Source organism: Variovorax beijingensis (assembly GCF_007828835.1).
Lineage (GTDB): Bacteria > Pseudomonadota > Gammaproteobacteria > Burkholderiales > Burkholderiaceae_C > Variovorax > Variovorax beijingensis_A.
In genome coordinates this window covers 55,970-111,248 of the sequence record NZ_VIVL01000014.1, presented here as the reverse complement: position 1 = coordinate 111,248, position 55,279 = coordinate 55,970, and the positions used below count along the sequence as shown (strand labels likewise).

Annotated in this window: 55 protein-coding genes (1 of these 55 only partly in view); 31 read left to right on the top strand and 24 right to left on the bottom strand. The window is 67.0% G+C overall.

What is annotated here, in order from left to right:
* Positions 1 to 78: 78 nt before the first annotated feature.
* On the top strand, positions 79 to 552 hold the full coding sequence (locus tag FB547_RS29090; RefSeq protein WP_261380447.1) for a nucleoside deaminase: 474 nt from the start codon (positions 79 to 81) through the stop codon (positions 550 to 552).
* Positions 553 to 564: 12 nt separating this feature from the next.
* Here FB547_RS29090 and FB547_RS29085 read toward each other — a convergent pair whose 3' ends face one another.
* Positions 565 to 1,545, bottom strand: coding sequence for a Bug family tripartite tricarboxylate transporter substrate binding protein (locus FB547_RS29085; protein WP_145747090.1), 981 nt, complete (start codon positions 1,543 to 1,545; stop codon positions 565 to 567).
* Between the two features lie 149 nt (positions 1,546 to 1,694).
* Here FB547_RS29085 and FB547_RS29080 point away from each other — a divergent pair, with 149 nt between their 5' ends.
* Positions 1,695 to 2,492: a DUF899 domain-containing protein gene (locus FB547_RS29080; protein ID WP_186454284.1), complete on the top strand. Its 798-nt coding sequence runs from the start codon at positions 1,695 to 1,697 to the stop codon at positions 2,490 to 2,492.
* Positions 2,493 to 2,920: 428 nt separating this feature from the next.
* On the opposite strand, the gene FB547_RS29070 is transcribed toward FB547_RS29080, so the two are convergent.
* Complete coding sequence (locus FB547_RS29070; protein WP_186454283.1) at positions 2,921 to 4,465, bottom strand: winged helix-turn-helix domain-containing protein; 1,545 nt, start codon at positions 4,463 to 4,465, stop codon at positions 2,921 to 2,923.
* 125 nt (positions 4,466 to 4,590) lie between these two features.
* Here FB547_RS29070 and FB547_RS29065 point away from each other — a divergent pair, with 125 nt between their 5' ends.
* Entirely contained in the window at positions 4,591 to 5,007 is a 417-nt protein-coding gene (locus FB547_RS29065; RefSeq protein WP_145747088.1) for a cupin domain-containing protein, read from the top strand.
* 30 nt (positions 5,008 to 5,037) lie between these two features.
* The gene (locus FB547_RS29060; protein ID WP_145747087.1) at positions 5,038 to 5,529 is read left to right on the top strand and encodes a RidA family protein; all 492 of its coding nucleotides are present in this window, start codon (positions 5,038 to 5,040) and stop codon (positions 5,527 to 5,529) included.
* Positions 5,530 to 5,554: 25 nt separating this feature from the next.
* On the opposite strand, the gene FB547_RS29055 is transcribed toward FB547_RS29060, so the two are convergent.
* The 3 genes from FB547_RS29055 to FB547_RS29040 form a co-directional block, all read right to left on the bottom strand.
* Positions 5,555 to 5,695 (bottom strand): TRIC cation channel family protein, encoded by a 141-nt coding sequence (locus FB547_RS29055; RefSeq protein ID WP_225613120.1) that lies wholly within the window; start codon positions 5,693 to 5,695, stop codon positions 5,555 to 5,557.
* A 184-nt stretch (positions 5,696 to 5,879) separates the two neighbouring features.
* The gene (locus FB547_RS29045) at positions 5,880 to 6,368 is read right to left on the bottom strand and encodes a GNAT family N-acetyltransferase (RefSeq protein WP_186454282.1); all 489 of its coding nucleotides are present in this window, start codon (positions 6,366 to 6,368) and stop codon (positions 5,880 to 5,882) included.
* Positions 6,369 to 6,388: 20 nt separating this feature from the next.
* The gene (locus FB547_RS29040) at positions 6,389 to 7,285 is read right to left on the bottom strand and encodes a LysR family transcriptional regulator (RefSeq protein WP_145747086.1); all 897 of its coding nucleotides are present in this window, start codon (positions 7,283 to 7,285) and stop codon (positions 6,389 to 6,391) included.
* A gap of 116 nt (positions 7,286 to 7,401) precedes the next feature.
* Between FB547_RS29040 and FB547_RS29035 the strand changes: the two genes are divergently transcribed.
* The gene (locus tag FB547_RS29035; RefSeq protein ID WP_145747085.1) at positions 7,402 to 8,280 is read left to right on the top strand and encodes an aldo/keto reductase family oxidoreductase; all 879 of its coding nucleotides are present in this window, start codon (positions 7,402 to 7,404) and stop codon (positions 8,278 to 8,280) included.
* 12 nt (positions 8,281 to 8,292) lie between these two features.
* Here the strand turns inward: FB547_RS29035 and FB547_RS29030 are convergent, their stop codons facing one another.
* From FB547_RS29030 to FB547_RS29020, 3 genes are read right to left on the bottom strand one after another with little or no spacing between them, the layout of a single operon-like run.
* The gene (locus FB547_RS29030) at positions 8,293 to 9,081 is read right to left on the bottom strand and encodes a hypothetical protein (RefSeq protein ID WP_145747084.1); all 789 of its coding nucleotides are present in this window, start codon (positions 9,079 to 9,081) and stop codon (positions 8,293 to 8,295) included.
* 6 nt (positions 9,082 to 9,087) lie between these two features.
* A complete protein-coding gene (locus tag FB547_RS29025; protein ID WP_145747083.1) occupies positions 9,088 to 9,558 on the bottom strand; it encodes an AAC(3)-I family aminoglycoside N-acetyltransferase in 471 nt (156 codons plus the stop codon).
* A gap of 49 nt (positions 9,559 to 9,607) precedes the next feature.
* Positions 9,608 to 11,584 carry a sensor histidine kinase gene (locus tag FB547_RS29020; protein ID WP_145747082.1) on the bottom strand — a complete coding sequence of 659 codons (1,977 nt, stop codon included), beginning with the start codon at positions 11,582 to 11,584 and terminating at the stop codon, positions 9,608 to 9,610.
* Positions 11,585 to 11,776: 192 nt separating this feature from the next.
* Here FB547_RS29020 and FB547_RS29015 point away from each other — a divergent pair, with 192 nt between their 5' ends.
* From FB547_RS29015 to FB547_RS28985, 7 genes are all read left to right on the top strand, one after another.
* Entirely contained in the window at positions 11,777 to 12,697 is a 921-nt protein-coding gene (locus tag FB547_RS29015) for a dihydrodipicolinate synthase family protein (protein WP_145747081.1), read from the top strand.
* Complete coding sequence (locus tag FB547_RS29010) at positions 12,694 to 13,881, top strand: mandelate racemase/muconate lactonizing enzyme family protein (protein WP_145747080.1); 1,188 nt, start codon at positions 12,694 to 12,696, stop codon at positions 13,879 to 13,881. The genes FB547_RS29015 and FB547_RS29010 overlap by 4 nt, the downstream gene beginning before the upstream one ends.
* On the top strand, positions 13,878 to 14,789 hold the full coding sequence (locus FB547_RS29005) for a 2-dehydro-3-deoxygalactonokinase (RefSeq protein WP_145747079.1): 912 nt from the start codon (positions 13,878 to 13,880) through the stop codon (positions 14,787 to 14,789). Before FB547_RS29010 ends, FB547_RS29005 begins: the two co-directional genes overlap by 4 nt.
* Complete coding sequence (locus FB547_RS29000) at positions 14,786 to 15,382, top strand: 2-dehydro-3-deoxy-6-phosphogalactonate aldolase (RefSeq protein ID WP_145747078.1); 597 nt, start codon at positions 14,786 to 14,788, stop codon at positions 15,380 to 15,382. The genes FB547_RS29005 and FB547_RS29000 overlap by 4 nt, the downstream gene beginning before the upstream one ends.
* A 24-nt stretch (positions 15,383 to 15,406) precedes the next feature.
* A complete protein-coding gene (locus tag FB547_RS28995) occupies positions 15,407 to 16,405 on the top strand; it encodes a Bug family tripartite tricarboxylate transporter substrate binding protein (RefSeq protein WP_209536827.1) in 999 nt (332 codons plus the stop codon).
* Between the two features lie 23 nt (positions 16,406 to 16,428).
* Positions 16,429 to 17,421: a Bug family tripartite tricarboxylate transporter substrate binding protein gene (locus tag FB547_RS28990; RefSeq protein ID WP_145747076.1), complete on the top strand. Its 993-nt coding sequence runs from the start codon at positions 16,429 to 16,431 to the stop codon at positions 17,419 to 17,421.
* An 82-nt stretch (positions 17,422 to 17,503) separates the two neighbouring features.
* Positions 17,504 to 19,276, top strand: coding sequence for an SMP-30/gluconolactonase/LRE family protein (locus FB547_RS28985; protein ID WP_261380446.1), 1,773 nt, complete (start codon positions 17,504 to 17,506; stop codon positions 19,274 to 19,276).
* Here FB547_RS28985 and FB547_RS28980 read toward each other — a convergent pair.
* The gene (locus tag FB547_RS28980) at positions 19,228 to 19,821 is read right to left on the bottom strand and encodes a transcriptional regulator (RefSeq protein ID WP_145747075.1); all 594 of its coding nucleotides are present in this window, start codon (positions 19,819 to 19,821) and stop codon (positions 19,228 to 19,230) included. The two genes, FB547_RS28985 and FB547_RS28980, sit on opposite strands and share 49 nt — an antisense overlap.
* A complete protein-coding gene (locus FB547_RS28975) occupies positions 19,793 to 20,062 on the bottom strand; it encodes a hypothetical protein (protein WP_145747074.1) in 270 nt (89 codons plus the stop codon). Before FB547_RS28975 ends, FB547_RS28980 begins: the two co-directional genes overlap by 29 nt.
* Here FB547_RS28975 and FB547_RS28970 point away from each other — a divergent pair.
* Both FB547_RS28970 and FB547_RS28965 read left to right on the top strand, forming a co-directional pair.
* Positions 20,061 to 20,450: a hypothetical protein gene (locus FB547_RS28970; RefSeq protein ID WP_145747073.1), complete on the top strand. Its 390-nt coding sequence runs from the start codon at positions 20,061 to 20,063 to the stop codon at positions 20,448 to 20,450. The genes FB547_RS28975 and FB547_RS28970 overlap by 2 nt on opposite strands.
* 81 nt (positions 20,451 to 20,531) lie before the next feature.
* Entirely contained in the window at positions 20,532 to 21,284 is a 753-nt protein-coding gene (locus FB547_RS28965) for an alpha/beta fold hydrolase (protein WP_145747072.1), read from the top strand.
* Here the strand turns inward: FB547_RS28965 and FB547_RS28960 are convergent.
* The 3 genes from FB547_RS28960 to FB547_RS28950 form a co-directional block, all read right to left on the bottom strand.
* Positions 21,251 to 22,306 carry an RNA methyltransferase gene (locus FB547_RS28960; RefSeq protein WP_145747071.1) on the bottom strand — a complete coding sequence of 352 codons (1,056 nt, stop codon included), beginning with the start codon at positions 22,304 to 22,306 and terminating at the stop codon, positions 21,251 to 21,253. The two genes, FB547_RS28965 and FB547_RS28960, sit on opposite strands and share 34 nt — an antisense overlap.
* Before the next feature lie 149 nt (positions 22,307 to 22,455).
* Positions 22,456 to 23,976, bottom strand: coding sequence for a tripartite tricarboxylate transporter permease (locus FB547_RS28955; protein WP_145747070.1), 1,521 nt, complete (start codon positions 23,974 to 23,976; stop codon positions 22,456 to 22,458).
* Between the two features lie 10 nt (positions 23,977 to 23,986).
* Positions 23,987 to 24,409 (bottom strand): tripartite tricarboxylate transporter TctB family protein, encoded by a 423-nt coding sequence (locus FB547_RS28950; RefSeq protein ID WP_410000821.1) that lies wholly within the window; start codon positions 24,407 to 24,409, stop codon positions 23,987 to 23,989.
* Positions 24,410 to 24,719: 310 nt separating this feature from the next.
* On the opposite strand from FB547_RS28950, the gene FB547_RS28945 reads away from it, so the two are divergent.
* Positions 24,720 to 25,982 carry an MFS transporter gene (locus FB547_RS28945; protein WP_145747068.1) on the top strand — a complete coding sequence of 421 codons (1,263 nt, stop codon included), beginning with the start codon at positions 24,720 to 24,722 and terminating at the stop codon, positions 25,980 to 25,982.
* A 25-nt stretch (positions 25,983 to 26,007) separates the two neighbouring features.
* Here the strand turns inward: FB547_RS28945 and FB547_RS28940 are convergent, their stop codons facing one another.
* Together FB547_RS28940 and FB547_RS28935 are read right to left on the bottom strand one after the other, a co-directional pair.
* Entirely contained in the window at positions 26,008 to 27,468 is a 1,461-nt protein-coding gene (locus FB547_RS28940) for a GGDEF domain-containing protein (RefSeq protein ID WP_145747067.1), read from the bottom strand.
* 61 nt (positions 27,469 to 27,529) lie between these two features.
* A complete protein-coding gene (locus FB547_RS28935) occupies positions 27,530 to 27,889 on the bottom strand; it encodes a copper-binding protein (protein WP_145747066.1) in 360 nt (119 codons plus the stop codon).
* A 90-nt stretch (positions 27,890 to 27,979) separates the two neighbouring features.
* On the opposite strand from FB547_RS28935, the gene FB547_RS28930 reads away from it, so the two are divergent.
* Together FB547_RS28930 and FB547_RS28925 are read left to right on the top strand one after the other, a co-directional pair.
* The gene (locus FB547_RS28930) at positions 27,980 to 30,376 is read left to right on the top strand and encodes a DNA polymerase II (RefSeq protein ID WP_145747065.1); all 2,397 of its coding nucleotides are present in this window, start codon (positions 27,980 to 27,982) and stop codon (positions 30,374 to 30,376) included.
* A gap of 61 nt (positions 30,377 to 30,437) precedes the next feature.
* A complete protein-coding gene (locus tag FB547_RS28925) occupies positions 30,438 to 31,088 on the top strand; it encodes a hypothetical protein (RefSeq protein ID WP_145747064.1) in 651 nt (216 codons plus the stop codon).
* A 44-nt stretch (positions 31,089 to 31,132) separates the two neighbouring features.
* Here FB547_RS28925 and FB547_RS28920 read toward each other — a convergent pair whose 3' ends face one another.
* From FB547_RS28920 to panD, 4 genes are all read right to left on the bottom strand, one after another.
* Positions 31,133 to 31,534 carry a GreA/GreB family elongation factor gene (locus FB547_RS28920; protein WP_145747063.1) on the bottom strand — a complete coding sequence of 134 codons (402 nt, stop codon included), beginning with the start codon at positions 31,532 to 31,534 and terminating at the stop codon, positions 31,133 to 31,135.
* Between the two features lie 351 nt (positions 31,535 to 31,885).
* Positions 31,886 to 32,278 carry a DUF2845 domain-containing protein gene (locus tag FB547_RS28915; protein WP_261380445.1) on the bottom strand — a complete coding sequence of 131 codons (393 nt, stop codon included), beginning with the start codon at positions 32,276 to 32,278 and terminating at the stop codon, positions 31,886 to 31,888.
* Positions 32,279 to 32,306: 28 nt separating this feature from the next.
* Complete coding sequence (locus FB547_RS28910; protein ID WP_261380444.1) at positions 32,307 to 32,789, bottom strand: VOC family protein; 483 nt, start codon at positions 32,787 to 32,789, stop codon at positions 32,307 to 32,309.
* A 295-nt stretch (positions 32,790 to 33,084) separates the two neighbouring features.
* Complete coding sequence (panD, locus tag FB547_RS28905) at positions 33,085 to 33,486, bottom strand: aspartate 1-decarboxylase (protein WP_145747062.1); 402 nt, start codon at positions 33,484 to 33,486, stop codon at positions 33,085 to 33,087.
* A 452-nt stretch (positions 33,487 to 33,938) separates the two neighbouring features.
* Between panD and FB547_RS28900 the strand changes: the two genes are divergently transcribed.
* Positions 33,939 to 34,433, top strand: a complete 495-nt coding sequence (locus FB547_RS28900) for a molybdopterin cofactor-binding domain-containing protein (protein WP_315899346.1) — start codon at positions 33,939 to 33,941, stop codon at positions 34,431 to 34,433.
* Positions 34,434 to 34,455: 22 nt separating this feature from the next.
* Here FB547_RS28900 and FB547_RS28895 read toward each other — a convergent pair whose 3' ends face one another.
* Complete coding sequence (locus FB547_RS28895; protein ID WP_145747060.1) at positions 34,456 to 35,184, bottom strand: phosphatase PAP2 family protein; 729 nt, start codon at positions 35,182 to 35,184, stop codon at positions 34,456 to 34,458.
* A gap of 378 nt (positions 35,185 to 35,562) precedes the next feature.
* Between FB547_RS28895 and FB547_RS28890 the strand changes: the two genes are divergently transcribed.
* Positions 35,563 to 35,748, top strand: a complete 186-nt coding sequence (locus tag FB547_RS28890) for a hypothetical protein (protein WP_145747059.1) — start codon at positions 35,563 to 35,565, stop codon at positions 35,746 to 35,748.
* Between the two features lie 31 nt (positions 35,749 to 35,779).
* On the opposite strand, the gene FB547_RS28885 is transcribed toward FB547_RS28890, so the two are convergent.
* The 4 genes from FB547_RS28885 to FB547_RS28870 all read right to left on the bottom strand — a co-directional run bounded on the left by FB547_RS28885 (position 35,780) and on the right by FB547_RS28870 (position 39,621).
* Positions 35,780 to 37,153, bottom strand: coding sequence for an ATP-binding protein (locus tag FB547_RS28885; protein ID WP_145747058.1), 1,374 nt, complete (start codon positions 37,151 to 37,153; stop codon positions 35,780 to 35,782).
* A complete protein-coding gene (locus FB547_RS28880) occupies positions 37,122 to 37,808 on the bottom strand; it encodes a response regulator transcription factor (RefSeq protein ID WP_145747057.1) in 687 nt (228 codons plus the stop codon). Before FB547_RS28880 ends, FB547_RS28885 begins: the two co-directional genes overlap by 32 nt.
* A gap of 15 nt (positions 37,809 to 37,823) precedes the next feature.
* Positions 37,824 to 38,264, bottom strand: a complete 441-nt coding sequence (locus tag FB547_RS28875) for a MipA/OmpV family protein (RefSeq protein WP_145747056.1) — start codon at positions 38,262 to 38,264, stop codon at positions 37,824 to 37,826.
* Positions 38,265 to 38,820: 556 nt separating this feature from the next.
* Entirely contained in the window at positions 38,821 to 39,621 is an 801-nt protein-coding gene (locus tag FB547_RS28870; protein WP_186454280.1) for a GntR family transcriptional regulator, read from the bottom strand.
* A gap of 242 nt (positions 39,622 to 39,863) precedes the next feature.
* Here FB547_RS28870 and FB547_RS28865 point away from each other — a divergent pair, with 242 nt between their 5' ends.
* The 12 genes from FB547_RS28865 to FB547_RS28810 all read left to right on the top strand — a co-directional run.
* Positions 39,864 to 40,952, top strand: a complete 1,089-nt coding sequence (locus FB547_RS28865; protein WP_145747054.1) for a porin — start codon at positions 39,864 to 39,866, stop codon at positions 40,950 to 40,952.
* A gap of 77 nt (positions 40,953 to 41,029) precedes the next feature.
* Positions 41,030 to 42,445, top strand: a complete 1,416-nt coding sequence (locus FB547_RS28860) for an acyclic terpene utilization AtuA family protein (protein ID WP_145747053.1) — start codon at positions 41,030 to 41,032, stop codon at positions 42,443 to 42,445.
* Positions 42,446 to 42,448: 3 nt separating this feature from the next.
* Positions 42,449 to 42,757, top strand: a complete 309-nt coding sequence (locus tag FB547_RS28855) for a DUF4387 domain-containing protein (protein WP_145747052.1) — start codon at positions 42,449 to 42,451, stop codon at positions 42,755 to 42,757.
* Positions 42,758 to 42,825: 68 nt separating this feature from the next.
* On the top strand, positions 42,826 to 43,809 hold the full coding sequence (locus FB547_RS28850; RefSeq protein ID WP_145747051.1) for a Bug family tripartite tricarboxylate transporter substrate binding protein: 984 nt from the start codon (positions 42,826 to 42,828) through the stop codon (positions 43,807 to 43,809).
* A gap of 48 nt (positions 43,810 to 43,857) precedes the next feature.
* Positions 43,858 to 44,919 (top strand): AbrB family transcriptional regulator, encoded by a 1,062-nt coding sequence (locus tag FB547_RS28845; RefSeq protein ID WP_145747050.1) that lies wholly within the window; start codon positions 43,858 to 43,860, stop codon positions 44,917 to 44,919.
* A 5-nt stretch (positions 44,920 to 44,924) separates the two neighbouring features.
* On the top strand, positions 44,925 to 46,598 hold the full coding sequence (locus FB547_RS28840; protein WP_145747049.1) for an AMP-binding protein: 1,674 nt from the start codon (positions 44,925 to 44,927) through the stop codon (positions 46,596 to 46,598).
* A gap of 57 nt (positions 46,599 to 46,655) precedes the next feature.
* Positions 46,656 to 47,972 (top strand): MFS transporter, encoded by a 1,317-nt coding sequence (locus FB547_RS28835; protein ID WP_145747048.1) that lies wholly within the window; start codon positions 46,656 to 46,658, stop codon positions 47,970 to 47,972.
* A gap of 8 nt (positions 47,973 to 47,980) precedes the next feature.
* Complete coding sequence (locus FB547_RS28830; protein ID WP_186454279.1) at positions 47,981 to 49,024, top strand: LysR substrate-binding domain-containing protein; 1,044 nt, start codon at positions 47,981 to 47,983, stop codon at positions 49,022 to 49,024.
* Positions 49,017 to 50,693, top strand: coding sequence for a hydantoinase B/oxoprolinase family protein (locus FB547_RS28825; RefSeq protein ID WP_145747046.1), 1,677 nt, complete (start codon positions 49,017 to 49,019; stop codon positions 50,691 to 50,693). The genes FB547_RS28830 and FB547_RS28825 overlap by 8 nt, the downstream gene beginning before the upstream one ends.
* A complete protein-coding gene (locus tag FB547_RS28820; RefSeq protein ID WP_145747045.1) occupies positions 50,690 to 52,822 on the top strand; it encodes a hydantoinase/oxoprolinase family protein in 2,133 nt (710 codons plus the stop codon). Before FB547_RS28825 ends, FB547_RS28820 begins: the two co-directional genes overlap by 4 nt.
* The gene (locus FB547_RS28815) at positions 52,819 to 53,838 is read left to right on the top strand and encodes a phosphoglycerate dehydrogenase (RefSeq protein WP_222431258.1); all 1,020 of its coding nucleotides are present in this window, start codon (positions 52,819 to 52,821) and stop codon (positions 53,836 to 53,838) included. Before FB547_RS28820 ends, FB547_RS28815 begins: the two co-directional genes overlap by 4 nt.
* Before the next feature lie 69 nt (positions 53,839 to 53,907).
* Positions 53,908 to 55,279: the 5' portion of an MmgE/PrpD family protein gene (locus FB547_RS28810; protein ID WP_145747044.1), read on the top strand. It continues 32 nt past the right edge of the window; the window shows 1,372 of its 1,404 coding nt (coding positions 1–1,372); it begins with the start codon at positions 53,908 to 53,910; its stop codon lies beyond the right edge, outside the window.

Here is a 55,279-nt window from a genome sequence, read left to right as displayed (position 1 = left end):
ATCAGCCTGGCTGGCAGCCTCGCATTGAAGTTGCCATCCCACACGAGGAGAAGGAAGGCGATGTACCAGGAAACTTTCATGAGGCGGGCCTTGGCGCTTTCGGCCAAGGCCCTCGAAACGCCCGGCACCGAGCCGTTCGGGGCCGTGGTCGTGAAGGACGGGCAGGTCGTCGGCGAGGGGCTCAACCACTCGGTGGCAAACTTCGATCCGACCTCGCACGGCGAAGTCGAGGCGATCCGCGATGCCTGCAGGCGGCTGCGCAGCGTCGACCTTGCCGGCTGCGACCTGTACACCTCGTGCGAGCCATGCGCCTTGTGCGTGGCGGCGATGCGCATCGCCGGCATCCGCGAACTCTTCTACGCCGCCTCCATGGAACAGGCAGGCCGGGCCTTCGACGGGCTGCCGGCCGCGGCTCGCCACCCGATCGACGTGGACGATCTCCGGGCGGAAGCGGGCGCCCCGCTGGCCCTGCGCAAGATGCCGGCGCAGCAGCACCTGGCCGATGAAGCCACCGAGGTGCTGGCCGCCTGGGCGGCGCCGCGCAAGCTCTGAGGGCCTGCCTGGCTAGAGCTTGATCCCCGCGCCCTTGACCGTCGGGCCCAGCACGTTCACCTGCTCCTTCACGAAGCCGTTGAATGCGGCGACGGTCTCGGGCTTGGCCACGATGCCCAGTTCGGTGAGCTTCTTCTGGATCTCGGGCATCACGAGCACCTCGTTGCAGGCCGCGTTGAGCCGCGCCACCACGTCCTCCGGCAGCCTGGCCGGTCCGGACAGGCCGAAGAAGTTCTCGAGCACCAGCTTCGGCTGCTTGAGTTCAGCGATGCTTGGCACGTCCGGCATCAGCGGCGAGCGCTGGGCGCCGGTCACGGCCAGCGGCACCAGCTGTCCGCTCTTGAAGAAGGGCACGTACGCGGTGATGACGTCGATGCCCACCGGAATGGTGTTGGCGATCAGGTCGGTGGTCATCGGTGCGCCTCCGCGATAGGGCACGTGCACCATGTTGATTCCGGTGATCTTCTTGAGCAGCTCGCCGTGGATGTGGCCGATCGAACCGGGGCCGCCCGAGCCGAAGTCCATGCGGCCGTCCTTGCGTCCGGCCGCCTCGAAATCCGCGTAGCTCTTGAAGCCCGACGGCTTGCTGGCCATGATGACCAGCGGCGCGGCACCCAGGTAGGCGATGTGGCTGAAGGCCGTCACCGGATCGTAGGGCTGCTTGTCGAGCGTGAAGGGGCCGAGCGCGATCGGCGTGGTGTTCGAGAGCATCAGCGTGTAGCCGTCGGGTGCGGCCGCGGCCACCTGCGCGCCGCCGATGGTGCCGCCCGCGCCGGGCTTGTTGTCCACGACCACGGGCTGCCCCAGCTTCTTCGACAGCTGTTCCGCCAGCAGGCGCGCCAGCACGTCGCTGGAGCCGCCGGGCGGAAAGGTCACGATGATCTTGATCGGCTTGTCGGGCCATTGCGCGAAGGCGGGGAGGGCGAGCGAGGCGGCGCCTGCCGCGAGCATGTGCAGCGCAGTGCGGCGGGTGGAGCGAAAGCGGGTGGTCATGGCGTTGGCCTCTGCTGGCGATGGGGAAACCACCGGATAGCAGGAACCGGGCCCGACGCGGAAAGCAGCAATCCCGCCAAACTTGTTACTCCCGCCGCTCGACGCCCGGTGCCAGACTTTTCTTCTCGCCCAACCAGGAGATTCAAGCCATGACGACTTCCACCGAGAACGTACAGAAGGGCGGCCAGCCCGCCATGCACACGCCACCGGTCGTTTCGCCCCACGCGTGGGAAGCGGCCCGCCAGCAGCTGCTCGTGAAGGAAAAGGCCCAGACCCGCGCGCGCGACGCGCTGGCCGCCGAGCGGCGGCGCATGCCGTGGATGGCCGTGGACAAGGCCTACGCCTTCGAAGGACCCGCAGGCAAGGTCAGCCTGCCCGGGCTGTTCGACGGCCGGCGCCAGCTGATCGTCTATCGCGCCTTCTTCGAGCCCGGCGTGTTCGGCTGGCCCGACCACGCCTGCCGCGGCTGCTCCATGGTGGCCGACCAGGTCGCCCATGTCGCCCACCTGAACGCCCGTGACACCACCCTCGTCTTCGTCTCGCGTGCGCCGCAGGCGGACATTGCGCGGCTGAAGGCGCGCATGGGCTGGGAGATCCCGTGGTTCACGCTCACCGACCGCTTCGACGCCGACTTCGGCGTGCACGAATGGCACGGCACCAACGTGTTCTACCGCGACGCCGGCGACCGCGTGTTCCGCACCTACTTCCTCAACAACCGCGGCGACGAGCAGATGGGCAACACCTGGAACTACCTCGACATCACGCCGCTGGGCCGGCAGGAGGTGTGGGAAGACTCGCCCGAGGGCTATCCCCAGACGCCCACCTACAAGTGGTGGAACTGGCACGACAACTACGCCGAAGAGGCCGTGCCCGACAAGAAGTGGGTCGAGATCTCCACCGCCGGCGAGGCGGCGTTCCGCGAGCAGAGCCTGAACGCGAAGCGATGAGCCGCAGCGGTGGCTTCGCCGGGCGGCGGACGCTCACACCGCCGCCGGCGGTGCCGGTCATGGTGCCGATCAGAATGGCCATGAGTGCCGGCAGTCGCCGCTCCTCGGCAACTAACTGTCGATCTCCCGCTTGAACCTGTATCGCCGATCCTTGCGAATCAACGACTTAGACTGTTTCTGGTCACAGAGTCTGGAACTCGCTTCTTCTCATCCGGATGCATGGCCGTGAAGGCGATGCGTGCGTGATCGGCGATGGCCACGAACAGCCAAAGTCATCTGCTTGACCGTCTCGATTCGGCGGGCAAAGGCAAGGCGGGCATGCTGATGGGTGTTCATGCGGTTGGGCGTCCTGGGTGGATTGGGTGTTTGGCGACTTCCAGTCCCTCAAACCCCATCCGGATGAACACCGGATACAAGCTATTGGAGCTTCACACCTCGCCGGGCTCATGAAGCAGGCGGCGCATGTCCTCCGCCCAGCGGGGGTTGCATCGCCACAGCGGCTGCAGCGCATCGGCGGTCGTCGTCGGTGCTTGCGACCAGTGCCGGGTCCACGCGGCTGCCGCTTCGTCAAGGCCCAATGCGGCGTTGGCCGCGGCCAGGGTGCGCATCGCCGGACGCCAGGCGGGCCGGACTTGAAGCGCGGCCAGTGCGCGCTGCAGTGCGTCCTCGGGCTTGTTGTCGAACAGGAAGGCGAGCGCCAGCACGTTGTACCAGACGAAGTTCTGCGGGTCGTAGCGGTTCAGCCGCAGGCCATGCGCCAGGGACTGCACCGCAAGCCCGGCATGGCCCGAATACAGGGCCGCCATGCCGTGCACGAGGTGGCCCAGTGCAAAGCTCGGGCTCAGCTCGACGGCTTTCTGCGCACTGCGCAGGGCGAGCGCAAAGTCGTCCGCGTAGACGGCGACGATCGCCAGCGCGTAGTGCGCGTAGGGGTTCTTCTCGTCGAGCTGCACGGCCTCGAGTGCGGCGGCGTGGCCCTCGCGCAGGTCCGCCGCCGGATCGTCGCTCCAGCCATAGGCGACGAGGCCGGCGTTGACGCGCCCGAGCCACAGGCGCGCCTCGGTGAGCTCGGCGTCGATCTGGCTGGCCTGCCGGAACAGCTCTCTCGCTTTCAGGTGGGTGGGCTTCGTGACGTGGTGGAACAGCCAGGAGCCCCGGGCCACGAGGTCCCAGCCGCTGACGCTGCCGCTGCGCCGGCGCGCCGCCAGGGCGCCGGCGTTCCTGAGCAGCTCGGGCTCGATGGCACCGGCCACCTGCAGTGCGATGGCGTCCTGCACCTCGAACATGTCGGCATCGGCAAAGTCCTGCCGGTCCGCCCAGAGACAGCCGCCGCTCGGCGCGTCGACCAACTGCGTCGAGATGCGCACGCGCGCACCCGACTTGCGCACCGATCCCTCCACCAGGTAGCGCACGGCCAGTTCGGCGGCGGCCGTGCGGCTGTCGACCCGCTTGAGCTTGTAGACCTGGCTCGCATTGCGGCCGGTCACCGAGAACCAGCGAAAACGCGTGAGCGCGGTGATGAGCGCCTCGGTCACTCCGTCGGCAAGATATTCCTGCGCGGGGTCGTCGCCCAGATGGGTGAATGGCAGCACCGCGATGCCGGGCCGGCCGCCGCGGTCGGGCTCGCCGTGCTCGAGGGGCGCGAGCTGCGTGTCCTCGACCGCCGAGACGGCGGGCAGCCGGTACCCCAGGCGCGGCACGGTGACGATCCACTCCGCCTCGCCGGCCGGCGGCATGCCGAGCAGCTTTCGCAAGGCAGTGACCTGCACCGAAAGGTTGCTGTCCTCCACCACCAGCCCGGGCCACGCCAGGCGCATCAGCTCGGCCTTGGACACCGGCTCGCCGCCCGCTTCGAGCAATGCCAGCAGGATGTGCAGCCCGCGCTGGCCCACGGCGAGCGCCGCGCCGTCGCGCGTGAGCGTGCCGCGCGCGCTGTCGAGCAGGAAGGGGCCGAACGAGAAGCGCTTCGTCATGATGGATAGATGGCTCGTTTCGCAGGATTTCGCAAGATTTCGCCGCGGCTTCAGTGACATGCCGGCCCCGAGGCTTCATTGTCCCGCTATGGGCGAGTTGCCCGCAATTGCCAAGGAGGCACACCATGGACGCCTGCACTTCCACCGAAGCCCGATTCGTCGTGCGTGGCTCGGCTCCCTACACGAGCACCCAGGGTTCGCGCTACGCGCCCGGCGTGAGCGCCGAGGCCACCGGCGCCACCTCGCTGTTCCTCGGCATGGTCACCCTGCCGGCGGGCGAGCGCACGAAGGCGCATGCGCATGAGCGGCACGAGTCGGCCCACTACATGGTCAGCGGCGAGGAGGTCGAGCTGTGGACCGGCCCGCGGCTGGAGCGGCGCGACGTGGCGCGGCCGGGGGACTATCTGTACATCCCGGCCGGCATGCCCCACGTGGCGGTGAATCGAGGCAGCACGCCGGCCGTGTTCGTCGGCGCGCGCAACGAAGCGGCGGCGCAGGAGAGCGTGCTCCTGCTTCCGGAACTCGACGCGCTGGTGCCTTGAGGAGCTCGGTCGAACTTCGAGGAGACGGACATGGCAATCATCGAAACCAGGATCGCCGCGATGGGCCTGCAGCTGCCTCGGCCGCTGCAGGCGCCGCCCGGGCTGAGGCTGCCTTTCGAATGGGTGCGGGTGCGCGGCCGAAGGGCCTTCGTGTCCGGGCAGGTGCCGCTGCAGGCGGACGGCCGCCTGGCCGGCCCGCTGGGCAAGGTGGGCGCCGAGGTTTCGCCCGAGCAGGGCTATGCCGCGGCACGCCTGGTCGCGCTGGCGCATCTGGCCAGCCTGCAGCGCGCCCTGGGAGACCTGGACCGCATCACCGCCTGGCTGCGGGTGTTCGCGATGGTCAACGTGGCGCCCGGCTTCTACGAGACGCCGCGCGTCACCAACGGCTACTCCGACCTGATCCTCGAACTCTTCGGCCCCGAGGTCGGCGCCCATGCGCGCTCGTCGATCGGAATGGTCATTCCGCTGAACGCGCCGGTGAACTGCGAGGCCGAGGTCGAGATCGACGGAGGCGACTGCTGAAGGCCCAGGAAGCGGCCTTTCCAAGTTATTGCGAGGGCGGCTTACTTGCTGGAAGCCCCACCATCACGCCCAGCCAGTCGAGGCCCGCGTGGCCCGCCGCCAGCACGCCGCTGATGGCAAACACCGCGATGCCGGCGAGATCGAGCAGGTACAGCAGCATGGCCATCCCGTCAGCGCAGCCGCTGGGCGGCGCGTTCGACGAGGAGCGCCATGGCCGTCGCGTTCTCGATTCCTTCGGCGGCCAGCCCGCTCACGGTGCCCAGCCTGTCTTGCAGCGCCTCGTCCTGGCTCGCCTTGAGCTTGCCGACCAGGCGCTCGTTGGCGACCAGGCCTCCGCCCTGTTGCCGCAGCTATTGTGTCGTCTGCAGCTCGTACCGCGCGAACGAGACGGCGCCCTTCTGGATGATGCTGTGCAGCGCGAAGCCGAAGTGCTCATAGAGATTTCGCAGCCCGGGCCGGTCCGCGACGCAGTCCAGGCGAAGGTATGGCCGGCCGAGAGCCCGGGCGCGTGCACTGGCAAACGTCAGCAGCTCGGTCGACACGCCCTTCTTCGCCCACGCCCGGCGGACGGCCAGCTTGTGAACGAAGGCCGAGGTGCCAGGCGCGATCTCGGGCCAGAAGACGGGATCCTCCAGTTCGAACTTCATCACGCCGGCCAACTGCCCGCCTTCGCGTGCGACATGGAACAACCCCGAGCTCGCGTCTCGCAGAACGCGCCCGTGGCCGATCTCCGCACCTGACCACAGTGCTCTGCCGCCGTCGGAGAGCCATTGCGCGGCCTCCTGCAGGACGGAGGCGATCTCGTGCGCGTCCGAGGCGCGTGCTTGCTCGATGTTCATGGATGGTGAATGCATCGTCCTTACGTGCCCTGAATGAAATCCACGAATGCCCGCAGCGGCGCCGGCAGCAGCCGGCGGCCAGGGTAGTAGAGGAACGGGCCCGAGAAGCGTGGCCACCAGGGTTCGAGGATCGGTTCGAGCGCGCCGCGGTCGAAGTGGGGCCGCAGCCAGTCCTCGAACAGGTAGATCACGCCGGTGCCGGCGATCGCCGCGTCCACCGCCAGATCGGCCGACGAGCCGATGCGCACGATCAGCCGCCCGGTCACGTCGACGCGCAAGGTTTCGCCGTCGCGCTCGAACTCCCACAGCGGCATCGACCCGCTGGCAAAGCGCCCGCGCAGGCAGGCGTGGCCGAGCAGGTCGCGCGGATGCTCCGGCCGGCCGTGGCGATCGAGATAGGAGGGCGCGGCGGCCACGGCGAAGCGCTGGAAGCGCGGGCCGATCGGCACGGCGACCATGTCCTGCTCGAGCCGTTCGTCGTAGCGGATGCCGGCATCGCAGCCGGCTGCCAGCACATCGACAAATCCGTCCTCGGCAATCACTTCGAGCGAGATGTCGGGATAGGCGGCCAGGAAGCGCGGCACGATCGACGGCAGCACGAGCCGCGCGGCGCTGATCGGCACGTTGAGCTTGAGCGTGCCGGCCGGCCGGTCGCGAAAGCCGTTCACCACGTCGAGCGCCGCCTCGACTTCATTGAGCGCGGGCCTCAGCCGCTCGAGCAGGCGTTCTCCCGCTTCCGTGGGCCGAACGCTGCGCGTCGTACGGTGAAGCAGCCGCACGCCGAGCTCGGCCTCCAGCCGGCGCACCGCCTCGCTCAGGCCCGATGCGCTGGTGCCGCTCAGGCGCGCGCCCTCGCGAAAGCCCTTGGCCCCCGCCACCGCCACGAAGGCGTTCAGATCCCCGAGGTCGACGTTCATTGTTTGGAATTCCGCACAGCCTGTGCCGATTATGGTGGGTTATCAAGCAGCGAAGCGCTGCCTAGACTGCGCTTCACGACCCCACTCCATCACTCCAGCGCTTCAGGAAAGACACCATGTCCAGCACGCAGACCCCCAGCACCTACATCCTCGGCGACCGCACCGTCCATCGGCTCGGCTACGGCGCCATGCAGCTCGCCGGCCCCGGCGTGTTCGGCCCGCCCAGGGACCGCGAGGCGGCCGTGGCCGTGCTGCGCGAAGCGGTCGCGAATGGCGTCGACCACATCGACACCAGCGACTTCTACGGCCCGCACGTCACCAACCAGATCATCCGCGAGGCGCTCGCGCCGTACCCGAAGGACCTTGCCATCGTCACCAAGATCGGCGCGCGCCGCAGCGACACCGGCGGCTGGCTGCCGGCGTTCTCGCCCGAGGAGCTCGCGCAGGCGGTGCACGACAACCTGCGCAACCTCGGCCTGGACGTGCTGGAGCTCGTGAACCTGCGGCTCATGTTCGACGTGCACGGCCCGGCCGAGGGATCGATCGAGGCACCGCTCGCGGCGCTGGCCGATCTGCAGCGCCAGGGGCTCGTGCGCCATGTCGGCCTGAGCAACGCGACGCCCGCGCAGGTGGCCGAAGGCCGCCGCATCTGCCGCATCGCCTGCGTCCAGAACCACTACAACCTCGTGCACCGCAGCGACGACGCGCTGATCGACGAGCTGGCACGCGACGGCATTCCCTACGTTCCGTTCTTCCCGCTCGGCGGCTTCACCCCGTTGCAGTCTTCCGGGCTCTCCGGCGTGGCGCAGCGCCTCGGTGCCACGCCGATGCAGGTGGCGCTCGCCTGGCTGCTGCGCCGTTCGCCCAACATCCTGCTGATTCCCGGCACCTCCTCTGTCGGGCACCTGCGCGAGAACCTGGCCGCGGCGAAGCTGGAGTTGCCGGACGATGCGATGGACGCGCTGGACAGCGTGGCGGCTTCCGCGGCCGAGTGAGGGCACCGGGCGTCAGTCCGACGGCGCCAGGTGCTGCGCATTCCCGTCGGCGCGCCGGTGGATCCGCTCGGTCACTTCCACTCGGGCGCCCAGCGCCTCGAAGCGGTGGACAAGGTCGTCCTTCAGGGCCAGGCTGACGCTGTCGTCGAGCAGCTTCAGCGGCAGCTGATGCTTGAGCTTCAGCAGGCTTGCCCCCGCGAGATGCCTGTAGTGCGGATGCGACTTGAGCGCCGTCAGGACCCGCAAGGGCTCGCTGCCCAGGTCCGTCAGATGCACCGTGCGGAAGACCGTCGGCGAATCGTCGCTCGGCAGCGAAGGCGGCGCATGCACCTCGATGCGCTCCATCAGCATCTGGAGATTCGGGAACAGCGGCTGCGGCGACCAGCGCCCGCTCCCGTGCCAGTCCCACAGCACCGGCACTTCGGGCTGGCTGATGTCGCCGATCAAGGGATCGCCATCCGCGTTCTGCAGGACCACCCAGTGCGCCTGCCACTGGCCCGCATCCACGGCGTCGCTCCACACCAGATGTTCGGGCGTGCTGGCTTTCTGGTTCAGGATGAAACGGTAGCCTTCCATTTCTGCCATGAGGCTGGGCACGTCGACAGCGCCCGAACCGGTGAGCACGCCCTCCGAATCCTCGCGCCAGCCCGGTTGCTTCAGCACGAGAGATTGGGTCCCCATGCGGCGGCACCACGCGAACCAGTCCTGGACCGGCGCGGGCAGGGGTGGCAGCGTGAAGCGGGCTGCCAGCGAGGCCTGGACGGCTGCCCGGTCGGGCCAGTTGTCGCGTGTGAGAGCCACTGGATCTCAGGACGCCTGCGCCGTCGGCACCGGAATGTCGAAATGCAGCACGTCTTCGCGCACGCCGAGCTTCGCGTACAGGGCGACCGCCGGCGCATCGGGTGGATCGGCCTGGACGAAGATCACGCAGGCCCCGCGCTCGGCGCCGATGCGCTGGAGCTCGCGGATCAGCGCGGTCGCCACGCCTGTGCGCCGGTGCTCGGCGGCCACGGCCAGGTCGTAGATGTAGATCTCGCTGCGCTCCTGCTCGAACTTCTTCAGCTCGTAGGCCGCGAGGCCGCCGATGACCTGCGATCCCTCGCGCGCCACCAGCGCAATGAAATAGTCGCTGCCCAGCAACTGCCGGAGGTAGGCGGGGCGAGGGCGGCGGGTGCCGTAGGTATCCGGATCGCCGAAGGCCTCGCCGAAAACGCCGAGAAGCGCATTCATCAGTGCCCCGTCGTCAGCCGAGAGCTGCTGGACTGTGTAGCTGGACATGGCGCAATCCTAGCAATGAAGACGCCCGTTGGCGCGGGCCATCCATCCCTCAGGCGGGACTCATGGACTTTTCGATCCCGCTCCCATGGTGCAGGGGCAGCCAGAGCGTGAAGCGCGTTCCGTCACTGCCGGACTCCCAGCGCACCGTGCCACCGATGGCCAGTGCGCGCCGCTGCTGGTTGCGCAGGCCGCGGCCGCTTTGGCGCAGGGCCTCCTCCACGGCAAAGCCCGCGCCGTTGTCCTCGATCATCACGCAGACGCCCTGGCCCTCGGTCGCGGTGCTGAAGCGGATGATGGTGGCCCGCGTGTGGCGCAGCACATTGGCCACGCACTCCTGCATGATGCGCAGGATGTGCAGCGCGCTGCCCGGGTCCAGCCAGGGCAGCGCGGGCACGGACTGCACGTCCCAGCGCAGCGCGAGGCCGGCGCTCTCGATGCGCGGCGCCAGGCGAAAGCGCAGGGTCGCCAGCAGCAGCAGCAGGTCGGCGTCCACGCTCTCCATGGAATCGATGGCCAGCTTGAGGTCGTCCATGCAGCCCTTGAGCACGCCGGAGATCTCGGTGTCGGTCATGGCGCCTTGCTCCACCGAACGGATCGCACTGATCAGCGACGAACCGAGCCCGTCGTGCATGTCCTGCATCAGGCGCCGGCGCTCGGCACCGAGCATCTGCTCGTTCTCGATCACGCGCAGCCGCTGGTAGCTTTGCTCCAGCTCGGCTTCGCGCGCCCGCAGGCGCTCGGCCAGGCCCTTGTTCAGGCGGGCCACTTCGGCGAACGCGCCGGTGTACCGCTGGAACATGATGTACGAGAAGATGAAGAACAGGCTGATGATGGCGTAGGGCGAGGTGTAGACGCTCTCCGGGCTCACCAGGTTGTTCTGCAGCAGCCCGTCATAGGAGGTGAAGGCCAGCGCCAGCACGGCCCAGCCCGCCACCAGGCGCCCCTCGGGAAATTTGGAGCGCAGCGCCTTGCGCAGGTTCACCGCGAAGATCAGCATCGCAATGGGCAGCACGGCCAGGTTGAGCAGCGGCGTGAACAGGTAGAGACTGGGCACCGCCGCGGACGCATGGGGCAGCGTCGCAATGCTCGACGCCAGTGCCAGGCCCACCGACGAACGGGTCAGCCAGGGCGAGGGCTGCTGATGCAGGCGCTGCAGGAACAGGTGGATGAAGATGATCAGCCAGAGCAGGGAAGCCACGGTGATCCATTCGAACCACTCGTCCGACATCAGCAGGTGGTCGCCGGTCACGAAGTAGTGCAGCGTGCGCAGGAAGGCGGCCGCCGAGATGGCAAAGAACAGCAGGTAGAGCGATTCGCGCCGCTTGACCAGCCACACCGCGAACGCGAAGACGCCCACCGCGAGGAACGCGGCGCTGCCCATGAACGGCAGCAGCACCTGCAGCAATTGGCGGCCCTGGTAGCGCCAGCGCAGCGAATCCTGGTCGCCCACCCACACCGTCGAAAACCCGCTTCCGCTGCTGCGCAGGCGGTCGACGCGGATCAGCACGGTCGAAGGTGAAGGCGTGTGGGCCGCCGCGTTCAGCGGCAGCAGCAGTGGATGGTTGTAGCCGTTGTGGACGGCGCTGCCTTGCGATTGATACAGCAGCACGCCGTCACCGTACACCGCAATGCGGCCCAGGGTCTTCCAGCGCGGAAGGTAGAGAAGGCGCGGCTGCGCCGAGGGCGCCGACCCGGACAGATCGATGCGGTACCAGTCGGTGACCGTGCGCACGCCGCCCGCGGATGTGGGCACCAGTTCCCGTCCGGCCGTACGCGGGAGGCTGACCGCTTGCCACCCGTCGCTTGGCAGCCCGGCATCCTCGCTGCGCCGCGGCGGGGCGGAATAGCCCATGCCTGGAACGGACAGCAGTTCGGCCCGCGTGATGTGGACAGCGCCATGGCTCTGCGGCGCTGCTGCATCCGCTGCCGAGGGCTCGGCGGCGCCCGCCCCAGGCAGGACCGCGAGGGGCAGGGCCAGCCACAGCGTTGCGATCCACCGGCCAAGGGCAACGCGGGATGGTTTCATCAGGACACAATTATGTGCCCGACGAAGCTTTTCCATTAAATGGAAAAGATAGACAAACTTCCCGCGCGCCGCGGGCACATCGGGAGGCAGTGCGCGTCCGCAGACTGGGGCTGCGTAGGGGTTAATACCCAATTGCATTGAAGGCGGTCAGAAAGATAATTTCCATTCATTGGAACTAACTTCAGAACTTTCATGGCCGTGCGTCCTTCTTTGACTGGTGTATTTCCTGTGCTTCCCACCCCCTTCGATGCCCAGGGGCGGCCCGATGCGGCTTCGCTGCGCAGGCTGGTCGACTATCTGATCCGGTGCGGCGTCGATGGCATGACCTACCCGGGTGTCGCAAGCGAAGTGGGTCAGCTCGCGCCCGACGAGCGGCAATCGCTCCTGGACGCCGTGCTGTCCGAGGTGGCGGGCCGTGTGCCGGTGATTGCGGGCGTTTCGAGCAGCGACACCGCGACGACCGTGCGCCTCGCGGCCCAGGCAAGCGCACGCGGCGCGGCGGCGCTGATGGTGGCGGTGCCGCCGGATCGGAAAGGTGCGGCCGAACAGATCGCCTACTTCAGCGAGGTCGCGCAGGCGGCCGAGGGGGTCGCGCTCATGCTGCAGAACGTGCCGCCCCCGGTGGGCGCGGGGCTGGACCCGGAGGTGGTGCTCGAGGTCCTGGCGGCCGTTCCGTCGATCCGCTATGTCAAGGAGGAAACGCTGCCGAGCGGGCAGCGTCTCTCGGTATTGCGCGACAAGGCGCCGCCACATCTGCTGGGTGTCTTCGGTGGCGCCGGCGGGCGCTACATCACGGATGAACTGCGCCGCGGCGCGGCCGGCACCATGCCCGCGATCGAGCTGGCGGAGGTGCACACCGCGCTCTTCAAGGCGCATCGCGAGGGCGACGCCGATCGGGTCCGCACGCTTTTCACGCGCATGCTGCCGGTGCTGAACGTGCAGGCGGTGTTTCGCTGGTCGCTGACGAAATACGTGCTCAAGAAGCGCGGCCTCGTCGCCGACACGCGCCAGCGCATGCCGGGGCCCCTGCTCGACGCGTTCGACATGGCGGATGTCGATGCGTTCCTGGCGGACATCGAGGACCTGCTGCTGCCGCAGGACCAGCTGCCATGACCGGCTTCGCGAAGATCGCGCAGGTCGAGAGCTTCATCATCTCGCTGCCGCGCGACACGCCCTACCTCGGACCTCTGGGGCCCGGCGAGAAGATCAACGCGCGCGGCTACCTCGTGCGCAGCGGCAATCGCGCGATCTATCCGTCGGCCGACATGTCGGTGCTGATCAAGATCACCGCCGACGACGGCACCGTCGGCTGGGGCGAGACCTACGGCATCGTGGCACCCGACGCCGTCACGAACATCATCGACGACGTGATCGGGCCGGTGATCGTGGGTCGTGATCCGCGCGACGCGGTGGTGATCCAGGAAGACCTGTACGACCTGATGCGCGTGCGCGGCTTCTTCGGGGGCTTCTACGTCGACGCCATCGCAGGGGTCGACATCGCGGTGTGGGACCTGTTCGGAAAGCTGCTGGGCCAGCCCGTGGTCAAGCTGCTCGGCGGCCAGCGGCTCGAGACCGTGCCGGCCTACGTGTCCGGCCTTCCGGGGGCGACCCTTGCGGCCCGGCTCGAACTCGCGCGCGGCTTCGTCGCCAAGGGCTTCGATGCCTTCAAGTACCACGCGGCCGTCTCCTTCGACGGCATCGTGGCCGAGATGCGAACGCTGCGCGAGGGCCTGGGCGATGCCGTCCGGCTGATGGTCGACCTGCACTGGAAGTTCAGCGCGCAGGAAGCGGTGCAGCTCATCGACCAGCTCGCGCCCTACAGGCCCTACTTCGTCGAGGCCCCCTGCCAACCCGAGGACATCGAGGGCCAGGCCCATGTGGGCGCGAGCGTGCGCGTGCCGCTCGCGCTGGGGGAGGAATGGCGCACGGTCTTCGAATACCGCCCTCGCCTGGAGCGGCGCGCGATGTCGATCGTGCAGCCCGAGATGGGGCACACCGGCATCAGCCAGTTCATGCAGATCGGCCGCATGGCCAATGCCTTTCACATGAAAGTGATCCCGCACGCCAGCATCGGCCTGGGCATCTACCAGGCCGCCAGCCTGCACGCCACGGCGGCGCTGCCCAATGCGCCGATGCACGAATACCAGCACTCGGTCTTCGACCGCAACCTGAAGTACGTCCAGACCGCGATGCGCTGCGACGCCGGGGCCTTCCATCTGCCCGAAGGCCCGGGCCTGGGCATCGAGCCTGCCCCGGAAGTCTGGCAATTCTTGAGAAAGAAAGGCGCTTCGCAATGAAGGCGTCGTTGATCGCCATCGACTGGGGCACTTCCAACCTGCGCGCGAGCCTGCTCGATGCGCATGGCGGCCTCCTCGAAGCCCGCAGCGCAGCCGGCGGTGTGATGGCCGTGCCCGACCGGCGTTTCGCCGAAGCACTGCTGGCGCTGTGCGGCGACTGGATCGACACGCATGCGGTGCCCCTGATTGCCAGCGGCATGATCGGCAGCCGCCAAGGCTGGCAGGAGGCGCCCTACGTCGCCTGCCCGGCAGGGCTGCCGGCCGCCGCGTCGCAGCTGGTGCAGGTCGAGGTCAGGCCCGGTGCGGTACTGCACATCGTGCCCGGCATCCGTTGCGTCGGCATCGACGGTGTGCACGACGTGATGCGCGGCGAGGAAACCCAGCTCTGGGGCGCCGGCCTTGCGGCCGGCGACTGCTGCGTGCTGCCGGGCACGCACAGCAAATGGGCCTGGCTGGGCGAGCAGGGCAAGGTCGACCGCTTCGAGACCTTCATGACCGGCGAGTTCTACGGCCTGCTGACGAAGCACGGCATCCTCGGCCGGCTCATGGCTTTCGGCACGGCGCGGCCCGAGGCCTTCGACGCCGGCGTCAGGCTGGGCCTGGCGCAACATGGCAACGCGTTGCACGTGGTGTTCGCGGCGCGCACCGCGGGGCTCATGGGCGACATCGAGCCGGAGGGCCTGCCCGACTATCTCTCGGGCATCCTGATCGGCCTGGAGATCGCGGGCGCGACCGCGCGGCACCCGCAGCGCAGCGTCACCTTGCTGGGTGACGACGACCTGTGCAGCCGCTACGAAACCGCGCTCGGCATCGCCGGGGTGGACACGCGCCGCGCGAGCGAGGGGTCGACCACGCGAGGGCAGTGGCGCGTCGCCATCGAGGCCGGGCTTGCCAGGGACATGGCATGAACGGGGTCATTGCCATCTTGCGCGGCATCGCGCCCGGCGAGGTGCGCCAGGTGGGGCATGCGCTGGAAGCATGCGGGGTTCGCTGCATCGAAGTGCCGCTGAATTCGCCGCAGGCGTTCGCCGGCATCGCGTCTCTCGCGCGCGAATTCGGTGATCGCCTGCAGATCGGTGCAGGCACCGTCATGACTGCCGCGCAGGTCGATCGCGCCGTCGACGCCGGCGCGCAGCTGGTGTTGTCGCCCCACTTCGACCCCGAGGTCGTGCGCCGGACCAAGGCGCGCGGGGTGTATTCGATGCCCGGCGTGGCCACCCCCACCGAGGGCTTTGCAGCCCTTCAGGCGGGCGCCGACGCGCTCAAGCTCTTTCCCTCCGAGCTGCTGGGGACTGCGGCACTGAAGGCATGGACCGCGGTGTTCCCTGCGGGGACGCCGATGTTCAGCGTCGGCGGCGTCAACGTCGACAACATCGGGTCCTTCAAGGCGGCCGGTGCATCGGGGGTCGGCATCGGGTCCGGCCTCTACACGCCGGGCATTTCGATCGACGAACTGGCTCGCCGCGCAAGGGCGCTGATCGCGCGCTGGTCGGCGGCCTGAAGGAAATCCAAGGAGACAAAGATCATGTTCCACAAAGACAAGCGAACCGTCCTGCGCCTCGCACTCGCCTGCGCGCTGCTTCCCGCTTTCGGCAGCGCGCAGGCGCAGCCTGCCCCGGCGGCGTATCCGTCCAGGCCGATCAAGTTCATCGTGCCGGTGCCGGCCGGCGGCGCCGCCGACGCCATGGCGCGCATGATCGCCACCCACCTGCAGACCCGATGGGGCCAGCCCGTGGTGGTCGACAACAAGCCCGGCGCCGGTTCGAGCGTGGGAATGGCGGTGGTCGCCAAGGCCGCGCCGGACGGCTACACCATCGGCATGGGCAATGTCGCGGCCAACGCCATCAATCCCGCCGTGCGGCCCGAGGCCTTCCCCTACGATCCGGTGAAGGACTTCGCGGCGGTCACGATGGTGGGCATCACGCCGCTGATCCTGGTGGTGAATCCGCAGAAGGTGCCGGCGCGTACGCTGCCCGAGTTCCTCGCCTACCTCAAGGCGCACCCGGGGCAGCTCAGCTACGGCTCTTCCGGCGCAGGCTCGGCGCTGCACGTGGGCATGGAACTCTTCATGCAGAAAACCGGCACCTCGATGGTCCATGTCGGCTACAAGGGCTCTGCGCCCATGCTGACCGACCTGCTCGGCGGACAGATCGATGCCGCCATGGATGCGGCCGCCACCTCCTGGCCGCAGGTGCAATCGGGCAAGCTGCGTGCGCTTGGCGTCTCGACCGCACAACGGGTGTTCTTCGCGCCCGAGCTGCCGCCCATCGCCGAGTTCGTGAAGGGCTTCGAGATGAATCCCTGGCATGGCGTCATGGCACCGGCCGGCACGCCGCCGGCCATCGTCGACAAGCTCGCGGCCGAGATCCAGGCGTTCCTGCGCCTGCCCGGCACCGAGGCCCAGCTGCGCGAGCGCGGCGTGGTGCGCGTGGGCTCGGGTCCCGCGGAGTTCGCAAAGAGCCTGCGCGATGAAGCCGCCTTCTACAGGAAGCTCGCGGCCGACGCTGGCATCAAGGCCGAATGAGCCGCCGGAACCGGGACCAGGCCATGCGAGCTTCGGCAACTGCTTTTGCGCTTTCGCGCCGAGGCCTGCTCGGCCTGCTGGCCGCATCGGCGGCGCCGTCGCTCTGGCCCGTGCCCGCCCGCGCGCAGGCGCCGTGGCCCACGCGGCCCGTCACCGTGATCGTTCCGTTTGCGCCGGGCGGCGCGGGCAACGGCTCCGTGCGCATCCTGGCCGAGCTGATCGCACCGCGCATCGGCCAGCCGCTGGTGGTCGACAACCGCCCGGGTGCGGGCGGCATCACCGGCACCGCGATGGTGGCCGCGAGCAGCGACGACCACATGCTGCTGATGGGCAGCACCACCATGACCATCCTGCCGGCACTGCGCAGCGACCTGGGCTACGACGTGCAGCGGGACCTGCAGCCGGTGGGCATGATTTCGACGCAGCCGCTGGTGCTGGCCGTGGGCGCCGGCTCGCCCGTGCGCAGCCTCGACGACCTTGTGGCCCGCGGCCGCGCGGGCGAGCTGAGCGCCGGCAACAGCGGCGTCGGCACGCTCTCGCACCTGGCCACCGAGCTGCTCAACCGCAAGCTCGGCACGCGCCTGCTGCCGGTGCCCTACAAGGGCGACAGCGTGCTGATCCCCGATGTCGCGGCGGGCACGGTCTCCTTGGGCGTGATGAATCTGCCGGTCGCGCTGCCGCTGGTCCAGGCCGGCCGCCTGCGCGCGGTGGCCGTCACCTCGGCGCAGCCCCTGCCGAACCTGCCCGGCGTGCCGGTGCTGCGCTCGCTCGGCGAGGAGTTCGTCATCGCCGGCTGGGCCGCACTCTTTGCGGGCCGCAACGTGCCCGCGGCGGGCGTGGAGCGGCTCGAAAAGCTGCTGCGCGAAGCCATGGACACGCCGGCGGTGCGCGAGCGCTTCGCCGGCTTCGGCGTCACGCCGGCAGCGTCGACGCCCGCACAGCTGCGCGCGTATGTGCGCAGCGAAACGGCGCGTTGGGCGGAAGTGGTGCGCAGCCGCGGCATCAGGCTCGAATGAGCCGGGCCGGCGGCTGGCGCGCAGCAGGCCCGAACTAGAATCCGGCGCACGTTCCGCCTCTGGAACCCTTCTCCACGCATTCATGACACGTCGCACCACCGGAGCCGTCTCCCGGCGAGACAGCGCAGCCCACCCTCCGGCAACCGAAACGAAGCACCAGGCCGCCGACGCCGGCAAGCCTTCGGCTTCGGGCCTGGGCGTGCTGGAGAAGGCGATGCATCTGCTGAACATCGTCTCGGCGCGCCGCAGCCCGATGACCTTCACCGACCTGCTGCGCGCCTGCGACCTGCCCAAGGCCACGCTGCACCGCATCCTGGCGACGCTGGTGCGCGAAGGGCTGCTGCGGCACAACGCCTACGACAAGACCTTCCAGCTCGGGCTGCGCCTGCTCGAGCTGGCGCACGACGTATGGAGCGAGTTCGACCTGCGCGTGGCGGCGCAGGACGAGCTCGCGCGGCTGCGCGACGCGCTGGGCGAGACCGTGGAACTCACGGTGCTCGACGGCACCTGCGTGGTCATCCTTGCCAGCGAACCCGGGGCCGAGGCCCCGGGCGGGCGCTCCGCCGTCGGGCAGCGCCTGCCGGTGCATGCGTCGGCGGCGGGCAAGGCGATTGCGGCGAACCTCGATCCCTCGGGCCAGCGGCGGCTGGTCCAGGCGCTCGATCTCGAGCGCTTCACGCCGCGCACGATCGTGGCGCCGGCCGAACTGCATGCCGAATTCGACCTGGTGCGCGCGCGCGGCTATGCCATCGAGCAGGGCGAGCGCGCATCCGATCGCGCGGCGGTGGCCGCGCCGATCTTCGACTACGAAGGCCGCCCGATCGGCGCCGTCGCCATCGCCACCGATGCGAGCCGGCTGGACGCCGCGCGCGCCCATGCCCTGTCGTCCGCGCTGATGGGCGCCTCGCGCAGCATCACCCACAGCGCCGCGGGCAAGGCCGTGTCCCTTGCAACCCAGGCGCCGCCCGAAACCACCTTGCCCGTCGAGGTGCGCTGCGTGAGCGAAGTGCGTTCGCTGCTGGGCGAAGGACCGGTGTGGTCGCCTCGAGACCATGCGCTCTACTGGGTCGACATCCTCACGCCCTCGGTGCACCGCTACGACGCCGCGACGGGCGCGGACACCGAGACGCCGCTCGGAACCATGGCAAGCCTGGTCGTGCCCAAGGCCAGCGGCGGTCTGCTGGTGGCAACGCCAGGAGGGGTCATGGCCCTCGATCTCTCCACACGGCGGCTGACGGCCTTCTGCCACCCTGAGGCGGGCCGGACCAATGTGCGCTACAACGACGGCAAGTGTGATCGGCGCGGCCGCCTGTGGGTCGGCTCGATGGACATGGCCGCGGCGGCCAACCGGGGCCACCTGTTCTGCATCGAGGCGAACGGCAGCTGGAAGCAGGTCGACACCGGTTTCACGGTGCCCAACGGCATTGGCTGGAGCCCCGACAACAAGACCATGTACGTCACCGACACGTACCGCCAGACCATCTACCGCTACGACTTCGACCTCGCTGGCGGTACCGTTGGCAACCGGCGCCCGCTGATCACCATCGCAGCCTCCGACGGCAAGCCCGACGGCCTGACGGTCGACGACCAGGGCTGCCTGTGGGTCGCTCTCTGGGACGCCTGGCAGATCGCGCGCTTCTCGCCGGAAGGCCAGCTCATGCAGCGCCTGCGCGTGCCGGTTCCGCGTCCCACCAGCTGCTGCTTCGGCGGCGACAACCTGGACACGCTGTTTGTCACGAGCGCGTCGCTGCGGCTCAGCGAGGAGCAGCTGGCGACGGCGCCGCTGTCCGGCTCGCTGTTCGCCATTCAGCTGCCGGATGCGCGGGGCTTGCCCGAGGCGGCCTTCGCCGGCTGAGGCGCGCGCCTTGCGCGCCGTGGCGCCGAAGCCATGTAGATCGCCACCGCAATGCCGACCGCACTGACGCACAGCGGGGCGGCGACCGCAAGCCACCCGTTGCGCTGCACCGGCGCCGCGGCTGCTTCCGGTCGGTGCGCGGGCGGATCCGCGCGATCGAATTTCACGGGCAGGACTTCGGCGTCGAACATGTAGCCGCGCCGCGGAGATGTCGCAATCAGTGTCGCGCCGTGATCGCCCAGGCGGCTGCGCAGTTCGCCGATGCAATGCACGAGCGAGTCGTGCGTGACCACCACGTCCGGCCACAGGCTGTCCATCAGCTCCGTCTTGCTGATGAGGCGCTGGGGATGGGCGAGGAAGAAGCGCAGCAGCGCATCGGGCTTGGGGCTGAGCGGTATCAGCGTGCCACCCTGCCGCAGCTGGCCGCGTTCGAAATCGAACTGGAAGTCCGCGAACTGAACGGCTGTCGCGACTCCGGCGCGGCCCCGCGAGCTTGCAGGTGCGGGCAGATCTTGCTCATTGGCTGGTGGTTGCCGCTCGTACATAAACGCATCTCTCGAGATTGCCGGCAGTGGCATTGAACACAGCGAACCGCTCGGAGATTCTGTTCCTGTTTGCTTCGCTCCGGAAGGTCATGAAGACTTTTCTCTTCGCGAAATCATCGCCACATCTTCGCAGTTCGATCATGAAGAATCCGCTGGCTTCGCCTATCGTGGATGGGTGGCATTCGCCACAGGCCAGGGAGTTCGCCGCATGGGTACCTATGCGCTCGATGGAGCGAATCATGCAAGTCCGAATCTTCTGCTCGATGTTCTTCGGCGCGATGGCGCTCTTCCCGCCGATCGCCCACGTGACTGCAGCCGAGGAGCGCGTCTATCTGGGCAAGGCCGAGATCGAGAGCGTGCTCATCGACAAGAGCATCGAGTCGAGGAACCTGTCGACGGGCATGGTGTCGCACTGGATCTTCCGGCCTGACGGCCGTGTCGAGTTCGTCAACAGGAGCGGTCCGGGCAGGGCCTCGGGAACATGGGTGATCCAGTCCGACGGCTTGATGTGCGTCACGATGCTCACTCGAACCGGCTGCCGCTATTGGTTCCGCCAGGGCAGCACGCTCGCCAATGCGCTGGGCAAGGAGCCCGATTCGCCACTTGTTGCAGAGATTGCGTTCGAGTAGCCGAAGGTATCCGGCGCCGCACGCAAAGCCTCCAGGGGCAAGTATTCTTGCGCCGTCGCAGATGCGACGGAGGCAATGAACATGTACATCGAACAAGGCGGCGAGGGCCCGGACCTGCTCCTGATGCTGCACGGCATGGGCGCCACGGGCGCGGTGTGGTCGCCCATGTGCGCCGAGGCCGGTGCCCGCTGGCGCGGCCGCTGGCTCGTGCTCGACCTGCCTGGCCACGGCCGGTCCGACCGGCAGGACGCCTATGCCATGGGCCAGTACGCCGCCGGCGTGGCGCGCGCCGCGTTGCCGCACCTCCATCCCGAGGGCCGTCTCGTGGTGCTCGGGCATTCACTCGGCGGGGTGATTGCGCTCGCTCTGGCCACGGGCTGGTTCGGCGTCGCGCCGCACCGGGTGTTCGCAGCCGGCATCAAGCTCGCGTGGAGCGACGAAGAGCTGCGCCGCATGGAGGCGCTGGCGTCGCAGCCGGCCAGGAAATTCGCCACGGAAGAAGAAGCGTGGGACAGGTACCTCAAGGTCTGCGGCCTTGCCGGAATCGCGGATGCGGCGGCAGCCGTCGCTGCGCGGGGCATCGCGCGGGACGACGACGGCTGGCGTCTTGCGATGGATCCCCGGGCCCATGCCGTGGGCAAGCCGCCGGTGCCCGAACTGGCGGCGCTCGCGCGCTGCCCTGTCCATCTCGCCCGAGGGCAGCACGACGCGTTGGTCACGATGGCGCAGACCCGCGAGATCGACCCCGATGCGCGCGAGCTCGGGCCGCTCGGCCACAACGTGATGGTCGAAGCGCCCGCTCAGGTCTGGGATTGGGTGGCCTCGCTCAGCTGAGCGAACCGAATCGGCACCACCCTTGCCTCGGCTGCGCGCGCCCGCAGCTGGCCGCACCCGCCGTCGACATCCTGGCCGGCCGAATGGCGCAGCTTCGTCAGGACGCCGCGCTGGTGCAGCGTGCGCGCGATCTGCTCGCAGCGCTCCAGCGAGGGGCGGCTGAAGGCCACGCCTTCCACGGCGTTGAAGGGAATCATGTTCAGCACGCCGAACTTGCCGCAGAGCAGCCTCACGATGCCCTCGATTTCCTCCGGCCCGTCGTTGACGCCTTCCAGCAGCGTCCACTGGTACTGGATCGGGTAGCCGCTGGCCCGGGCGTAGCGCTCGCCCGCGCCGACCAGTTCCTCGGGCGTCATGTTCGGCGCGCGCGGAAGGAGCTTCTTGCGCAGGTCGGCCCTGGTGGTGTGCAAGGAGAGCGCCAGCGCAGGCCTGACGCGCGCCTGCTGCAGCCGCTCGAACGCGCGCGGGTCGCCCACCGTGGAGAACACGAGGTTCTTGTGGCCGATGTTGCCCACCGTGCCGAGCAGCTCGATCGCCTCCATCACGTTGTCCAGGTTGTGGGCCGGCTCGCCCATGCCCATGAACACCACCTTGCGCACCGGCCGGCGCTTGCGCGCGAGGGCGACCTGGGCAATGATCTCGGCGCTGCCCACCTGGCGCAGCAACCCTTCGCGTCCCGTCATGCAGAACCGGCATCCGACCGCGCAGCCCACCTGCGACGAGACGCACAGCCCGTCGCGCGGCAGCAGCACGCTCTCCACCGTCTGGCCGTCGGCCAGCGCGACGAGCAGCCGCTCGGACCCATCGGCGCCGGGATGCACCGCGTGGATGCGCGCCAGCCCCGCAAGCTCCGCTTCGATCGATGGCAGGGCCGCCAGCAGCGACGAAGGAAAGAAGCTCGCCGGCAGGCGCCTGCCGCTGTTGCGCGGCAGCGCATGGGACCACAGCCGCAGGATGCGCTGCTCGTGGCTGGGGCCCGCGCCGGCTTCCCGCAGCCGTTGTTTCAGTTCGTGGATTCGCATGCGCTGGTCGCCTTGGTGCCCGTGAAGGAATTGAAGCAACCTGCGATTTTGCCAAGCCGGTTCGCTGACCCCACCCGCCGTGGGGCCACAAGGCTTGAGAATGGCCGGCAAGCTGAGGGTGCTTGCCAGACCGCGGCTTTCTTTCGCTGCTACTCCTGCGGCTCCAGTGCCATGGGCGGCGCAACGGCGACCTTCTTTCGGGCCTGCAGCACGAACGAAACCACCTGCCACACGACGAAGACGCCGATCAGGCTCAGCAAGGTGCCGCTGATGGGACGCGACACGAAGGTGCCGAAGCTTCCGCGGCTCAGCAGCATCGCGCGGCGGAAGTTCTCCTCGAGCATCGGCCCGAGGATGAAGCCGAGCATCAGCGGCGCGGCGTCGAGCTCGAGCCGCATGAACATGTAGCCCATGAAGCCGAACGCGGCGGTGATGAACACGTCGTCCAGGTTGTTGTTGACGCTGTAGGTGCCGATGCAGCAGAAGAACAGGATCGACGGGAACAGCACGCTGTATGGAATCTTGAACACCGACAGCCAGTAGCGCACCAGCGGCACGTTCAGCACCAGCAGGAACACGTTGCCGATCCACATGCTGGCCACCAGGCCCCAGAACAGCTCCGGATGGCTCGCGATCATGTTCGGCCCGGGCTGGATGCCCTTGATGATGAAGGCCGCCAGCATCAGCGCCATCACGGCGTTCTCGGGAATGCCGATGCTCATCAGCGGGATGAAGCTCGTGCGCGCCGCCGCTTCGTCGGCTGCGGCCTGGCCGGCCACGCCCTCGATGCAGCCGGTGCCGATCTCGTGCTTGTACTTGCTGACCTTCTTGTCCAGCGCGTAGGCCGCGAACTGCGCGATGGTGGGGCCGCCGCCGGGCAGGATGCCCAGGAACGAGCCGACCACGCTGCCGCGCAGCGCGCTGGGGATGATCCGCTTGAACTCGGCCCAGGTCGGAATGAGGTTGATCTTGCCGTTGAAGGGCGAGCGTTCCTCGCGGGAGTCGAGGTTCTTGGTGATCTCGGCAATGCCGAAGCAGCCGAGCGCGATGCTCACGATGCCCACGCCGTCGGTCAGGAAGGGCATGTCCATGGTGAAGCGCGCCATGCCGCTGTTCACGTCGGTGCCGATGGTGCCGAGCAGCACGCCGATCATGCACATCGCCAGGCCGTTCAGCAGGCTGCCGGTGGTGACGAAGCTCACGCACACGAAGCCCACCAGCATCATCGCGACGTAGTCCGCCGGGCCGAACAGGAAGGCGACCTCGCCCAGCACGGGCGCAAGGAACGACAGCACCAGGATCGAGACCGTGCCGCCGATGAAGCTGGAGAAGCCGGCCGTGAACAGCGCCAGGCCGGTCTTGCCCTTGAGCGTCATCGCGTAGCCGTCGATGCAGGCCACGATGCTGCTCGCATGCGGGATCTTCATCGTGATCGCGCTCACGCTGTCGCCGTACTGCGCACCGTAGTAGATGCCCGCCAGCATGATCAGCGCACCGGTGGTGGGAATGGAATAGGTCAGCGGCAGCAGCAGGCTGATGGTGGCCAGCGGCCCCAGGCCGGGCAGCAGGCCGACCAGTGTTCCCACCGTGCAGCCGATGGCGCAGTACATCAGGTTGTGCCAGGTCAGGGCGTGCGAAAAGCCGAACGCCAGGTTGTTCAGGACTTCCATCGTCGTCTCCTCAGAACAGCGGCAGGTTGAGGCCGAGGAGCTTCTGAAGCGCCAGCGCCATGGCGATCAGTCCGGCCGAGATCTTGAGGTTGCGCACCCAGGAGTTCGAGCTGCCGGCAAAGGCCGAGCAGAACACCATGAAGACGATGCCCGCGATCATGTTCAGGTACATCGAGATCAGCGCGAAGCCGCACAGGCTCGTGAGGATGAGCGCGATGTTCTTGAAGTGCAGGTCCAGCTTCACCGGCTCCACGAAGAACGAGCGCACGACGGTCGACACGCCGATCAGCAGCAGCAGGCCGCTCACCATGGCGGGGAAAAGACCCGCGCCGGCGCGGCTCAGGTCTCCGATGGGGTAGCGAAGCGCCGTGAGGCCGAAGGCCAGCGCGATTGCCATGAGGAAGAGTCCCCTGACAAGATTTCTGTTTCTCATACGTTCCCGATGTATTGAGGGTTGTCGAACGCAACCGGCGCAGGTGGACTCCGCCCGGGCTTGTCTCCATCCGGATGGAACGCCGGACGGTCACATGGTCTTGCGCCGAGCTGATCGCAATCTGACGAGAAGCTGAGGGGAACTACGTACCGCGATGGGGTCTCTGCTAGCATGGCCTTGCCGGGAAAACAGCCTCCCGGCCTGCACAACCAGACGGTGTCCCGTCCAAGCGCTGGCAACCCGTGATGGAGCCATCCGTGGACACCGCCCTGCCTGATTCACCCCCCGCACACGCCGTGGAGCCCCGCCCATGAGCGCGGCACCATCGCCTTCGCCGCGCACCGGACTTGCGCGCCTGCTGCCCGCAGGCGTCAGCGCCGATGCACTGCCCCTGCTCGCCGCGCGGGGGCTGCGCGCCTTCGGCGACGGCTACATGGCGGTGCTGCTGCCGGCCTACCTGCTGTCGATCGGCCTGGGCACGCTGGAAGTCGGCATCGTCAGCACGGCGACCATGCTGGGCTCGGCCCTTGCCACGCTCGCGGTGGGCGCCTGGGGCTACCGCTTCGCGGGCGGGCGGCTGCTGCGCGGCGCCGCCTTGCTGATGGCCGCCACCGGGCTGGGCTTTGCGGGCCTGTCCTCGTTCTGGCCGCTGCTGGTGGTCGCGCTGGTCGGCACGCTCAATCCGAGTTCCGGCGACGTCAGCGTGTTCCTTCCGCTCGAGCACGCGCGCCTTGCGGCGGCGGCGCAAGGCCATGCCCGCACCGCGCTGTTCGCGCGCTACAGCCTGCTGGGTGCCTTGTGCGCGGCCATGGGTGCGCTCGCGGCCGCCGTGCCGGACTGGCTGGTTCGGCACAGCCACTTCGCGCGGCCCGACGCGCTGCGCGGCATGTTCGCGGTCTACGCCGCGATCGGGCTCGCCGTCTTCTGGCTCTACCGCAAGCTGCCCGACCACGCCGGCGTCCACGAGGCGGGCAGCGCACCCGTGGCACCGGCACCCCTCGGGCCGTCGCGCCGCGTGGTGGTGCGGCTGGCGGCGCTCTTCAGCGTCGATGCCTTTGCCGGCGGACTGATGGTCAATGCGCTGATGTCGCTGTGGCTGCTGGAGCGCTTCGGCTTCTCGCTGACCCAGGCCGGCGTGTTCTTCTTCTGGACCGGCCTGCTCGGCGCGGCGTCGCAGCTTGCCGCCCCCGTGGTGGCCCGGCGCATCGGCCTGCTCAACACCATGGTCTTCACGCACCTGCCCGCCAATGTCTGCCTGGTGCTGGCCGCGCTGGCGCCGAGCCTGCCGATCGCGCTCGGCCTGCTGATGGTGCGCAGTGCGCTGTCGTCGATGGACGTGCCCACGCGCACCGCCTACGTGATGGCGGTCGTGACGCCGCCCGAACGCAGCGCCGCGGCGAGCTTCACCGCGGTGCCGCGCAGCCTGGCCGCGGCCATCAGCCCGACGCTCAGCGGCGCGCTGTTCGCGGCCGGATGGATCTCGCTGCCGCTCGTCGCCTGCGGGCTGCTCAAGATCTGCTACGACCTCGCGCTCTGGCGCGCCATGCGGCGGGACCGGCTCGACGCGGAGTGAAAACCGGCATCGCCGGCGCCGCGCCCTAGTCGCGCCGGCGCTCGGCCCCGCTGTCGCGGTAGTGGCGCGCCTTTTCCTCGTACATCGCGCGGTCCGCGCGCTGCAGCGCCGCATCGAGCAGGTCGCCGGCCTCGCAGGTCGCCACGCCGACCGCGAGGCTCAGCAAGCGGCCGCTCTGGCCCGCATAGAACTGGTTGTTCAGGTCGAGCATGGAGGCAATGCGGTCGCGGATGGCCTCCGCCCCGCGCTCGTCCGTCTTCGGCAGCACGACCGCGAATTCGTCGCCGCCGATGCGCGCGGGCCAGCCGGGCTCGTCGACCGCCTTGCTCAGCACCTCGCCCACGCGCCGCAGCAGCGCGTCGCCGGCGGCGTGTCCTTCCTCGTCGTTGACGGGCTTCAGGCCGTTCAAGTCGATCACCAGCACCGACACCGGCCACGGCCCCTTGCGCGACAGCCGGTTCAGCTCTTCCGAGAAGAAGGCGCGGTTGCGCAGCTGCGTCAGCACGTCGTGCTTGCCCAGGTACTCGAGGTAGGCCTCGGCCTTCTTCCTGGCCGTGATGTCGATCAGCGACACCAGCACGAGGTCCCAGGTGGCGAGCCGGTCCTCGAGCACGGCGAACTGCATGTGGATGTTGAGCAGGTCGCCCGTCAGCGCGTAGTTGATGACCTCCCGCTGCTGCAGCATCTTGCCGTTCCAGAGGTCCTGCAGCTGCTCGGCGAAGGAGTCGTGCATCTCGTCGCGGAAGATGTCCGAGATGTTCTCCAGCAGCTCGTCCTTGTCGGCCGCGCCGAACATGCGCAGGGTCTCCCGGTTGACGTCGATCACGCGGATCTCGCGCATGCAGCGCGTGATGAACTCCGGGTGCACCTTGATGAAGGTCGTGAAGTCGCTGATGCCGCGCTTGCGCACGTCATCGAGCAGGATCTTGACCGCGCTGAAGTCCTCCACCCACAACGACACCGGCGAACGTTCGAACAGCTCGCGCGCATAGCGCTCGCTCTCCAGGCGCAGCCGCTCGGCCTGCACGCGCTCGGTGATGTCGTCCAGCGACACCAGCACGCGATCCCACGTCGCCTCGTGTCCGGGCAGCACCTGCACGCGCACATGCACGTCGAGCCGGCGGCCGTCCAGCGCATAGTTGACCGTCTGGTTGCCGAAGCCGAGATTGCCGCGCCAGAGCTGGTCCAGCTCGTGGATCACGGGAGCGGTCATGTCGTCACGGAAGATGCTGTCGAGCCGGGACAGCAGCTCGGCCTGGCTCTGGGCACCGAAGAGGGTGAGCGTGCTCTGGTTGACGCTCAGCACCTTCAGCTGCGCCATGCAATCGCGCACGCGCTGCGGTTCGGCATTCAGGTGGTCCACCAGATCCACCACGCCGGCGCTGCGCCAGGCGTCGAACAGCCGGCGCAGCCCGCTGTAGTCCTCGAGCCAGAGCGACATCGGCGCAAACTCGAACAGCGATTCGTAGTCGGTGGAGGAGGGCATGGGTTTTCCTTCGTGCGCGGGATTGTGCCCGCAATGATGCACTCCCCGGCCGGCTGAAGCCTCAGCCGCATTCCTGGAAGCGCTTGCATTCGGCGGTGATGCGGATGGACGTCAACGTGTTCTCGCCGTCGATGTGCTTCGCGGTGAACCTCACCCATGAACCCTCCGCAATGCCAGCCAGCAGCGTCCGGTCCCTCACCCTGAATCTCTGGACCGTGAAAGGAAGCTTGGCCCTTGGTAGCAGCTTCAGCCGGACATACAGCTTGCCGTCGGCCTCCTCGCTGGCGGAGACGAAGCGCGCATACGTGGTCACCGGCGCTGCTTCTGCAGCGGCTTCGGCCGGCCGCGGCTCCGCCGATTGAGCGGCCGCTCCATCCACGGTGGCGAGGCCCAACGCAGTCATGAGGACGAAGCGCAGCATGTTCGTGGAGGAAGTGAAGTTGCCGGGATTCTGCCAAACCCGTCCCGCTGCCGGGCGAAAATCGCCTGTGCCCCAGTCCGTCCTCCCGCCTTGCCCGAACCTTCAAGCTCTCTCGTTACATCCACCGAACTGCGGGGTTTCGTCCTCACGCGCCACTGGCGTGACGCGCCCGCCGGCACGGAGATCGCGTACTGGCTGGCCACCGATGCGGGACCGAGGAAAGTGGTCCTGACCTCACGGCGCAGCGTTGCGTTCGTCGCCACCCGGCACAGGGCGGCGGTCCAGGCCCACCTCGCGGCCATGCCGGGCGTGCAGCTGCGCGAGCTCGCGCTCAAGACCTTCCAGCAGGAAGCGGTGCTCGGTGTCTATGCGACGCACTTCCGCCAGCTCGGCCGGTTGGCACGCACCCTCCTGGCCCAGGGCATTCCCCTGCTCGAAGCCGACGTGCGCCCGCACGACCGCTACCTGATGGAACGCTTCATCACCGCCGGCGTGCGGGTGGAAGGAGGGCGGGCAGCGCACGCCACCATCGTCGACTGCAAGCTCAGGCCCGCGCCCGAATACCGCCCCGTGCTGAAGGTCGTGTCGCTGGACATCGAGACGAGCCAGCACGAAGCGCTCTATTCCATTGCACTGGACGGCACGCCGGAGCGTGTCGTCTTCATGCTGGGCGAACCGCCGCCGGAGCCGGGCGGGCCCATGGATTTTTCGCTCGTCTACTGCCCGTCCCGCAAAGCCATGCTCGATCAGCTCAACGATTGGTTCGAGCGCAACGACCCCGACGTCATCATCGGCTGGAACGTCATCCAGTTCGACCTGCGGGTGCTGCAGAAGACCGCCGACGACTGCGGCGTGCAGCTCCTGCTCGGGCGGGAGCGTCGCCCCATCGAGTGGCGCACCCATCCGGGCAAGCAGGGCTACCTGTTCGCGCCGACGCCGGGCCGGGTCGTCATCGACGGCATCGACGCACTCAAGGCCGCGGTGTGGAGCTTCCCGTCCTTCAGCCTCGAGACCGTCTCGCAGGCGCTGCTCGGTGAAGGCAAATCCATCGGCGACGCGTACGACAAGATGGCCGAGATCGAGCGGCGGTACCAGGAAGACAAGCCCGCGCTCGCGCGCTACAACATCCGCGACTGCGAGCTGGTCCTGCGCATCTTCGACAAGGCGAAGCTGCTGCAGTTCATGATGGAGCGCGCCCAGACCACCGGCCTGCAGGCCGACCACTTCGGTGGCTCCATTGCCGCGTTCAGCCACCACTACCTGCCGCGGATGCATCGGCTGGGCTACGTGGCGCCGAACGTGGGCGAGATTGCGAGCAAGGCCTATCCCGGCGGCTACGTGATGGACTCGAAGCCGGGGTTCTACGACTCCGTCGTGGTGCTGGACTACAAGAGCCTCTACCCTTCGATCATCCGGACCTTCCTGGTCGATCCGGTGGGCCTCGTCGAGGGCTCGAACGCCGGCGAGCCGGCCGGGCTCGTCAAGGGCCCGCAGGGCACCGTCTTCTCGCGCGACAGGCACTGCCTGCCCGCGATCGTGACCACCCTCTGGCGCGCCCGGGACGAGGCCAAGCGGGCGAAGAACGAGCCGCTGTCGCAGGCGCTGAAGCTGCTCATGAACTCGTTCGCCGGCGTGCTGGGTGCGTCCGAGTGCCGGTTCTTCAACCCCAAGCTGGTGTCCGCCGTCACACTTCGCGGGCACGAGATGATGAAGCTCACGCGCGAATTCGTGGAGCAGCGGGGCTACGAAGCCATCTATGGCGACACCGACTCCATCTTCGTCTGGCTCAGGCGCGCCCACACCAACGAGGAGGCGCACGCCGTCGCGGCAAGCCTGGCGGCCGACATCAACGACTGGTGGACGCGCACGCTGCGCGAGGAACAGGGCCTGGAGAGCTTTCTCGAAATCGAGGTCGACACCCACTACAAGAAGTTCTTCATGCCCACCATCCGCGGCTCGGAGGTCGGCAGCAAGAAGCGCTACGCAGGCCTCAGCGTGGATGCCGCGGGCCAGGAGGAGATGGTGTACCGCGGCCTCGAGATGGCGCGCAGCGACTGGACCCCGCTGGCGCGGCAGTTCCAGCAGGGCCTGCTGTCACGCATCTTCCAGGGCGAGCCCTACAAGGCGTTCGTCACCGACTATGCGCGGTCGACGCTGGCCGGCGCCAAGGACGACCTGCTCATCTACCGCAAGCGCCTGCGCCATCGGCTCGACGCCTACCTGGTCAACGTGCCGCCGCAGGTCCGGGCCGCGCGCATCGCGGACGAACACAATGCCCGGATCGGCCGGCCCATGCAGTACCAGACGGGCGGCTGGATCGAATACGTCATGACCCGAAACGGGCCGGAGCCGCTGGAAACCCGCCACTCGCGCATCGACTACGAACACTACCTCACGCGGCAGCTCCAGCCGATTGCCGACGCCATTCTTCAGCCCATGGGAGAAAGCTTCATGACCTTGACGACTTCGCAACGCGGGCTCTTCTAGACCGCCATGGCCGACGATATTCATCCCGATAATGCGATCCTTTGTCCGGATCCAGAAAAAGATGAGTGCCGCCGATTTCCTTTTCTCCCCCGAGGTGCAGAAGCTCCTGAAGGTCGTCTACGCGGCGCCCGACCAACCGCTTGCGCCGGACGAGCTCGCCCGGCGTTCGAAGCTCGATCCCGCCGATGCGGCGCGCATCCTGGAGCACCTCGTCGGCAGCGGCATCCTGAAGAGGCAGAAGCCGAAGGCGGACGGGTCCGACACCCTCACGCTCGACCGCTCGTTCGTCTTCCACGATGAACTGCGCAGCATCGCGCTGAAGTCGTTCGCCGCCGCCGAACCGCTGCGCTCGATGCTGCGCAGCAAGTTCAAGGATTCGGTCCTGCGTGCCTTCCTGCTGGGAGAGGACAAGGACGGCACCGTGGAGCTCCTGGTCGTGCACGGCCAGTCGATACCCGATGAAGCCGCCATGGCAGCCGCCTGCCAGAAGCTGTCGAAGACCATCCACCGTCACCTGAAGGTGCACGTCATATCGAACCACAGGTTCAACAGCCTGGCGGTGCGCGACCCGCTCGCGTCCAAGCTGGCAGCGGCTGGCGCGCTCGAGATCATCGCGTTCGGAGACACCAAGGCCCAACCGCCCGTCGAGCGGGTCGGCCTCCTGCAAAGCGCGAAGAAGAAGCTGGCAACGCTGTCCCGCCCGTCCTCCTGAGCCGGGATCGATGAAGGCATGGACGCCGGCGTTCGACGGCCCGCCTACGTGGTGTAGTCGCCCGTCGCCTCGGGCTGAAAGAGGATCGCCGCGATCTCCGCGGCGCATGCCTCTCCGTTCGGGGCTTGCCACCTGGCGGTGTCTCCCACCTTCAGGCCGAGCAGGCTGGTTCCGACCGGCGACAGCACCGAGATGAGGCCGGCCGCGGGCCTGGCCTCTTCGGGATAGCTGATGGTCAGCGTCTGCCGCCGACGCGTGTGCGTGTCGACGATCTCGACGCGCGAGCACATCGTCACGATGTTGCCGGGCACGGCCCTCGAGCTGGTCACCTCGGCACAGTCCAGAAGATCCGCAAGGCTGGGCGGCAGGTTGAGCCTGGGCAGCTTGTTCAGACGGGCGAAGTCAAGTTCGGTGAGCGTGCGCTCGCCGTGGATCGTTGCATGCATTGACGCACTCCATTCGTGCGGACCCGTCGATCAACGACGGTGGCCGCGGACGCGCGGGACTGGGGCCCGGCGGTGGATGGTTGCGCTGAAAGGGAAGGAAGAAAGGAAGCGACCGCCGGGCCTAGAAATGTGCGGGCGGTGGCCTGCGGCCCGCCTTCAAGGCCGCGCGTGCACGCGCACACGCCGCTGCGGCAAGCAGCGCCGCGCCGGTGCGGGCGAGGACGAGAGGGGTCGACATGCTGCGTAGTCTATTCAGCGTGTCGTGGCGGGGCAAGCAATGCCCTCAGGGTTCTTGCCAGATTGCCGTGTCCTGCGTCGATGAACGGCCCGGCTCCTCCGATGGCCTGGCCTTCATCGGTTGCGGTCGCCGTCGCGCACGGATTCGATCGCGCCGTTGTAGATGCGTACGATCCCGAAGAACGCACCGGGTCCCCGGTCGTACGTCCACTCCTCCATGGGCACGCATTGATTCGCAAGCATCGCACTGGGGCTGCCCGCACGATAGGGCGTCACAACCCAGCCCAGCTGCAGCATCGGCACGCAGACGCTCTGGCGATAGATCGGCTCGCCGCACTTCTGAAGCAGCGACACAGGCGAGTCCCCCTTGCTCACGAGCGAGCCGTTGCAGCCCATGGATTGGGAGGCTTCAGCGGAGGGCACAAGGATGGCTGTGAATGCCGCGGCCAGCCAGGAGGCCCAGCGGCGAGGACGCAACAACACAGGCCGGGTGCGGGAGCGCTTCATGCGGACCATCGAAGGAATCCTGTGCCCGTCACTGTACTGCTTCCGCGGTCGAGGCGCGTTCATCGGCCGCTCCGAGCCAGGTTCGAAACGTCCGTCGGCTCTCGCGCGGCAAGCCGGCTTGGCTTCCCGCCCGCGGTGCAAGGTCCTGACCGATCATGAGGCGGTGCCCGTCGGGCGTGGCGACCGCGAACTCGCGCATGCCATGTGGCTTGTCTGCCGGCGGCTGCAGGATCAACGCGCCGTGCCGGACGAATTCTTCATGGAGTGCATCGACGTCATCCACATGCAGATATCCGAAATAGCTGTGGTCGCCCGTCGCAGACGGTGGGACGGCGTCCGGGCAATGGCCGATCATGATGCGCACATCTCCTCGCGAAAGAAGCTGCCACCCGGTTCCTTCCGGCCACTGCGCCTCGAAGCCCAGGGCATCCCTGAAGTAGGCGGTGTTTCGTTCGAGATCCGGCACCGCCAGCACGAACGAAAACGGGCGCAGTTGGTTGGCTTGCGACATCGGATGTCCTTTGGGTGTGGTGGTCGGCCCGGCAAATTCTGCCCGACCCGCGGACCACGGCTTCTGGCCGTCGTCCGGCGGGGCGCGAGCCTCTGCGGCGCAAGGCGACGGTCGAGCTTGCAGGCGGCGTCAACGAGGAAGACCTTCTTCATCGCGCCTCTTCCGGGAACTCGGATGTCCGAATCCTGCCGCGCTTCTTCGGACGGCGTGGAGGGCATTCAAGGCGATGCAGGCTTCCCGTCACTTCTTCGTCGGGAGCGACTTGCGCGCGCGGCCCGTCCCTTGCGTCGCCGCGTCAGGCCGCGATGGTCTCGCCCGAAGCTGCCTGCACCGGAATGTGCGCGCGCTCTTCCTTGATGCGGTTGGCCGCGTCCACGAACACCAGCTTGGGCTTGTAGCCCGCCACCTGGTCTTCGGGCACCAGGCCGAACGCCGCGATGATGATCAGGTCGCCCACCGAGGCCCGGCGTGCGGCCGAGCCGTTGACCGAGATGATCCCGGTGCCGCGCTCGCCGCGGATTGCGTAGGTGACGAAGCGCTCGCCGTTGTTGATGTTCCAGATGTGGACCTGTTCGTTCTCGGCCAGGTTGGCGGCATCGAGCAGGTCTTCGTCGATGGCGCAGGAGCCTTCGTAGTGCAGTTCGCAGTCGGTGACGGCAACGCGGTGGATCTTGGACTTGAGCAGGGTGCGGAACATGAGCGGACTCTTTCTCTTTGCGACAAGGTGGTCGGACCGGCGTCCCTCGGTGAGCACGGCGGAACGACGGGTGCCGCACGCGCGGCGGCCGTAGGATAGCCCGATCCTCACCGGGTGAGCTTCGCGGCCCTTGCCTCGCCTGATATATCGGCAAGCTGGCGGCCGGGAATGTTGCGCACCCTTCGCGACGAGGCCGGATTGTTCGCCGATGGTTTCGTGCAAGACACCTCGGCGGTCGTCAACACGATGCAGGCACGCCGGGCCACCGCCTGGGGCGCGCGCCGCGGGCACACCACCATCGCCAATTCGGTGCGCTGCACCTTGCGCGGTTCAAGCGTCGCGTGGTCACGGAGGTGCTCGAAGCGTTCCAGTCGTCAAATAGTCGGAGACCGCGCATGATCGATGCGAGCTGTTCTTGCGGCGGGACACGGTTGTGAGGCCGGGGCCTGGGTGTGCGAGAGAGAACGCACGCGGCAGGTGTGCCGCGCGCGTTTCCACGTGCGGCGAGGTTGGGGCGATGGACCCTCCGTGGCGGGTGTCCTGAGCCATCGGAACCTCCTACGCTGTGGTGGCCCCGTTGGGTAGGCTGGGCCAGCATCAAGGTCGAGAAAGCGCACGTGGCTATCGATTGCGGACGCGCCATCAACCCTGGGCACGTTGAAGCCCAGATGAGCAGCGGCGTGGTGGATGCAATGTCGGTTGCGTTTCGAGCGAAGGTAACGATCAAGGACGGCCGCGCGGAACAGTCAAGCTTTGGCGACTACCAGATTCTGCGCATGGGAGAAGAGCCGCAGGTGATAACCCACATCGTCGAGATCGGCTCGCCGCTCGGTGGTGCGGGCGGGCCCGGCGTACCACCGCTTGCGCCGGCATTGGCAGCAGCTGCCTCGGCCTTGTCTGGCAGGCAGGTGCGTCGGCTGCCCCTTGCTGACGAAGTTCTGGCTTGAGTTGCTGCTGGGTCTTTCGCGATCATCGCCTTTGCTCCGGTGCCGGGGCACTGCGCCAGTGCCAGGGACGCCGCAACGGCCAGTTCGATCGAGGTGCAAATATGCGCGATGCCCAGAAGCCCTCGCACCACGCGGCAATGACCGCGGACGTGATCACGTCGCTCGGAAAGTGCTCGAGCGCGAGAACGCGGCAGGTGCTTGGGATGGCTGCCACCGTCAACAAGCATTTGCGCCAGTTCGGAAACAGGTCGGCGAGGACGAACGCAACGGCAAACGCCGTGAACGCGTGGCTTGACGGAAACGAGTTGAAGGGTGCGCCGGCAAAGGGCGCGGCGAAGCCGTATTGTCCGTTCTCCAGGAGCAGGAAAGGACGGGCCCGAGCGACAACATGCTTGAGAACCAGCGTCAAGAAGCCGCCTGTCAGCAGAGTCAGGAGCATCAGCAGGCTTGCGCGGACCCAATGCTCACAACGGTGTTTCCAGTGCCTCAGCGCCGGCACCGACAACGCAAGAAGGCCTGAGGCGTAGATGCCCAACGCAGCGGTTCCATAGAAGCGGGCGTCGGCGACATCGCTGACCGTGTCGAAGAGGTCGGAGCACTCCGCTGTCAGATGCGCGTGGATGACCCGGATGACCGCGGCGTCCAACCAGACCGCCATGGCGACGCCGCCGCCAAGCAGCGCGCCGATGGACTTCAGGAAACAAGCAGCCGAAGTGTCATTGCGGCCGCTGTCGCCAGGGCTGCTCGTCATCCCGCGAAGCCATCGCTCGGCATCGTTGCTGCGGATGGGGCGGAGGAGGAGGGCGCCGCCGTTTCGGAAAGAAAAACTGAGGACACATGGGCTCCGGTTTGATCGTGTCCGGATGCTCCACCCCCTAGCCTTGCTGCATCCTTACCGGACCTGCCCAGCTCGAAGGTGCGATGCCATTCGCCAGGTAAGCCGAGGGTAAGGCCGATGGGCCGAGCATTCAGGCTTCATCACCATCGGACCTCGTCATGCTGTGTGCCCCTATCGTCCCCGTTCCCTGCGGCCCAAGAGTTTCGCCGTGACGCCAAATGCGCTCGACGGGGCCTTGACCCGCCCGCACCGAAAACCGAAGTCTGCGGCTCAGCCCTTCAGCTCGTCGACATGCGACTGACCGTCAAGCTCTTCGCGAGATTCCGTTGGGCCCGAAGCCTCGGGTCATGGTTGTTCGATACCTGGCTGCTGGACGTCCTGACTGGCCTTGCGCTGATCGCCGTCGCGCTCAAGCTTCAGCGGTTCATTGATGACGGCGCCATCACCTTCTGGTTGCTGCTTTGCTTCGAACACTGAATCCTTGACAGCGCCGAAGCAGCAATCGTCGTTACGGTGCGAATGCGAGCACAAAGTCCGTCCCGGGCGATGCCGCGTGTGCTGTCAATCGCCAGCCGTGCGCCAGTGCGATCTCCCGGCATATGGCGAGGCCCAGTCCCGCGCCTTCGTCGCGCCGGCCCGCGCCCCGCCAGAAGCGATCGAAAATCATCGGCAGATCACCAGTCGGGATACCGGCACCTTCGTCGCGAACCGAGATCCGCCGTGCGTCGGCCCTAAGCCGTACCACGCCATGAGGTGGCGAATGCTGGATCGCGTTCTCCAGGAGATTCTTCAATAGCGTGAAGAGCGCACCTCGGTCAGCCTGCCAGGACAGCGAGTCCGGCTCGACCCGCAAGTCCAGATGCACCTCGCGGCGTGCGGCAAGTCGTTCGAGATAGTCGCCAACTTCGTCAACCAGTGCGGCTGCACCGACAAGGCCGACCTCGTAGTTGCACAACTCCGTCGCCTCGGCCAGGTGCAGAAGTTGACTGACGTGCCGGGCCATCTGATCCACGTCGCGGATCAAGACACCGCGATCGAAGGTGGCATCACTGTCGCCGCCCAGTTCGATCTGCCCACGGATCAACGAGAGCGGTGTCTTGAGCTCGTGCGCAGCCGCCGCAAGAAAATCCTGCTGCGCGACGTAACCGCTTTCCAGGCGGTCGAGCGCGCGATTGAAGGCCTCGACCAGCGGCATCATCTCCGAGGGCAGTCCTTGCACGCTCAAGCGGGCGTCGAGCGTGCGCGGCGTGATGCGTGCGGCACTCTCGGACGCTATCCGCAGCGGCCTGAGCATGCGGCCCAATGTGAAATGCATGGCCACGGCGAACACCAGGACCGACGCGAGGCACGCAAGCAGAATGCCTTGCCCGAGGGCTGGCAGACCGACGCTGCGGTCCATGACCTCGATCAGGCGCTGGCTCACCGCCACCTGCACATACCATCGCTGCCCCTCGTGATCGAGGCTATGTGTCGCGGCACGCACCGCAAGGCCGTCTGAAACCGAATCGAACGTATGGTCACGCGGCTCGAAGCCCTTGCCTTCCTCGAGCAGCGCTAGAGCGTTCTGCATTGCCGGCATCACGACGTCGCCGGCCGCGTCGAGTACGCGAACGGATGTCTCTTTCCCCATGCCTGAATACAACCAGGTCGCGAGTTCCGATTCGTTTAATCCGGTCGGGCGTCCTGTCGCATCGAATTGCAGCTGCCGCCCGATCAACCGCGCATGGGTGGAGATTCCTTCATTCAAGGTGTTCCCGCGCAGAAGCAGCGTGGCAGCACTCACGACCACGATCACCACGATGCAGACCAGGATGCCGGCCACGTACGTCGCCAGCAGCCGTGTGCCGAGGCTATGTGGCCAGCGAAGCTTCACGAAGCGCATAGCCACGTCCCCTTACAGTGATGATCTGCAGCGCCGAGCCCACGGCCTGCAGCTTTCTACGCAGGCGATGCAGCGCCACATCGAGGGCATTGGGCGTGACAGCCTCCGAAAGTCCCCACGCGGCAGATTCGAGTGCGCTGCGGCGCACAGTCTGGCCGCCGCTGCGCACAAGGCAAAGCATGATCTGAAGCTCGGCGGCCGCGAGCGTGACGGCATCGCAGTTGCAGGTCAGCGTTCCGCTCTCGGGGTGTACGCAGATGTCGGCATACACAGGCGACAGGCTCAGCAGTTGGGCCGGGCGCCGCAGCAGCGCGCGCACGCGCGCGACGAGTTCTTCCATCGGAAAGGGCTTGACCAGGTAGTCGTCGGCGCCCGACTCCAGGCCATCGACGCGGTCATGCAGGGCATCCCGCGCCGTCAGCATCAGGCACGGCGTACGCGTGCCGACTGCGCGCAGCCGCCGCACCAGTTCGAGGCCATCGCCATCGGGCAGCCCGCGATCGATCACAAACGCTGCATACGGCGTCCGGCGCAGCGCGTGCCAGGCGACATCGATGCGCCCGAACACATCGGCCTCGATGCCCGCGCCGAGAAGCGCCTTGCACACCAAGGTGGCCATGCGATCGTGGTCCTCGATCAGCGCGATGCGATTCATGCGGCCGGCGTTGCGTCAAAAACGATAGAGATAGCCCACGGAGAGCGAGGTCTGGCTCGATCGGTCGACCAGCGGGCTGTTCTTGATCTGCTTGCCCAGTTGCGTGGCGCTGACGTCGACAAACACCGCCTGGTGAGAATCGATCGTGTAGCCCACACGCAGTCCGATCTCCGTGTTGACGGTCGAAGCGCCCAGGTATGCGGGACGTCCAGGGAGGCTCTCTTCGGTGCGCACGCCGTAGTAATAGTCGACGTATTTTTTATCCAGCCAGTTGGCGGCCACCCGTGGGGTCACCGTGAAACTGCCCGCGCGAAAATCGCGCTGCACGCCGAGCCGAAACTGCTGGCCCTTGCTCTTGCCCGAGGCATCGCCGAGCCATTCGGCCGAGACGTCGGCGATCTCGTTGTGCCAGGTGACGCCGGCGCCGAGCCACACGCTGCCCTTGCGTTCCTGCATTCCCCCAGAATGGATGCATCGCTCGGCTCGTAGCCTCCCAGGCCGTACTTGGCGCGCAGACCGAAGGACAAGGATGAGTTGGCGCCCAGCTCGACCTCCGGCAGCTTGAGTTCCGCACCCGCACCAAGCACTCGCACATAGCGGTTTTCATAGAAAATGAGTGGAATGCCCTGGGTCTTTGTGCCCGCGCCGGTGTACGGCTGCTGCTTGACGCCGGCGGCAATGCCGATGCCCCAGCGAGAGGCATCGGCCGACAGCCGAGGCTGCGACCCGGCGGCGGCCGGAGGTTGATCGAGGCTGCCTTCCTGCGCCCACGTGGCAGGCGAAGTAAGCAGCGTCAGCGAAGCACTGAAAAGCAATGGGGGGAAAGCGAAGAGGATACGAGTCGACGAAGCACGCGGCATGGCGGAGCCAATCAGGGTTGTGAGGGAGCTCCGATCGTCGATGCACTGGTCTTACCGAATTCTTACCGGGGTCGGCCGCGCGCCGATGCTGCTCGTATGCCGCTACCTTCCAAAGCGCGCAGACCCACAGCTGGACCGAGGAGACGCCAGATTCATCCTTGGTCAGCGCCGTAGCCATGGATGTCGTGAATGAGTTTGGCTTCGTACATGCGGTCGAGGTCTTGCTCTTCGTGGCTGAACACGACGCGACTGCGCTCCGATGTCATGTAAGCCATCAGGTACATCACCGTCTTGCCCACGTCCTTGCTGACGAGACGTGCTACGCACAGCAACGGCGAACCGACTTCCACATGCAAGCTCGCCGCCACGTGAGGATCCGCGGCGACAGCGGAAATCTCCTCGGTCACGTATCGAAACCGTACGCCCTCTGACAACAGCATCTCGGTGATCGAGCGTCTCTCGAGCGTGTCATTCTTGATGGAGCCTGCGTACTCCGGCATCACCCAGGAGTCGATGAAGAGCAGGGGAACACCGGATATGGAGCGAAGACGGCTGGCGTACATCACCTGCGCATCCTCGGCCAGCCCCATGGCCGCTGCGACCAGGGGCGGCGGCGAGCACTTCGATACCTCGAGGACGGTGACCTTCGTCTGCTTTGACCGTTTCGCCAGGGACTCCGTGAATGTGGAGCCGGTGCGGTTCTGAGGCTTGGCCGCTGTTTGCTTGACGAAGGTGCCTCGTCCGAGGCGCTTCTCCAGCCATCCTTCTTCCACCAGATCCGCTACCGCGCGCCGCACCGTGATGCGCGAGACACCAAAGGACTGGCATAGCTGGTCCTCGTTGGGTATCGGGTCGCCTTCCCTGTAGACGCCCCGCCTGATCTGTTCCCGAAGAGCCAGGAACAGCTGGCGATGCAAGAGGTCACCGCGTTCGCGGCGAAGGATCACTGACATTGTGTCTTCTCGACTCATCTCGTGGCTGGAGGTTGCATTGTCGGCGAGGTCCGTCGCGCGTCCCAACAAGGTCGTGCGTGAACACCAGGGGATGCGTGCCCCCGGGGATGGACCGGTGGAGCGGGTTTTCACTGACATGTAATTATGACATCATGCTTGCATAATCACCCCACCGATTTGCAAGCGGCCCGGGCGCCTGACATTCGGCCAAAAAAACCAATTCATCCGCCTGAGGAGACACTGTGAAGAACGCAACGATGAGGCGCCGCATTGCGGTTGCAGGGGGCGCTACGCTTGCCGTGAGTGGCATTGCTTTTGCGCAGACGGGCAGCGTTCAGATCTATGGTCGGATCTCTGCCGGCATCTCGCACAAGTCCGGTCAGACCGGCGCCACGACCGAGGTCAGCAACTACTTGCTGAACGGGTCCTACCTGGGGTTTCGTGGCAGCGAGGACCTCGGCGGTGGCCTTAGAGCGATCTTCCGTCTCGAAACCAACGTTGACACGGACACCGGAGAGGTGGGTTCCCGAGGGAAGTTCTGGCATCGCGAATCGACCGTCGGCCTTGCCAACGAGGCGTTCACGCTGACGTTCGGTCGCCAGTTCCATGCCTCCACGGACCGTGTCACGCGAAGCCTGGATGTCTTCAGCGTGAGTGGGGCGAGCCTGCACGTCACGCCGCTGGCGCTTTTTGGCGTCAACAAGTTTGCAGGCAACGATTCGCGCAGCGACGACGTCATCAAGGTCCGCTGGGACGGCCCGGCGGGAATTACGGCGGCGTTGAGTGCCGCGCCGAATGAAGGCTCCGGCCGAAGCATGGCTTTCGACCTGGCCCGGATCACGAATGCCTACACCATTGCCCTCTACGGCGTGACCTTCAAGTCGCCGACGCTTGCGGCAACGGGTCAATATCCCGAACACACGGTCCTCGGCGCGGGCGGCCAGCTTCGCCTGGGCCGCAGTGCGAGGCTCTACCTGAATGTGGCGAGGGCCACGCTCGACGGTGCTGCCAGGGGGCGGCCGGAACAGGCCAACACGCTGATCACACCGGGCTTGCGGTATGACATGGCTCCGTTCATCTTCAAGTTCTCGTACACGCTGGACCGCGGCAAGAACATCAACAACGTGGCGGGCCGCGACGGCAAGAAGAAGACCGCGATTGCCGCCGTCGACTATCAACTCTCCCGGCGCACGGCACTGAGCTTTTCGCTCTTCAGCAACGCCTTCTCGGATGGCTACAGGCTCGACCCCGTCAACATCGCCGGACTGAGCCGGGACCCGACGCGTTCTTCCACTTCCGGCTATGCCATCGGAGTCCGTCACGACTTCTGAGTTCCTTCGTTCAACCTGAGCGGGCAGAGCCGCGCAGGTCGACACGACCTTCCAATCGTTTGAAAAGAAAGACAGTCATGGCCCTGCAAGGCAGTGTGAAGGTGATGGTTCCCTGCGGATCCCTGGGGTCCGGGGTCCGCGAGAGCGAAATCGAGTACGGGCTGGCCAAAGGCGCCGACGTCATTGCAACGGATGCCGGCTCCACCGACAGCGGCGCGGCCTATCTTGCGCTGGGCAAATCCAAGAACAACCGCGGAGCGGTCAAGCGTGACCTGGGCATCCTGCTGCGCGCTCATGCCAAGACCGGCATTCCGATCATCGTCGGCACGGCGGGCCAGGCGGGCGGAGACCTCAACGTCGACTGGACCCGTGACATCCTCCTGGAACTCGCGCGGGAGCTTGGCATCGCGCCGAAGATCGCGCTGCTGTACTCCGAACAGGAGAAGGCGAGCCTCAAGGCATTCAACCGGCAAGGCAAGGTGCGGCCATTGCCGCCGCTGGGCCCGCTGGAAGACTCGGCCATCGACGCCTGCGAGCACATCGTCGGCCTGATGGGCGTGGAGCCCTTCATTGCCGCGCTCGAGGCCGGCGCGGACATCGTCATCGGCGGGAGGTCCACCGACACGGCCGTCCTGGCCAGCTATCCGATCTGGAAGGGCGCGCCGTGGGGAGCTTCGTGGCACGCGGGAAAGATTGCCGAATGCGGCGCCCAGTGCTGTCTCAACCCAGCTGACGGCGCAGGGGTTCTGCTGACAATTGATGAGAGGGGCTTCGAGGTCGAGCCCTTGTCCACGACCAACCGCTGTACGCCGCACAGCGTGTCCAAGCACATGCTGTATGAAAACAGCGACCCTCACTTTCTCCACGAACCGGGTGGGGTTCTTGACGTCACCGGCGCAGTGTACGTAGAGCACGGCGAGCGTGCCGTCCGAGTGGAAGGCGCCAAGTGGGTGACGCAGCCCTACACGATGAAGCTCGAAGGCGCGGCCGCTGGAAACTACCAGACGCTGATGCTCATCGGCATCCAGGATCCCGACGTTCTCAACAATGTCAACGCGTTCCACGACCGCCTGCTGGAGGCACTCTACGAACGCACCCGCAAGTCGATTCCGGCGGAGGAGCTCGGTGAATTCCACATCTCGCTTCGCATGTATGGCTGGAACGCCGTGACGGGCGATGTGCCGGTGAACGTTCCGCCGCCGCGGGAAATCGGCGTGCTGCTGGTTGCCACGGCCGGCACCCAGGAACTGGCCAACGCGATTGCTCATGCATGCAACCCCTACTTCTTCCACTACCCGATGGTGATGAACAAGGAGCTGCCGAGCTACGGCTTCGCCTTCAGCCCGGCAGACGTTCCGCGCGGCCAGGTCTTCGAATTCAAGCTCAACCATGTTGTTGCCATCGACGACCCGCTGTCGCTGGTTCGCATGGTCTGGGCGGACGGTACGGATCGAAAAACCATCGCGGCCGCAACGGAACCCGGAAGGAACTGAGTCATGCCCAAGCTTCGTGAAGTCTGTCACCACATCCGCTCCAAGGTCGCCGGCCCGTTCTGGGTCACGGTGGATCTCTTCTTCGATGGGGAGGAAAAGTACCGGAAGTACCGCGACTGCGAAGAGCTGTCCGCGGACCTCTTCCATCGGCTGTATGGCGTGGACCCGAACCTGGTCAAGCGCATTCCGGTCGACTCGCTGCATGTCCTGAAGATCTCTTTTCCGCGAGCCAGCCCTCAAGGCGGAATGGTCGAGCGCGACATGCATTCGGGCCAGCAATACGTGCGACTGCTCGATATCGAGCTCAGGTAGACGGTCGGCCTGGAGGCCTGCCGCTCGAAGAGGTGATCCGCGTTGAACAAGAAAGCAGGAGACAGAAGATGACCCCACACCACGTGCTGCAAAGGCGGACATTCGTTGCGGCTGCGCTCGGCAGCGCCATGCTGGGCTCGGCCTGGGGTTCAAGGTATCCCGACAAGCCCATCAAGCTGGTCCTGCCGGTCTCGCCGGGCTCCGCCATCGACGCGACCGCACGGCGCCTCGGCCCCGTGCTGGAAGGCCCGCTGGGCCAGGCGCTGGTCGTCGAGAACAAGCCGGGTTCCGCGGGCTTGATCGCGACCGCGCAGCTGGTCCGCAGTGCCGCCGACGGCTACACGCTGGCCATCGTGGCCTCGACCCATTGCATCACGCCGCATCTCTACAAGGCCAGCTTCCATCCTGTCCAGGACGTGCAGCCCGTCGTCGCACTCACCTCGGGTCCGCTGATCCTCGTCGTGCATGCGAGCCTGCCCGCCAGGGACGTCCAGCAGTTCGTCTCGTATGCCCGGTCGCTCCCGGAGAAGCAGTCGGTCGCGATGGGCAACCCCGGCAACGGTACGCCGCTGCACATCGCGAGCGCCCTGATGGCGCTGAAGGGCGGGTTCAAGGCGCTCCATGTCGCATACAAAGGCATCGGCGCGTACTCGACGGACCTGGCCGGAGGCCAGGTCATGGCCGGGTTCCTTCCGTGGGTGGCAGCGGCTCCGCTGATCAAGGCCGGGCAGGTCAGGGCGCTGGGCGTCAGCACGCTCAAGCGGCTGTCGGCAATGCCCGAGGTGCCTACGCTGGCGGAGTCCGGCCTTCCAGGCTTCGAGGTCGATGGCTGGTTGGCACTGATCGCGCCGAAGGGAACGCCGACGGCCATCGTCCAGCGCCTCAATGCCGAATTCAACAACGCGCTTCGCGCGCCGGAGTTCGAGCGGTTTGTCGCCGACAGCGGCGGTGCCGTCATCGGAGGCACGGTCACGGACTGCGAGAGCCTGTTCCAGCGCGACTTCACCGAATACGGCCGGCTGATCGCCCAAGCCGGCATCAAGGCCGATTGAGCGCTGCGACATCCGCACCGACTGCTGCAAGCGCGTTCGCGACGATCCATGCCACCCAAGACAATCCTCCAATGGACGCTGCTGATGGCGGGCGCCGGCGCGTCCGTGGTGCTGTTGCGCGCACTGCATGTTCCCGGTGCGGTGCTGTTGGGGCCGATGCTCGTGGCCATCGGTTTCGCGTTGAGCGGCGCGGGCCTGGAACTGAAGCCCGGCATCTTCCTGCCCGTTCAAGCGGTGCTCGGCTGCATGGTCGCCTCTGTCGTCAGCCGGGACCTGTTGCAGCTGATTGCGGACCACTGGGCGGTGGTACTGGCAGTGAACGTCCTGAGCGTTGTTGCTGCAGGTATCGTCGCCGTGGTGTTCACGCACCGTGGCTGGCTCCCGGGACAGTCCGCGATATGGGGGCTGTCCCCGGGTGCGGCCTCGACCATGATGATGTTGGGAGAACGGCACGGGGCAGACCCGCGCGTGATCGCCCTGATGCAGCACCTTCGCATCGTCTTCGTGACGCTGACGGCCGTCGCGGTCGCGGGGCTTGTCGGGACGAGTGGCGAGCCCGCCGCTTCGCCGCCGGCGACCGTGTTCCTCTCCGGTGCGGTGTCTGCCGATGTGATCGCGGTGCTGGCCGTGCTGATCGCCGCAGGTGTTGCGGTCGCCATCGCAACCAAGTGGCGGCAGGCGGCGTTCTGGTTGCCCCTCGTCGTGGGCAGCGGAACGCAGCTGGCACAGCTGAGCAGCGTGCAGATTCCCGCGGCAGTCGCGGCGGTGGCGTTCGCCGTCGGCGGCTGCTATGCGGGGCTGCGCTTCAACAAGAAGGTGCTGCTCGACAGCCTCCACCTGATGCCGGCGATGCTGCTCGGAATCCTTCTGATGACGGGCTCGTGCATCGCGCTGATGTGGCCGATCCTTCGCTCGTTCGAAGGCGTCGATGCGCTCACGGCCTTCCTCGCCATCATGCCCGGCGGCATCGATGCCGCCGTGGCGGTGGCTCACGGCATGCATGCCTGCGTGCCGGTGATTCTCGCCGTGCAGGTGATGCGGCTCATCGTCGTCACGATCCTCGCGCCGCAGATGGCGCGGCTCGTGGCCAGATATTGCGAACCCAGGTAAATCAGATGAAGAACGAGCAACAGCACCTCTACCCCAGCGGCGTGCGCAGCGACATCGACGTCGCGCCATACAGCTCCCTCGTGGAGCTCATGGATGTCGCGTTCGCGAGGCACGTCCATTCGAAGGCATACACCTTCATGGGGCGGTCCTTCACCTTCGGGCAGGTGGATGCATGGTCCGGGGCATTCGGCGCCTATCTGCAGTCCATCGGCCTGGCGCGAGGCGACCGCGTGGCCCTGATGATGCCCAACGTGCCGCAGTACCCGATTGCCGTCGCGGCGGTCCTGCGCGCGGGGCTGGTGGTGGTGAATGTCAATCCGCTGTACACGCCGCGCGAGCTCGAGCATCAACTGGTCGACTCGGGCGCGAAGGCCATCGTCATCCTCGAGAACTTCGCGGCCACTCTCCAGGCGTTCATTGCGCGCACCGACGTCAAGCACACGGTCGTCGCGACCCTGGGCGACCTGCTCGGCCTCAAGGGCCTGCTGGTCAATCAGGTGGTGCGCAAGGTGAAGAAGCTGGTGCCACGGTTCACCTTGCCGAACCCGGTCGGCTTCCGCTCGACGCTCGCCGCAGGGCGGAAACGTCAACTGCGGCGCGTTACGCCGTTGCCCGATGAACTGGCCGTTCTGCAATACACGGGCGGTACCACCGGCGTCAGCAAAGGCGCCATGCTTCTGCAGCGCAACCTCGTCGCCAACATCCTGCAGTCGGCCGAATGGTACGTCCCGGCCCTCGAGAAGGTTCCTCCGCGGGAGCAACTGACTTTCGTATGCGCGCTGCCCATCTACCACGTGTTCGGCTTCACCGCCTGCGTGATGCTCGGGCTGCACATGGGTGCCAGGAACATCCTGATTCCCAATCCGCGCGACCTGAAGGCCGTGTTCAAGGAGTTGCAGGGCATGACGTTCCACAGCTTCCCGGCAGTCAACACGCTGTTCGCCGCGATGGCGAACCATCCCGGCTTCGACACGGTGAACTGGCGCAATCTGGTCCTTTCCGTCGGTGGGGGCGCTGCCGTTCAAAGTGGAGTCGCAGCGTTGTGGCTGGAGAAGACGGGCTGCCCGATCTGCGAAGGCTATGGCCTGTCCGAGACCAGTCCGTCGGTCACCTGCAATCCGGTCGACAGCGCCTCCTACACGGGAAGCATCGGTTTGCCGCTGCCCAACACGCAGATCGCACTGATCGACGACAGCGGCGCACCGGTTGCCCCGGGGCAGCCTGGCGAGATCGCGGTGCGCGGACCCCAGGTCATGGCCGGCTACTGGCGGCGTGCCGATGAAACCGAAAAGTGCATGACCCCTGACGGCTTCTTCCGTACCGGCGACATCGGCATCCGGACGGACAGTGGCCACTACAAGATCGTCGATCGCAAGAAGGACATGATTCTCGTCAGTGGCTTCAACGTCTATCCCAACGAGATCGAAGACGTCGTTTCCAGGATCCCGGGCGTCCTGGAATGCGCCGTGGTGGGAGTGCCGGATCCAGGCACTGCGGAGGCCGTGAAGCTCGTGGTGGTGAAGAAGGCGGATGGGCCGAGCGAGGGAGCCATCCGACGCCACTGCCAGGAAAACCTGACGGCCTACAAGCGACCCAAGCTAGTGGAGTTCCGCACCGAGCTTCCCAAGTCCTCGGTCGGAAAAATCCTTCGCCGCGAGTTGCGAGCCGCGCCCACCTAGTCCCAAGCACCACTCGAAAGAACCCTCGCTGGACTTGGTCCCGGGGGGGAGACGACCGTGTCTGGAATCCCGTCTTTGCCACTAGGTGGCCGCGCCCGTGAAGCGAAAAGGTATCAAGCAATGGCCATCCGGAATCCTGAAATCAACCGCTTCAACAAGAAGGCCGCGTTCTTTGTGGCGCTGGCGATGTTCGCCCAAGAGTCGGTCTGGAACTTCTACGACGCGCAGGTTCCCGCCTCGCTCAGGCAGTACATCAGCAGTGCGGCTGTGATCGGCCTGCTGATGGGCGTGGACAACCTGCTGGGGATCTTCGTTCAGCCCTGGATGGCGCACATGTCCGACCAGCACAAGGCCAAGGGCGGCAGCCGGTTCCGCTTCCTGCTCATCGGTGCGCCCGTGGCCGCGGTGCTCTTTGCGCTCATCCCGTGGGCGATCTCGTTCGAGATGCTGCTGGTCGCGATGATCGGCTTCGCGTTCGTGGCGAACGGGTTCAAATCCATCACGGAGTCGCTCACGGCCGACTACCAGGCGCCGAACCATCGGAGCAAGGGCAACGCGGTGGCTCGGATCGGCGTGGCGCTGACCATCCTTGCGTCCGCCGCCATCAGCTTCATCGTGGTGGACAAGGATTTGCGGCTTGCATTCTTCATTCCAGCACTGCTCCTGGTCATCGGCATGTACGTCGCATGCAGGGCGCTGTCCTCCCAAGAGGCGCATCGTCCGGTAGATCGCGCCGACGACCACGCGCAGCTCAACCTGAAAGACCTGGTCCTGGATGTCTTCACTTCGCCCGACAGGCGCCGGCTGCTGCTCCTGCTGGCCGTGTTCGGTGCGAATGGCACCTGGACGGCGATTCGGTCCCAGCTGACCCCCTATGTGATGGAGGTGCTCGAATTGACGCGCGGCACCGCGGGATCCATTGGCTTCCCGGCGGGGATCGCGTTCCTGGTGGCCGCAATTCCGGTGGCGATCATTGCCGACCGGACGAACCGTGCCGTGGTCTGCATGCTCGGCATGATCGTCGTCGCTCTCGGCTGCGTGGCCGTCTTCTTCGCGACGAGCACAGTCCAGGTCGCGGCGGCCATGGCCCTGGTTGCCGTCGGATGGGCCGCCTTCGCGATCAATGCAGTCGCGATCCTCTGGAGCATCGCGCCCAACCAAGCGTACCTGGGCACCTACACGGGCATGTACTGGACCGCCGCGGCCATCGGCCAGACACTGATGCCGGCCTTCCTCGGCCTGCTGGTCGACCTGACGGCATGGCGCTACATGATGTTGCATGCCGCTATGCTGTCCTGCCTGTCCGCGCTGCTGATGCTGAAGGTGGTGCGCGGCGCGGCCCCCCGGCCGCGCGAACAGCCGGAGGGCGTCTGAGCCTTGCCATGAAGCAGTTCGAGTTCACGACGCTGAAGCTCTTCCTGGCGGTCGCCGATGGCGGCAGCCTGACGACGGCTGCCGACAAGTGCAACATCGCCATCGCCGCGCTGAGCAAACGGATCTCCGACCTGGAGGCCTCGGCCGGGACGCGCTTCTTCGAACGGCGGGCCCGAGGCATGTCGCTCACGCCGGCCGGTCGGGCGCTGCTGCAGCATGCGCGGGAGATCATCTACGGCGTCGAGCGGATGCAAAGCGACTTGCTGCTTTATTCCCGCGGGATCCACGGACTGCTGCGAATCGCGGCCACCGCATCCGCCGTTGCGGAGTTCCTGCCGCAGGAGCTGCGGTCGTTCTCGGACGCGCACCCCGAGGTGGCCATCGACCTCACGGAAGGCACGAGCCAGAAGGTGGTGGAGGCGGTCCTGGACGGGCGGGCCGACCTGGGGATCTTTCTCGAACCGGTCGCGGGCAACGGGCTGGTCACGTTTCCGTACCGCCGCGACGAGCTCTGCGTCGTCGTGCCGAGAGGACACCACCTCACGGCGCAGGCGCGCGTGCGCTTTGCCGAGACGCTGGTCTACGGCCACATCGGCACCGAGACCCAGAGTTCGTTGAGCCAGAAGCTGATGGCCGAGGGCGGTGTCGACTACCGCGTGCGGATCCGCGTCGGCAGTGTCGATGCGGCCTGCAGGATGGTCCATGCGGGCCTGGGAATCTGTATTGCGCCGCGGCTGATCGTGGAGAACTACAGGGACTGCTTCTCGATCGCGCTGGTCGGGCTCGACGAGCCTTGGGCCGCGCGCCAGATGCTGGTGGGCGCACGCTCGAAGCAGGGGCTCAGCGGCGCGGCGCGCGCCTTCCTGCGGCGCTGCGTCGGCGCTGGCGCGGCGCAGCCGCAACGACACTCGCCGGGCCCGATCGGCAGGGCTGCGACCGCAGAGGTTTCGTGTGCCGCGAAAGACCTGTCGCACGAAGCTAAACACAAGGGCCCACCCCCTTCCTACGATCCAGTCTTTCCCAATGAAGACCCGGAGACAACGCATGAATGAGCAAGCAGACGGCATCGACCCCATTACATTGGAGATATGGTGGAGCCGGCTCGTCGCGATCGTCGACGAAGGCGCGACTGCGCTTCTTCGCACCGCCTTCTCCACGATCGTTCGGGAGTCCAACGACTTTGCCACCGTGCTGACGAACCTGCGCGGGGAGTCGATCGCGGAGTGCAGCGGCGGCATCCCCGCCTTCGCGGGAATCATCCCGCGAACCATTCGGGCCATGCTCGAGAAGTTTCCGCTCGGGACGTGGCGCGAAGGCGACTGCGTCCTCACCAACCATCCCTGGATCGCCACCGGGCACCTGCCGGACATCACGGCGGTGAGCCCGGTGTTCCACCAGGGGCGAATCGTCGGTTTCGCCGGCTGCGCCGCACACTCGCCCGACGTGGGCGGCAACCTGTCGGCCACCTGTCGAGATCTTTTCGAGGAAGGCGTGTGCATTCCGCCGATGCATCTGTATCGGGCTGGCGAACGCAACGAGCCCTTTGTAGAACTGTTCCTGAACAACGTGCGACTGCCGGAGCAGGTGCTCGGCGATCTGGAGGCGCAGTGCACCGCGAACCGGGTCTGCTGCGAACGCGCGGCCGACTTCCTGCACGACAGCGGTGAGCCTGATTTCGAACGACTTTCGGCGGCCGTGCTGGAAAAGGCCGACGCGGCCATGCGCAAGGCCATCGCGGCGATTCCCGACGGCCACTATGTCTCGACCATCGAGGCCGACGGTTTTCCGGGCCATCCGACCCGCATCCACTGCACGATCACCGTTGCAGGCGATCAAATGGTGGTGGACTACGACGGCACTTCCGCGCAGGTCGACAAGGGCACGAACTGCACGATCAACTACACGCGGGCCTACTCGGTCTACCCGATCAAGTGCGCGGTGGATCCGCTCACGCGCAGGAACGAGGGCTCGTACCGGGCCATCGAAGTGCGGGCGCCCGAGCGCAGCATCGTGAACGCGCAATACCCGGCGGCAGTCGCCGCGCGCCACCTGACCGGGCATCTGCTGTCATGCGCGATCTACCAGGCCCTGGGCAAGGGCGTTCCGGAACAGGTCATCGCCGACAGCGGCGGTGCGCCAGCCTTCCGGCTGGGGTTCGCGGGCGTGAACGACGCGGGCGAGCGCTTCGGCCAGATCCTGTTCGCCAGCGGCGGCATGGGCGCATCGTCCAGGCAGGATGGATTGTCCACGACGGCCTTTCCGACCAACTCGGGTGCCGGAAGCATCGAGGCGCTCGAGGCGGTGGTGCCGCTGCTCCTGACCCGGAAGGAGTATCGGCAGGACTCCGGTGGCCCTGGCCGGTTCCGCGGAGGCCTGGGCCAGGAGTGCATCGTCCAGAGCCTTGCCGGGCGAACCGTGATGATGGGGATGCTTGGAGACCGCGAGTCTCATCCCGCGCTGGGGCTGCACGGTGGCATGCCGGGCGCGGTCGCACAGGTCATCCTGCCCGACGGCACCTCTGCAAGTCTCAAGTCCCAGTCCACGCTGATGCCCGGTGGCCGCGTGGTGATCCGGTTTGCCGGCGGGGGAGGGTTCGGGGATCCGGCGCAGCGGGACATCGCCGCGGTGGTGGCAGACGTCGCGGACGGCTTCGTTTCTCTGGAGCAGGTCCGCAAGGTCTATCCGCAGGCCTCCGTGCAGGTGCATGGAGATGCCCGGTGAAGCGCAGCACCCGCATCGGCGTCGACATCGGCGGCACCTTCACCGACTTCGTGCTGCACGACGACTCGCGTGGCGTCACGCGAATCGGCAAGCGCCTGACCACGCCCGATGCGCCGAGCAGGGCCATCGTGGAGGGCATCGAGCGGCTGCTGGCCGAGACGAATACCGGTGCGGCCCAGATCGGCAGCATCGTTCACGGGACCACGCTCATCACCAATACCGTGCTGGAGCGCACGGGCGCGAAGATCGGGCTGCTGTGTACCGAGGGCTTCCGCGACGTCCTGGAAATGGGGCGCGAGAGCCGCTACGACGTCGACGACCTCTTCCTGCCTCCGGTGCCCGTGATCGTTGCACGACGGCTGCGCCGCCCCGTGCGGGGGCGGCTGCTGGCCAGCGGCGTCGAGCATGAACCGCTGAACCTCGACGACGTGGTGCGCGAAGTGCGGTGGCTCGTGGAGACGGAGCGGATCGAAGCGCTGGCGATCGCGTTCATGCACGCGTACCGCAATCCGGACCACGAGCGGCGCGCACTGGAGGCGGTCCGCGCGCTGTATCCGGACCTGCTGGTCACCCTGTCTTCAGAGGTCGCGCCGGAAATCCGCGAGTACGAGCGCACGAACACCGCCTGCGTCAACGCCTACGTCCAGCCTCGCGTGCATGCCTACCTGGGCCGGCTTGCGAGCGACCTGGCAGGCATCGGTTTCGAAGGCGATCTCTACATCATGCTGTCGGGTGGGGGCATCACGACCGTCGAGGACGCCCGCCGCTTCCCGGTGCGCCTCATCGAGTCCGGCCCCGCAGCGGGTGCCATGGCCGCCGCGTTCGTGGCGCGCCAGGTCGGTGAAGACCACATGATCTCCTTCGACATGGGGGGAACCACCGCGAAGATGTGCCTGATCGAGGGCGGCAAGCCCAACCTCAAACATGAGTTCGAAGCCGGTCGCATCCGCAAGTTCAAGCAGGGCTCGGGCTTGCCGTTGAAGCTCACGGTGGTCGATCTGATCGAGATCGGTACCGGTGGCGGGTCCATCGCCGCCGTCGATGCCAATGGGCTCATGAAGGTCGGACCGCGTAGCGCAGGCGCGCAGCCGGGTCCGGTCGCCTACGGGCGGGGCGGCACCGAACCAACGGTCACCGATGCCGATCTGGTGCTCGGCTATCTGAACCCGAAGTTCTTCCTGGGTGGCGAGATGGCGCTGTCGCTGGAAGCCGTCAGGAGGGCGATGCAGGACCGGCTGGGCGACCGTCTCGGCATCGACGCGATGGATGCGGCCCGAGGCATCCAGGCCATCGCCAACGAGACCATGGCCGCGGCAACGCGGATGCACCTCGCCGAGAAGGGCAAGGATCCGCGGGCGCACTCGCTCATGGCGTTTGGCGGCGCAGGCGCCGTGCACGGCTATGCGCTTGCGCGCCTGCTCAAGGTTCCGCGCCTCATCGTGCCGATGGGCGCGGGGGTCATCTCCGCACTCGGATTCCTCGTCGCTGCACCCGCGGTCGACGAGGTGCGCGGCTACCTGACGCGCCTGGATGGCGCCGACTGGCCGGTGGTGAACGCCTTGTTCGCGCGGATGGAAGCCGCGAGCCGGGACCTGCTGGCCAGCGCCGCGCTCGGCAATGGTGAGATCGCCATCCGCCGGCAGGCCGACATGCGCTATGTCGGCCAGGGCTTCGATGTCACCGTGGACCTGCCCGGCGGGCCGCTTGATGCTTCCAAGGTCGGGAAGATCAAGGAGGCATTCAACGCCGCCTACCTGGCCCGCTTTGGCCGAGTGGTCAAGGGCGTGGCCATCGAGGCCGTCAACTGGCGACTGCAGGCGTCGCTGCCGGCGCAGGACATCACCTTGGCCTATTCCTGCGTCCAAGGCGAGGCGCTGCGCGGCGAACGGGAGGTGTACTTCGACGGCTTCGGCTTCAGAAAGGCCAGGGTCTACGACCGCTATGCGCTCGCGCCGGGTGTGCGAATCGCCGGCCCCGCCGTGGTCGAGGAAAGGGAGTCGAGCTGCAGCTTCGGTCCCGACTGCAGCTTCACGGTCGACCGCTTCTTCAACCTGGTCGTCGACATCGACCACGGCGGACGCGCCGCCACGCAGGCAAGGGCCGAACTGAGCATGGAGGACGCCAGGTGAACGATCACGCGATGCGGACCGTGGTGGTCACGCAGAGGTTCTTCGACGACGAGACCATTGCCTACCTGAAGTCGCACCGATGCGAGGTTCGCCTGGCCGAGCTGCCGCCCGGGGAGGCCGACGGCGAGCTCACCGAGGACGCCCTCGTGCAGATGCTCGCGGATGCCGACGGCTGGATCGTCGGCCATGCGCGCGTCACCCGGGCGTTGCTGAGCAAACTGCCCAGGCTGCAGGTCATTGCTCGCCGCGGCGTGGGCCATGAACGGGTCGACACCGCGGCCGTGGCAGACCTCGGCAAGGTGGGCGCGATTGCCGTGGGGGGCAACGACGCCTGCGTCGCCGACCATGCCCTGGCCCTGATGCTGGCCGTCAGCCATCGGCTGCGCGAATCGCAGATGCAGATGAACGCGGGGTCGTGGACCATCCTCACCGGGGCCGATCTCTATCGGAAGACCGTGGGCATCGTCGGGCTCGGCCGCATCGGCCGCGGCGTCGTGCAGCGCCTGCAGGGCTTCGAGGCGCGGATTCTCGCGGTGACGGGAACCCCCGACGAGGCGTGGTCCCGAAAAATGGGCGTCGCGCATGTCGACCTCGACGAGTTGCTGGCCTCGAGCGACGTCGTGAGCCTGCATGCGCCGCTGACGCCCGCAACGCGCATGCTCATCGATGCCGAGGCGCTCGCGCGCATGAAACCCACGGCCATCCTCGTCAACACGGCCCGCGGCGGCCTGGTGGACGACGCCGCGCTGCTCGATGCCCTGAAGGCCGGCCGCATTGCCGGTGCGGGACTGGATGTCTTCCTCAGCGAGTCCGACCCTTCCTGCACGAGCGTGACCAACGAGCTGATCGCATTGCCCAACGTCATTGCGACGCCGCACTCGGGCGCATCCACGCGCGAGGGCCTGCTGCGCACGAACCGGATCGCGGCGCAATGCGTCGTTGCGGTGCTGGAAGGTGGGGCGCCGCCGCCTGCCTGCGTGATCGCCGACGGGCGCCATCGCGCGGGATCGACATGACCCCCGTGCCGCGCCACGCTCCAGAAGACCTCGCAATGAGATTTCCCGAACAACTGACAAGGCCCATGCATGTCTGACCTGCCGCTTGCCCGACGTATCGCGCGATATGCCGTCGAACTTTCTGTGGACGATATCCCTGATCAGGTGAACGCCTGTGTGCGCAGACGTGTCATCGACAGCCTGGCCTGCATCCTGGGGGGCTATGGCGCGGACCCGGTGAAGATCGCCGTGGCGGTGGCATCCCGTACGCCGCAGCCATCCTCCACCGTCTTGGGTACCCGCCTTCGGACGACACCTGAGCTGGCCGCGTTTGCCAACGGCGTCATGGTGCGCTTTCTGGACTACAACGACGGCTACATGGCGCGCGAGCCCGGGCATCCGAGCGACAACATTCCAGCATGCCTGGCGCTGGCGGAGGCCGAAGGATCGACCGGCAGAGAGCTCATCGCGGCCATCGTCGTTGCCTACGAAATCCAGATGAGGCTGCAGGACGCAGCCAGCTTGAACAAGCGCGGCTGGGACCAGGTGAACTACATCAATGTCGCGATGGCCGCGGCGGCTTCCAGGCTGATGAAGCTCGACGAAGCGCAAACCGAGCAGGCGATCAACATCGCAGTCAGCGCGCACATTGCGATGCGCCAGGTGCGGTCGGGATCGCTGTCCGACTGGAAGGGTTGCTCGGCGGCGAACGCCGCGCGAAATGCGATCTTCGCCGCCACGCTCGCGCGCCACGGAATGACGGGGCCGGCTCCGGTGTTCGAGGGCGAGATGGGGTTCTTCAAGCAGGTGACGGGCGAGTTCGAACTCGACGTCGGAAATTTCGGCAGCCGCGAGAACGGACAGTTCGCGATCCTGCGCTCGCTCACCAAGACCTTCCCGACCAACGGGGAACTGCATACCGCGGTATGGGCGGGAATTGACCTGCGACGGAAGATCTCCGACATCGACGCCATTGCCGCAATTCGCATCGAAACCTCGGAGTTCAACGTGCGCGTGCTGGCCGACACGCCCGAGAAGTGGCGGCCCCGGACACGAGAAACCGCCGACCACAGCCTGCCGTACAACGTGGCGCGGGCGCTGCTGGATGGCGATATCACGATCGACTCGTATTCGGCGCACCGGATCGCCGATCCGCGCGCCATTGCGCTCATGGGCAAGACGACGGTCAGCGAGGACGCTGCGCTGACGCAGCTGTTTCCCAAGCACCTCGCGAACCGGGTGACTGTGGTTCTGACATCGGGCGACGAGTTCAGCAGCGAGCGCATCAGCGGCCCTGGATCGTTGGAGACGCCAATGACCGACGACGACTTCGAGCGGAAGTTTCGCCTCATGGCCGCGCCGCACCTCGGCCGAGCCGCCCAGGACCGCGTGCTCGAATTCGTCTCCGACTTGGCGAACCAGACGGCCTACGAGCCGCTGTTCGACGCCATGTCCAGCCAGT

Excerpts from the sequence above, each read along its gene's own strand:
- FB547_RS28970 (WP_145747073.1), top strand. The coding sequence starts at position 20,061 with ATGCAAGTCCGAATCTTCTGCTCGATGTTCTTCGGCGCGATGGCGCTC.
- FB547_RS29070 (WP_186454283.1), bottom strand. The coding sequence starts at position 4,465 with ATGACGAAGCGCTTCTCGTTCGGCCCCTTCCTGCTCGACAGCGCGCGC.
- FB547_RS29065 (WP_145747088.1), top strand. The coding sequence starts at position 4,591 with ATGGACGCCTGCACTTCCACCGAAGCCCGATTCGTCGTGCGTGGCTCG.
- FB547_RS28840 (WP_145747049.1), top strand. The coding sequence starts at position 44,925 with ATGAAGAACGAGCAACAGCACCTCTACCCCAGCGGCGTGCGCAGCGAC.
- FB547_RS29060 (WP_145747087.1), top strand. The coding sequence starts at position 5,038 with ATGGCAATCATCGAAACCAGGATCGCCGCGATGGGCCTGCAGCTGCCT.
- FB547_RS28885 (WP_145747058.1), bottom strand. The coding sequence starts at position 37,153 with ATGCGCTTCGTGAAGCTTCGCTGGCCACATAGCCTCGGCACACGGCTG.
- FB547_RS28870 (WP_186454280.1), bottom strand. The coding sequence starts at position 39,621 with ATGTCAGTGATCCTTCGCCGCGAACGCGGTGACCTCTTGCATCGCCAG.
- FB547_RS29015 (WP_145747081.1), top strand. The coding sequence starts at position 11,777 with ATGGCCGTGCGTCCTTCTTTGACTGGTGTATTTCCTGTGCTTCCCACC.
- FB547_RS29040 (WP_145747086.1), bottom strand. The coding sequence starts at position 7,285 with ATGAACGTCGACCTCGGGGATCTGAACGCCTTCGTGGCGGTGGCGGGG.
- FB547_RS28965 (WP_145747072.1), top strand. The coding sequence starts at position 20,532 with ATGTACATCGAACAAGGCGGCGAGGGCCCGGACCTGCTCCTGATGCTG.
- FB547_RS28975 (WP_145747074.1), bottom strand. The coding sequence starts at position 20,062 with ATGATTCGCTCCATCGAGCGCATAGGTACCCATGCGGCGAACTCCCTG.
- FB547_RS28935 (WP_145747066.1), bottom strand. The coding sequence starts at position 27,889 with ATGCTGCGCTTCGTCCTCATGACTGCGTTGGGCCTCGCCACCGTGGAT.
- FB547_RS28950 (WP_410000821.1), bottom strand. The coding sequence starts at position 24,409 with ATGAGAAACAGAAATCTTGTCAGGGGACTCTTCCTCATGGCAATCGCG.
- FB547_RS28925 (WP_145747064.1), top strand. The coding sequence starts at position 30,438 with ATGAGTGCCGCCGATTTCCTTTTCTCCCCCGAGGTGCAGAAGCTCCTG.
- FB547_RS28920 (WP_145747063.1), bottom strand. The coding sequence starts at position 31,534 with ATGCATGCAACGATCCACGGCGAGCGCACGCTCACCGAACTTGACTTC.
- FB547_RS28945 (WP_145747068.1), top strand. The coding sequence starts at position 24,720 with ATGAGCGCGGCACCATCGCCTTCGCCGCGCACCGGACTTGCGCGCCTG.
- FB547_RS29090 (WP_261380447.1), top strand. The coding sequence starts at position 79 with ATGAGGCGGGCCTTGGCGCTTTCGGCCAAGGCCCTCGAAACGCCCGGC.
- FB547_RS28960 (WP_145747071.1), bottom strand. The coding sequence starts at position 22,306 with ATGCGAATCCACGAACTGAAACAACGGCTGCGGGAAGCCGGCGCGGGC.
- FB547_RS29000 (WP_145747078.1), top strand. The coding sequence starts at position 14,786 with ATGAACGGGGTCATTGCCATCTTGCGCGGCATCGCGCCCGGCGAGGTG.
- FB547_RS29045 (WP_186454282.1), bottom strand. The coding sequence starts at position 6,368 with ATGAACATCGAGCAAGCACGCGCCTCGGACGCGCACGAGATCGCCTCC.
- FB547_RS28875 (WP_145747056.1), bottom strand. The coding sequence starts at position 38,264 with ATGCAGGAACGCAAGGGCAGCGTGTGGCTCGGCGCCGGCGTCACCTGG.
- panD (WP_145747062.1), bottom strand. The coding sequence starts at position 33,486 with ATGTTCCGCACCCTGCTCAAGTCCAAGATCCACCGCGTTGCCGTCACC.
- FB547_RS28910 (WP_261380444.1), bottom strand. The coding sequence starts at position 32,789 with ATGTCGCAAGCCAACCAACTGCGCCCGTTTTCGTTCGTGCTGGCGGTG.
- FB547_RS29055 (WP_225613120.1), bottom strand. The coding sequence starts at position 5,695 with ATGGCCATGCTGCTGTACCTGCTCGATCTCGCCGGCATCGCGGTGTTT.
- FB547_RS28860 (WP_145747053.1), top strand. The coding sequence starts at position 41,030 with ATGGCCCTGCAAGGCAGTGTGAAGGTGATGGTTCCCTGCGGATCCCTG.
- FB547_RS28995 (WP_209536827.1), top strand. The coding sequence starts at position 15,407 with ATGTTCCACAAAGACAAGCGAACCGTCCTGCGCCTCGCACTCGCCTGC.
- FB547_RS29080 (WP_186454284.1), top strand. The coding sequence starts at position 1,695 with ATGACGACTTCCACCGAGAACGTACAGAAGGGCGGCCAGCCCGCCATG.
- FB547_RS28980 (WP_145747075.1), bottom strand. The coding sequence starts at position 19,821 with ATGTACGAGCGGCAACCACCAGCCAATGAGCAAGATCTGCCCGCACCT.
- FB547_RS29085 (WP_145747090.1), bottom strand. The coding sequence starts at position 1,545 with ATGACCACCCGCTTTCGCTCCACCCGCCGCACTGCGCTGCACATGCTC.
- FB547_RS28955 (WP_145747070.1), bottom strand. The coding sequence starts at position 23,976 with ATGGAAGTCCTGAACAACCTGGCGTTCGGCTTTTCGCACGCCCTGACC.
- FB547_RS28890 (WP_145747059.1), top strand. The coding sequence starts at position 35,563 with ATGCGACTGACCGTCAAGCTCTTCGCGAGATTCCGTTGGGCCCGAAGC.
- FB547_RS28845 (WP_145747050.1), top strand. The coding sequence starts at position 43,858 with ATGCCACCCAAGACAATCCTCCAATGGACGCTGCTGATGGCGGGCGCC.
- FB547_RS29010 (WP_145747080.1), top strand. The coding sequence starts at position 12,694 with ATGACCGGCTTCGCGAAGATCGCGCAGGTCGAGAGCTTCATCATCTCG.
- FB547_RS29025 (WP_145747083.1), bottom strand. The coding sequence starts at position 9,558 with ATGTCCAGCTACACAGTCCAGCAGCTCTCGGCTGACGACGGGGCACTG.
- FB547_RS28825 (WP_145747046.1), top strand. The coding sequence starts at position 49,017 with ATGAATGAGCAAGCAGACGGCATCGACCCCATTACATTGGAGATATGG.
- FB547_RS28940 (WP_145747067.1), bottom strand. The coding sequence starts at position 27,468 with ATGCCCTCCTCCACCGACTACGAATCGCTGTTCGAGTTTGCGCCGATG.
- FB547_RS28850 (WP_145747051.1), top strand. The coding sequence starts at position 42,826 with ATGACCCCACACCACGTGCTGCAAAGGCGGACATTCGTTGCGGCTGCG.
- FB547_RS28990 (WP_145747076.1), top strand. The coding sequence starts at position 16,429 with ATGCGAGCTTCGGCAACTGCTTTTGCGCTTTCGCGCCGAGGCCTGCTC.
- FB547_RS28895 (WP_145747060.1), bottom strand. The coding sequence starts at position 35,184 with ATGACGAGCAGCCCTGGCGACAGCGGCCGCAATGACACTTCGGCTGCT.
- FB547_RS28915 (WP_261380445.1), bottom strand. The coding sequence starts at position 32,278 with ATGAAGCGCTCCCGCACCCGGCCTGTGTTGTTGCGTCCTCGCCGCTGG.
- FB547_RS29005 (WP_145747079.1), top strand. The coding sequence starts at position 13,878 with ATGAAGGCGTCGTTGATCGCCATCGACTGGGGCACTTCCAACCTGCGC.
- FB547_RS29035 (WP_145747085.1), top strand. The coding sequence starts at position 7,402 with ATGTCCAGCACGCAGACCCCCAGCACCTACATCCTCGGCGACCGCACC.
- FB547_RS28985 (WP_261380446.1), top strand. The coding sequence starts at position 17,504 with ATGACACGTCGCACCACCGGAGCCGTCTCCCGGCGAGACAGCGCAGCC.
- FB547_RS29020 (WP_145747082.1), bottom strand. The coding sequence starts at position 11,584 with ATGAAACCATCCCGCGTTGCCCTTGGCCGGTGGATCGCAACGCTGTGG.
- FB547_RS28830 (WP_186454279.1), top strand. The coding sequence starts at position 47,981 with ATGAAGCAGTTCGAGTTCACGACGCTGAAGCTCTTCCTGGCGGTCGCC.
- FB547_RS28880 (WP_145747057.1), bottom strand. The coding sequence starts at position 37,808 with ATGAATCGCATCGCGCTGATCGAGGACCACGATCGCATGGCCACCTTG.
- FB547_RS28855 (WP_145747052.1), top strand. The coding sequence starts at position 42,449 with ATGCCCAAGCTTCGTGAAGTCTGTCACCACATCCGCTCCAAGGTCGCC.